Origin of the sequence: Pseudomonas fragi, assembly GCF_002269505.1 — a bacterium.
Lineage (GTDB): Bacteria > Pseudomonadota > Gammaproteobacteria > Pseudomonadales > Pseudomonadaceae > Aquipseudomonas > Aquipseudomonas fragi_D.
On the sequence record NZ_NQKQ01000011.1, the window covers coordinates 1 to 57,671 of the forward strand.

Here is a 57,671-nt window from a genome sequence, read left to right on the forward strand (position 1 = left end):
CTCCTGACCATGATTAATACCTGTAAACGATGTACCCGGTCTTAAACGTAAACGATGTACCCGGTTTCTACCCACCCTGGCCCTCTCCCAAAGGGAGAGGGGACTGACCGCACGCGGACTCAAAATCACCGCCAAATCAGCCCCCTCTCCCTCCGGGAGAGGGTTGGGGTGAGGGCCGCTCTTACTGCTCCAGCTTCGGCGTTTCCTGGCCCAGGCAGCGCACGGCCTGTTTCTTGTTGTTGACCAGCACTCCGGTCAGACCTTTTTGCTCGGTGTCGAACAATACGATGATGCCGTCGATGCACTGCGCCACCTGGTTGGCGGGCGTAAGCGAGACTTTGTAATCTTCCCCCGGGATGGTCTTGAGCATGGTGAAATCGCTGAGCAGCAAGGCGTCCTCGGGTTTGGCAAAATGCAGGTAACCGTAGTACCACAGGGCGCCCACGGTGCCGATGATGCTGCAGATACCGGTGATGATCAGGGGGATGGCGTTGCGTTCTTCACTCATTGTTGGCTCTCGGGTTCAAGTTCAGTGTTCGTTGAGGCGGGGTAATTGGCGATTTCGCCCAGGCGCCGCACGCCATTGAAATGTTGCGGATCATCCAGGTAGCGCAGCATCACCTGGCGCCAGATCGGGTCAGCAAACGTCTGTACATGGCCGCCACGGGTCAGTTGCAATACCTTGGGCGGTGGCGCCGCCCGGTACAGGCGCAGGCCATTGGAAAGCGGAACAACCGGATCATCCAGGCTGTGATAGATCAGCATCGGCGTGTCGCCCATTTGCGGCATCGCATAAATGGCACTGTCGGCATCCGGCACCAGCCAGGACAGCGGCACCTGCAACGGCCAGGTTAACCAGGACGTGCTCAGGGCAAACTGGCCCACGTCACGGTAACTGGCGGGCACACCATCCAGCACCACGGCCTTGACTCGCGCGCGCTGCTGCGGGTGCTCGCTCAGGTAGTGGATGCCCATGGCGCCGCCCAGGCTTTGCCCCAGCACAATCAGCGGCAGGCCCCGGGCTTGCGGCTCATGCTGCAACCAGTCAAAAGCGGCATCGATGTCCTGGTATACCGCCGGCAGCCCCGGCTCCCCTTGGGACAGGCCGTAACCGCGATAGTCGAGCATCAGCACTTGATAGCCCTGCTCCGGCAGCCACGCAGTGGCGCCGAGATGGTAAGCCAGGTTGCCGCCATTGCCGTGCAGATGCAGCACGGTCCCCTTGAGTGGCACGCCTTTTTTGGCCGGTAACCACCAACCGTGCAGGCGGGTGCCATCGGCGGCCGTCAGGGTGACATCACGGTAGTCCAGGCCCGCGGCCGTCGGGGTGATCGGCTGGCCGGGCTCGGGGTAGAACAGCAAGGAGCTGCATCCGCTGAGGGTCAACAGCAGGCAGAGTGCAGCCAGGGTTTTCATCTAACTAGCTACCCTATGTAGTCGCTGCCGAAGGCTGCGATGGGGTTTGTGGGGCCTTCAATAAAAACAGCTTGCTGCGCAACCCTTCGCAGCCTTCGGCAGCGACTACAGGTTTTGTGTTGCTTACAAAATATTGGAGTAATCCGCTTCAATACGGTCAAGGCTCAAGTGGTTGAGGAAGTTGGAGAAGCACATCCAGGCCGAGAGCGCGTTCATGTCCCGGAACTGATCCGGCAGGTACTTGGGCGCTATCACCAGGCCTTCATCTACCAACTGGCGCAGGGTTCTCATGTCTTCCAATGTGGTCTTGCCACAGAACAACAGCGGCACTTGCTCCAGCTTGCCTTTACGTACGGCCAGCTGAATGTAGTTGTAAACCATGATGAAGCCTTTGAGGTAGGACAAGTCTTTGGTGAATGGCAGGCCATTTGGCACCGATCCACGGAAAACCCGACTCGCGTTGCCATAACTTTCCGGCATTTCAAAGCCTTGCTCACGGAAGAATTCGTACACCTGCATAAAGTCCGCGCCCTCCTCCACCATATGGATAGCGCGGGTACGGTTGGTCAGTTTGCGCAGCCGGCTGGGGTAGGAGGCAAAGGTGATGATCTCCATCAAGATCGCCAGGCCTTCCTGGGTCACGGTGGACGACGGCGGCCCCTTGGACAGGAAGGTGCAGATCGGCTGGTTCAGGCCATTGAGCGTAGTCCCCACGTGCACCAGCCCTTCGTGGACTTCCAGGGCACGTACGTCGCGCTCGTTGAACATCGCATCGGTACGGATCTTGATGTAGTCGGCGCCCGCCGCCGCGTCCGCAACAATGCCGTCGGACTCGAACACGCGGATGGTTTCTTCGGCTTCGCCAAACACCTTGTTCAGGCGGCTTTGCAGCAGGTTCACGGCATCCTTGGCGGTGAGCGTCTTGGCTTCGTCCTTGAGCGCGCCACGACCGTCGATATTGTCCAGATAGTCGGACATCATCAGGCCAAGGTCGGCCAGGGTCGGGTCACCGGCATGGAACGCATCCGAGGCCGCGCCGTACAGCTCCTGGGAAATCAGCCCGAAATCTTCAGTGCCACGCGCTTCGAGCATGCGCACGACCATGCGGTACTCCTTGCACATGCGCCGCATGATCTGCCCGACCGGGTTGAACTGCCCCAACTGGCGGGTGATATCGCGCTCGATGTTCTGGAACTCGGACTTCACCGCCGCCGAATCAAAGGACAAGGGCCGGCCAAGGTAATAATCGCGATCGACCGCGGGCATGGCTTTGCCTTTGGCCTTTAAAAAGCCCTGGCGGATGCTGTCGTCCCACTTCACCGCATCCAGTACGCGAATGGGTGTTTGTGCCAGCACGATGCGGTCAGACAAGGTGCGTATCGTGCGCTGGTAGTCGTCCACCGGCAGCTTCCTTTAATTGAGAGCGTTACTTGGCCACACGTTTATAGCGGGCCGCTTCGACAAATACGTCGGAATTGGCCGGGTCGTCCAGGTAGGCAAAGACTTCAGCCGACGGGCTTTTGATCAGGGTACCGGTGCCTTCAGGGGTTTCCACCGGGTCACCACTCAACACGGACTGGCCGATGGCCTGCTTGACCTGGTCAAGATCCAGATCATAGATCACCAGTTCACCGTTGTCGGTCAGTTCAAAACCGCTGAGGGTATGATTGCCGCCCAGTTTGGCCGGTATCGCAGCCGAGGCATACCAGCGACTGCCGTGGCGGGCAACGATAAAGATATAACGTTCACGGGCCTTGGGTTCGCCCTTGGGGTAGACGACGGCCTGATAACGGGTTTTGTCGATGGCACTGATTTCAAGATTGCGCGCCTGCCCCCAGGCATCCTTGCTGATCCATTTGCCCAGCAACTGTTTGGGCGCCGGCTGCGCCTCGATCGGGGCCTGGCTAAAGGTTACAAGACATCCGTTCAACATCAAAAACGACAATGCCATAAGCATCACGCGCCAAGCTTTCATGCCTGCATCCTTCTATAGAGCGGCCAACACCAAGTGCATGTAACGCGTAAGAATAGCCAGCCGGTCGTCATCCGCCTCGGGCTGCGCGCCATCAAGTAGGGCCTGATATTCCATCCGACCGATAATCGCCGTCAAGACTTTGGCATCCTGCTGAGGTTGTGTGGAGCCTAGCACTTCGAAAATCTGCCCGGCCCCCTGAAGGAATATCTGTTGATGGGCACGCACCAGCACCGCCAGCCGGGGGTTGATCAGTGCAGCCTGATGAAAGGCTTGCTCGGCCATCAACTGGTCGCGACGGGTGAGCATTTGATGCTGAAGATAATCGGCGGTCATCCTGGCAATGTCATCGGCAAGCACTGCTCGCGCCTGGGCGCTGCCATCCCCTTGCGCCATCATTTCGCGCAACTTGCCTTCGGTGCCTTGCCACAGCTTGGCCATGAACGCTGCGCTGCGCTCGACATACTGGGCGAAGGTGTCGTTGATCAGATCGTCGATGTCCTTGAAGTAATAGGTGGTCGCTGACAGCGGCACCCCGGCTTCAGCCGCCACGGCCCGATGGCGCACGCCGCGTACGCCGTCGCGCACGACAATGCGCATGGCGGCATCAAGGATCAGCTGGCGACGCTGCTCGCTGCCATGCCGGCTGGCCTTGCGACCCTGATACTCAACACTTTGCGCGAGCGCGACCGCGACATTTGCTGCGCCTTGAGGGGACCTGACGAGATTCACGGGAAAATCCTTTTAATGTTGATGGGAACCTTGTAGTCGCTGCCGAAGGCTGCGAGGGGGCCGCAGTGTTTTCGAAAAAACGGTTTGCTACGCAACCCTTCGCAGCCTGCGGCAGCGACTACAGGAAACGCCAGGCAATAAAAAGCCGCCTTACAAGGCGGCTTCTTATTCTGCATCGTTACGCTTGCGGGCGCATATGCGGGAACAGGATCACGTCGCGAATCGACGGCGAGTTGGTCAACAACATCACCAGACGGTCGATGCCGATACCTTCACCGGCAGTCGGCGGCATGCCGTATTCCAGGGCACGGACGAAGTCTGCGTCGTAGTGCATCGCTTCGTCGTCGCCTGCGTCCTTGTCAGCAACCTGCGCCATGAAACGCTCGGCCTGATCTTCGGCATCGTTAAGCTCGGAGTAGGCGTTGGCGATTTCACGGCCACCGATAAACAGCTCAAAACGGTCAGTAACGTTCGGGTTCTCGTCGTTGCGACGGGCCAGCGGCGACACTTCGAACGGGTACTGGGTAATGAAATGCGGCTGTTCCAGCTTGTGTTCGACCAGCTCTTCGAAAATCATCACTTGCAGCTTGCCCAGACCTTCGAAGCCCAGCACCTTGGCACCGGCTTTCTTGGCGATGGCGCGAGCCTTGTCGATGTCGTTGAGGTCGTCAGCGGTCAGCTCGGGGTTGTACTTGAGGATCGAATCGAAGACCGACAGACGCACAAACGGTTCGCCAAAGTGGAAAACCTTGTCGCCGTATGGCACGTCGGTAGTGCCCAGAACCAGTTGAGCCAGTTCACGGAACAGCTCTTCGGTCAGGTCCATGTTGTCTTCGTAGTCGGCGTAAGCCTGGTAGAACTCCAACATGGTGAATTCAGGGTTGTGACGAGTCGAAACGCCTTCGTTACGGAAGTTGCGGTTGATCTCGAACACTTTTTCAAAACCACCCACCACCAGGCGCTTGAGGAACAGCTCCGGCGCGATGCGCAGGTACATGTCCATGTCCAGGGCGTTGTGGTGAGTTTCGAACGGCTTGGCCGCAGCGCCACCCGGGATGGTTTGCAGCATCGGCGTTTCAACTTCCAGGAAGTCGCGAGCCATCAGGAAGCTGCGGATATGGGCGATCACTTGCGAGCGTACACGGAACGTGTGACGCACGTCTTCGTTGACGATCAGGTCAACGTAACGCTGGCGATAGCGCTGCTCGGTGTCGGTCAGGCCGTGGTGCTTGTCCGGCAGCGGGCGCAGGGATTTGGTCAGCAGGCGCACGCTGGTCATTTCAACGTACAGGTCGCCTTTGCCGGAACGGGCCAGGGTGCCTTCGGCGGCAATGATGTCGCCCAGGTCCCAGGTTTTCACTTCGGCCAGGGTTTCTTCCGGCAGGGTCTTGCGGTTGACGTAGACCTGGATGCGACCGGTCATGTCCTGGATCACCATGAACGAGCCACGGTTAAGCATGATGCGACCAGCAACCTTGACCGGGATGGCGGCTTCAGCCAGCTCTTCCTTGGTGGCTTCGGCGTACTTCTTCTGCAGGTCGGCGCAGTAGTTGTCACGGCGGAAGTCATTCGGGAAGGCATTGCCCTTGGCGCGCTCGGCTGCAAGTTTTTCCTTGCGCAGGGCGATCAGGGCGTTTTCTTCCTGTTGCAGGTCTTGTGGGTCGAGTTGTTGGTCGCTCATGTCTTTAAAAATTCCATCACAGGTTCGTTGCCCCCGCCTTGCGGCAGGGGGAAGCGGGCTTTAGCGCGCCCTCTGGGCATCGCACTGGCTTCGCACACGTTTTGTTGCGCTTACAGCCCTTGTTTCAGGCTGGCTACCAGGTATTCGTCGATATCGCCGTCGAGCACCTTGTCGCAATCGCTGCGTTCGATGTTGGTACGCAAATCCTTGATACGCGAGGCGTCGAGTACGTACGAGCGGATCTGATGACCCCAGCCGATGTCCGACTTGGTGTCTTCCAGGGCCTGGGAAGCGGCATTGCGCTTCTGGATTTCCTGCTCGTAAAGACGCGCCCGCAGCATTTTCATCGCGGTGTCTTTGTTCGCATGCTGCGAACGTTCGTTCTGGCAGCTCACCACGGTGTTGGTCGGTACGTGAGTGATACGTACGGCCGAGTCGGTGGTGTTTACGTGCTGACCACCTGCACCGGAGGAACGATAGGTATCGATCCGCAGGTCAGACGGGTTGATGTCGATTTCGATGTTGTCGTCGATTTCCGGCGAAACGAATACAGCCGAGAACGAGGTGTGACGACGGTTGCCCGAGTCGTACGGGCTTTTGCGTACCAGACGATGGACGCCAATCTCGGTGCGCAACCAACCAAATGCGTATTCGCCTTTGATATGCACGGTTGCGCCCTTGATACCGGCCACTTCACCGGCGGACAGTTCCATGATGGTGGCATCGAAGCCGCGCTTGTCGGCCCAACGCAAATACATCCGCAACAGGATATTGGCCCAGTCTTGCGCTTCGGTGCCACCGGAGCCGGCCTGGATGTCCAGGTAAGCGTTGTTGGCATCCATCTCGCCACTGAACATGCGGCGGAATTCGAGTTTTTCAAGGGCTTCGCGCAGACGTTCGACTTCAGCCGCAACGTCATCCACAGCGGCCTGATCTTCTTCCTCGGCGGACATCAACAGCAGGTCTTTGGCGTCGGCCAGACCTGTGTGCATCTCATCGAGGGTTTCAACGATTTGCGCCAGCAGGGAGCGCTCGCGCCCCAGCTCCTGGGCGTACGAAGGGTTGTTCCAGACACTCGGATCTTCAAGCTCGCGATTGACTTCGGTCAGACGCTCATGCTTTTGATCGTAGTCAAAGATACCTCCGAATGGTTTCGGAGCGCTCTGACAGGTCCTTGATGCTGTTAAGGATCGGGTTGATTTCCATGGCTGGCGGCACTCGTAGGCGATTTTTACAAAGCCGGGGAGTATACCGTAAACAGCCTGCATCAGCAGCCCGTCTGGCGGGGTTATGTCGTCTGTGACGACAGGCCGCGAGCACTCGGCCAGACAGGCGATTGGCCCTTCCTGACAAGAAGAACAGGGTGAGCTCAAAGACTGACCGCAAACACTGTGTGACAAACGAATATATCTCGTAGGAAAAGTTACTAATTTTAAGAGAAGTAGACTACGAGCCAATTAATTGCACTTGCAAATATACAGCGCTATACCTCAACACACCCAAGCAAACACTTACTGCTTGAGACCCGTACGCCATATTCAAACAACCCATCATTAAATGGCAGCCACCATGTCCAACTTAGCCTGCGGTCATGTATTCGGTATTGCGACGCCCCACTTCAAGTCATCCATGATGGGCATGCAAGACTATCTGTTAACAGGCGCAGGGCCGGGCGCTGCAATAAGTGCGGCACTCTCATTGACCTATAACCTTCCGCACCTGTGCGGTCTGGGAGGCGATGCAATCATTATGCAGGCAAGCCCCGGCAACCTGGAGGTATTCAACGGCACGGGCGTAACGGGCACACACCAGCACCACGACAACTATTTATATAAAGGCCTTGAATCAATCCCCAGACGAGGCATTTACAGCACGATGGTGTATGGCTGCCCTAGCGCCTACGAGCGGTATACACAGTTGCACGATATCGATTTGAACAGGGTATTTAAACATTTGCACGAACATGATTTAAAACATGGACTGATAACAACTGAAAGTTTATTGCAGGCATTTTACAGCAGTACCAAAGAACCACAGATTCAAACTCGCTTTACTCAATGGACGCAATGCTTCATTCAACGCAAAGACCCTGAACCCTTATACCGCCACACCCTGGCCACTTTGGCACGGGAGGGCTTTTCGTCGATGTACCAGGGGTTGCTGGCCGAGCAGGTGTTCGACCAGTTGTACAGATGCGACCCGCACCTTTACACGGCTGGTGACTTTGCCGATTTTGCACCCAACCCCTCAGAGGTCAAAAGCACGCGCTTCATGCACGCCACGGTGACGGCGCATGGCAGCAACAGCCCGTGGAAAGAGCTGTTCCTGCTGCTGAAAATCTACCAATTGAGTGCCCAGGACACTACCTTACTGACGCCCGCTCAGCTTTGTACCGCCGCCGGACTGATCGACACCTGGCTGGCCTCACACCCTGCTTCAGATACAGGCAATGAGCGCACCCTCGACCAACAGGCAGCATTGATCCATCAGCAGCTCAAACAGGGCAACCCTGAACCTGTGCCCCAATCGTGCAAAACCTCGCACACCATCTTTATGGCGTGCGCCGCGGCTGACGGCACCCTGACCGGTATCACCAACTCAATCTTCACCCCCCTGGGTTCACTCTTCGAAATCGATAACAGCGGCATTATCCTGAGCAACCGGGCCTTCTCATTCAATGGCCCCCATGCGTGCTCGACCTTCAAGGGCAGGACCGCCGCCAACCACACCACCAACTGCGTCCATGTCAGCACCGGCCACCTGGAGTTTATCCTGGGCACATCGGGAGGGCCTGTGCAGTCGCAAACCCTGGCGTTCATCATCTACAAGATTGTCGCGCAGAACTGCCCGATCCAGACAGCCCTCGCCAGCCCACGCTGTGCCAATCTGGGCCGTCACCCCAAGACCGGCGGCATCACTTATTTAAGTGAAGCGCCACAGGCAGACCCGGTCTTTACCTGGACCAACGGCCTGTCCGAGAAACTGGGAGTGGTGCAACTGGCCGGTATCAACACCCTCAGCGGCCAGGTGTTCGCTGCAGCCGACCCCCGCGGTAGTGGCGTGGCTCTGGCGGTATGAGCATTCACGGCAGCGGCTCGCACCATGCCGCCCTCCTGACCGTCGCCAGCGCTTTTTTTCTGGAGGTGCTGGACGCAACCATCATGATCGTAGCCATCATCTCCCTGGCCAACGATCTGGGCGCGAGCATCAGCGGCGTCACCCTGGCATTGGCTGCTTACCTGCTGGCCCTGGTGGTATTCACCCCCGCGAGTGGGCATCTGTTCAAAAAGCTCGCGCTTGCGCAACGCTTCCAGTGCGGCCTGCTGATTCTTTGCCTGGCATCACTGGCCTGCGCCAGTAGCCAGAACCTTTACATGCTGTGCATTGCCCGTCTGGCCCAAGGCTTTGGCAGTGCGCTGATCGTGCCCGCCGGGCGCACCCTGATCCTGGCCAATACCGACAAAAACCAAATCCCCAGGATCATGGCCTGGCTGATTGCCCCTGCGCTGGTCGCCCCGATTGTGGCCCCGTCTATGGCCAACGTACTCCTAAGCCTGGGTAACTGGCGGCTGATTTTCTGTTTTATCGCATTCTGCGCGGCAGGGCTGATTGCCGTATGCCGGGTGACGCTGTTTTCACTGCCTGCCCCCACAGCCCGCCAGCATCCCTTTGACGTTTATGCCTACGGGTTATGGGGGCTGTCTTCGTCGGCGTTGTTCGCGATGTTTGTTGCCGGCTCGAACAGTCGCCCCCTCTATACCCTGTTGGCAGCCATCGTGATGTTTTATGCCGGTGTGCGGTTGTACCAAAGACTATGCCAAGCCACTGACAAACAACTGTTCGATCTGTCGTTGCTCAACAACCCGTTGTTCACGTTCAACATCGTTTCAGGCAGCTTTTTCCGTATCAGCATTTATGCATTTCCTACCGTGCTGATCATCCATCTGCTGAAAACATCGGATTACCCGCCCAGTTCAATTGGCCACTGCCTGTTGTTTATCTTTGCCGGCAATCTTCTTGCAAAACCCGTGGCGGCCAGAATATTGGCGAACAGCCTCTCGATAAAACGCTACTTCTTGTATTCGGCGCTGGCAACGTCCGTCACATTGAGCGTGTTCTTTTATCCGCGCCTGTCTGACCAACTTCCTGTGCTATGGCTGGCCTGCGCCCTGCACGGCTGCGCGCGCTCTTTTCAATTTCTCGGCTACTCCTCCAGAAGCCTGCGCGATATCGAACCCTCGCGCATGCATCACGCCAATATCCTTCTTGGCGCGGTCATGCAACACAACGCGCTGATCGCACAGGCGGTACCCGCCCTGCTGGCAGCGTTCCTGATCCCCACCCGCCTGCCCGGCGAATCCAGCGACGGGTTCTTCAACCTGGGCATGGCCACAGTCACCGCCCTGTCATTGATGGCTGCACTGAGCGCGCTGCGCATGCCCAATTCGAGCAGACAAGAATCCCCCCCGAGCACTGTACCCCCCACATACGCAAAAGCTGGAAATCACACGCACTTAAGCGTTGCTACGCAAGGAGCTGAAGATGAAAGCCGTGAAGCTGAAAACCACCGTTGAAATCCCCATAGAGGGCATCCCCCTGCCCACTCGATTTGTGTCATTTGAAGGTGTAGACAAAGAACACTTCGCGTTGCTGATTGGCGACTGTCACACCCTACCCGTGCTGACTCGTATTCATTCGGAATGCCTGACCGGCGATGTATTCGGTTCAAGACGCTGTGATTGCGGCGCCCAACTGAAGGAAGCACTGTCACACATGTCCGAACGCGGTGGTGGTGTATTGATTTATCTGCGCCAGGAAGGTCGCGGCATTGGCCTGTACTCCAAGTTCGATGCCTATGTGTTGCAAACCCAGGGCATTGATACCTTCACCGCCAATGAGATGCTCGGCTATGCCGATGACTCTAGAGAGTTTGAAAGCGCGGGCGCCATGCTCAAGGCGCTGGACATCCGCCATATAGACCTTATTACCAATAACCCGGCAAAAGTCCTGGCGCTGCAAGGTTGCAATATCACCATCAACAGAACCCTGCCATCCGGTGTGTTTTTAACCGTCGAAAACGAGCGCTACCTGCGCAGCAAAATCAATAAAAAACAGCACACGATCAACTTGAATAAAAACAGGTGATTGCCATGAACTCCTACATCCTGAACTTTTGCCCCACCGGCATGGTGCCCACCAAGCACATGAACCCGCACACGCCGGTGAGCACGTCGGAAATCATTGAAGATGTATTGATGGCCTCCGAACTGGGGGCTTCCATCGCCCACTTGCACGCCCGGGATCAAAAAACCGGCGAACCCACATGCGACCTCAATACCTTCGCCGCAATCATCGAAGGCATCCGCAAATACAACAAGCAACTGGTCTTGTGCGTTTCGCTCAGCGGTCGCAATGTTTGCGATCCGGCACTCAGGGCCCTGCCCCTTTCGCTGGATGGCGAGGCCAAACCCGACATGGGTTCATTGACGTTATCGTCCATGAACTTTGCCACTCAACCGAGCATCAATGCCCCGGACACGATCAATTACCTCGCCGGGCAAATGGCGCTCAAAGGCATCTCACCCGAAGTTGAGATATTCGATAGCGGCATGTCGAGTTGCCTGAACAGCCTGATCAAAAAATCGTTAATGCCGCCCACTGTCTACGCCAATATTTTGTTGGGCAATATTTTTGGTGCACAACCGAGCTTCGCTCATATCGCCGCCATTACCAGTTCGTTGCCTGGCAATGTAGTGAGTTCCTTTGCCGGGCTGGGCAGTTATCAACTGCGCAGCAACGCCCTGGCCCTGGCCGCAGGTCACGGCATCCGCATCGGCCTTGAGGACAACATCTGGTTCGACCACGAACGCACCACCCTGGCGAGCAACCGCAGTTTGCTGGAGCGCATCACGGCCATTGCCAACCTTCAGCAATTGACCCCCGCTACCCCGATGCAAGTCAGGGAGCGCCTGGGCTTGCAGCCCGGGCAAGGTCGCTATGGCCTGATCCCTATCGCTGACCAATACAGGGAAGCCGCCCATGGATAATGTCTGGTTTACGCCCGAGGGCTATCAACGCACGTCCAGGGACCTGCAAAGACGGTGTTTGAAGCTGCTGCTGTCCTTCGCCCCGCCCCGGGGTACCCTGCTGGATGTCGGCTGTGGAACCGGCAATACTTTGCTGTTTACGGACAAGGAAAACATTGAACAGTATGTGGGCATTGATATTTCCCAAGATATGATTGCGTATGCCAACCGAGCCCACGCAGCCCCCCATGTCAGGTTTATGGTCAGTGACTTTCTCGATTACCCCCTTGAGCAGTTACCGCTGTTTGATGCAGCCATTTGTGCAGCCTGTTTGCACTGGTTTATCCCCCACGAACAAACCGTTATCAACAAGTTGGCCCAAGCCATAAAACCGGGCGGTTATCTGTATTTGTCCTGCGCCTTTGACTTCGATTATGTCTTGGGCGAGCGCGTGATCCAGGAACAGGTGCTGATGGATATACGTCGGCAATACCCCTGTATTGCAGACCCGGTGGTATTCGATGATTTTCGTTTCAACAGAGGTACCCTGATCAGCACACTGCACGACTTTGAAATCATTCGCTCGCACCGTATCGAGGAACCCGTGCAGTTTGAGAATTTTGAAGACTTTAGAGATTGGCACCTGGGCAGCGGCTCGGTGATTTACGCTCAGTTCGATGAAAGATTCCGCGAACGGGCAATTACCGATTACTACCAGAAACTGTATGAACACTATTGTGCCGGCACTTATAAAACCGCGTATTCCACTGGCCTTATGCTGCTTGAAAGGAGGAAAGCCTGATGTATACCGGCATTGTGCAAGGCACTGCCCGCGTTCTCTCCCTGCACAAGGAGACGGGGCACCAGAGGATCGTACTGGTACAGGACTCGCCCCTGTTCGATAACATCGATATTGGCGCCAGCGTGTCGGTCAACGGCACATGCCTGACAGTGACCGCTTATTCGTCTGACAGCGCCACGTTCGATATCTCCAATCGGACAGCGGAAATCACCACGCTTGAGAACCTGAAGGTGAATGACCGGGTCAATATCGAACGTTCCCACCGCGCAGGCGAAGAAAACGGCGGACACGCGCTCTACGGCCACATTGAAAGCACCGCGCAGGTGGTGTCGTGGCAGCCACTGGGCGAAACCGTGAGCGCCGTTTTGCAGCTGGAACCGGCGACCTCGGCTTATGTGTTCGAGAAAGGGTTTATCGGCCTGCACGGTTGTAGCCTGACCGTTGACCGCCTGGATGAAGAGCGGCACACACTCACGGTAAACCTGATCCCGCTAACCCTCGCCCTGACTAACTTGAGCGGCTTGCAGGTGGGCGACCGAGTCAATGTTGAAATAGACCAGACTACGCGAACGTTGGTGGATACCCTGCAACGAACGCTGGCTCGCCAGCGCGGGAAATCTGGAGATACTGTCAAGGGATCTTTGTAGCAGCTGACTCGCGCAGCAAGGCTGTGTCCGGCTGCGCAGCGGCCGTAAACACAGGCGACTCGCTCGTCCTGACACACCGCGATTGCCGGATTTTCGACCGCTCTGCGCTCGATCGCAGCCTCGCTGCGCTCCTCAGCGACTACAGGCTTTGTGCATTGCTGCCCCTACTCGATCCCCACCTGGTTACGCCCGTTTTTCTTGGCAAGGTAAAGCCCTTTGTCTGCCGCTGAAATCAGCTCGCGACAATTGCTGCCCTGCTGCGGCGTCATGGTCGACAGACCAATGCTGATGGTCAGGCTGCAACCCGCAGTCGGCGAAATATGCGGAATCTTCATCGCCTCAACCGCCATGCGCAGCTTTTCTGCTACCAGCCGCGCGCCACCCTGGGAGGTGTTGGGCAGCACGATGGCAAATTCCTCACCACCATAACGGGCCGGCAAGTCTGATGGCCGGCTGCTGGCGTCACGGATGGCTGCAGCCACCTTGCGCAACGCTTCATCACCGTCCAGATGACCAAAGGAGTCGTTGTATGACTTGAAGTAATCAACATCGATCATCAGCATCGACAATTGGGTCTGCTCGCGCATTGCACGACGCCATTCCAGTTCAAGGTATTCATCGAAGTGGCGGCGATTGGACAGCCCGGTCAGGCCATCGGAGTTCATCAGCCGTTGCAGTACCAGATTGGTATCCAGCAACTGCTGTTGACTGACCCGCAGCGCACGGTAGGCCGCATCACGTTGCAACAGCGTCATGTAGGAGCGCGAGTGATAGCGGATGCGCGCCACCAGTTCGATGTTGTCCGGCAGTTTTACCAGGTAATCATTGGCCCCCGCCGAAAACGCCGCGCTTTTGATCAGCGGGTCCTCTTTGGTGGACAACACGATAATCGGAATATTTTGCGTCGCCGGGTGGTTGCGGTATTCGCGCACCAGACTCAAGCCGTCCAACCCGGGCATCACCAGGTCCTGCAAAATGACTGTCGGCTTGATACGGATAGCCTGGGCAATGGCCTGGTGCGGGTCCGCACAAAAGTGAAAATCAATGTTTTGTTCAAGGGCCAGCCCTCGGCGCACGGCTTCGCCGATCATTGCCTGATCGTCTACCAGCAACACCATGGCCGCGTTTTCATCAGTTTTAACGTCGTCCAACTGCAAGTCGCTCATGCGCGTTCACCTGAATTACTACCTTCAAGCCAGTCCTGCCGGGTTCTACCAGTCATTTGGCAAATTTCTCCAGCAAGCGTGGCGCAATCTTGTCCAATGGGCGGATCTCGACCGCTGCATCGATGGCCGCAGCCGCTTTGGGCATACCGTACACCGAGCTGCTTTGCTGATCCTGGGCGATGGTAAGAAACCCCTGCTCACGCATGAGTTTAAGACCTTGGGCCCCGTCACGCCCCATACCGGTCAACAGCACACCCACCGCCTCGCCGTTCCAGTAGCGGGCAACACTTTCAAAAAATACATTTATCGAAGGTCGATAGATTTCATTGACCGGTTCCGCGGTGTAGGCCAGCGTACCGTTTTTCAATAAGCGGATATGGTGGTTGGTGCCCGCCAGCAGCACGGTGCCCACCTGCGGCGTTTCACCGTCGCGGGCCAAACGCACATCCAGACCGCAGGATGTGCTCAGCCACTCGGCCATGCCGGCGGCAAACACCTGGTCAACGTGCTGAACCAGCACGATAGCTGCATCAAAGTTTCTCGGCAGGCCTTTAAGCAAGGTTTCCAGCGCTGCCGGACCACCTGCCGACGAACCGATAGCCACCAGCCCGCCACGCACACCCGGCACGCGCGTCTGAGTCACTACCGGTTTGACGCGTTTTTCACTCTGGCCCATCAACCATCCAACATTGAGGATTTTGCGCAGCAATGGCGCAGCTGCTTCGCGGGGGTTGCTGCCACCCAGTACAGGGGTGTCCACCACATCCAGAGCGCCAAAGCCCATGGCTTCAAAAACACGGTGCACATTTTGCTCGCGGTCGATGGTGACAATCACAATCGCGCAGGGGCTTTCGGCCATGATCCGGCGTGTGGCTTCGACGCCATCCATGACCGGCATGATCAAGTCCATCAAAATCAGGTCAGGGGTGTTCTCGGCGCACAGGCGCACTGCTTCCTGGCCATCACCGGCAACCCAGATCACCTGGTGCGCGGGCTCGAACGCCAGCGCCCGGCGCAAGGCCTCAACCGCCAGGGGCATATCGTTGACGATGGCGATTCTCATGTCTGGGCTCCTCCAATGAGTTCAACCACTGCATCAAGCAGGGCATCGTCATGGAAACTGGCTTTGGCTAGATAATAGTCGGCTCCTGCATCCAGGCCGCGCCGACGGTCTTCTTCACGGTCCTTGTACGACACCACCATCACCGGCATCGATTGCAAACGGCTATCGCGCCGCAACAGGGTAACCAGTTCAATGCCATCCATGCGCGGCATATCGATATCGGTAATCAACAAATCAAAGTGTTCGGCCCGCAAGGCGTTCCAGCCGTCCATGCCGTCAACCGCCACGGCCACTTCATAGCCACGGTTGATCAGCAGCTTGCGTTGCAGCTCACGCACTGTCAGCGAGTCATCCACCACCAGAATACGTTTGCGGGTCAGTTCGGCGGTATGCCGGTTACGCCGGTCGATACGCTCAAGACGTCCGGTATTGAGCAGTTTGTCCACCGAGCGCAGCATGTCTTCGACATCCACGATCAGCACCGGCGAGCCATCGTCCAGCAAGGCCCCGGCGGAAATATCCTGAACCTTGCCCAAACGTGGATCGAGCGGCAGGACCACCAGGGTGCGCTCACCAATAAAGCGCTCAACAGCCACGCCATACACCGCATCGCGCTCGCGAATCACCACCACCTTGAGGGTCTCGTCATCGCTCTGACTGGGCTGGCGCTGCAGCAGCTGGCTGGCGGCAACCAGCCCCACATGGCGGCCTTCATGCCAGAAATGCTGACGACCTTCGAGCTGCACGATGTCATCGGGCTGCAGGTCGCGCATGCGTTCGATATGGGCCAGCGGGAAGGCATACGCCTCGTCTGCCACTTCAACCACCAGGCTGCGGACCACGGACAGGGTCAGCGGCACCTCAAGGTGGAAGCGGCTGCCATGTTGCGGGGTGTGCTCCAGCACAATCGCACCACGCAGCAAGCGCACCATGTGCTGCACCGCATCCAGGCCCACGCCGCGCCCCGAGACTTCGGTCACGGTGTCACGCAGGCTGAAACCCGGCAGGAACAGGAAAGTCAGCAGTTCTTCTTCGCTCAGTTGGGCCACCGTCGATTCGGTGGACAGCTGGCGCTCTACGATGGTGCGGCGCAAACGGTCAAGGTCCACACCGGCGCCATCATCGCTCAGCTCCAGTACCAGCAAACCGGCCTGATGGGAGATACGCAGGCGGATCAGGCCTTCGGCAGGCTTGCCCGCCAGCAAGCGCTGCTCAGGTGGCTCGATGCCGTGATCGACGGCATTGCGCAGCAAATGGATCAAGGGCGCTTCGAGCTTTTCCAGCACGTCGCGGTCGACCTGGGTTTTTTCACCTTCGATTTCCAGGCGGATCTGCTTGCCCAGGGCGCGGCCCAAATCACGCACCATACGCTCCTGCCCGACCAGCACATCGGCAAATGGCCGCATGCGGCAGGCCAGTGCGGTGTCGTAGAGCAATTGCGCACGCTGGCCAGCCTGCCAGCAAAATTCGTCGAGCTCAGCTGTCTGCTCACTCAACAAATGCTGCGACTCGGACAGAATCCGCCGGGCATCCGCCAGCGCCTCCACGGCCTCATGGCTGATACCGGTGACCTTGAGCTGTTCGTTGAGCGTGTCCATGGCCCGCAGGTTGGTACTTTGCATGCGCTTGAGGCGCTGCAACGACACCAGAAAGGGCTTCAGCCGCTGGGTTTCGACCAGCGATTTACTGGACAGGTCGAGCAGGCTGTTGAGGCGCTGGGCCGTGACGCGCAAGACCCGCTCGCCGCTTTCGGTCAGCCGCTGGGGACGCCGCACAGGCTCAGGTACCACCTCGGGCTCAGCCTGGGCTTGCACCGGTGCTTCAAGCGCCGGCTCTGGCGCAGCCGGTTCCGGCATCAGCAGCAGTTGCGACACGTCAAACTCGGGCGGTGCCACCCGCGCGGTCGGTGCCGACGGGTCCAGCAGTTCGTTCATGTGCGCCACATAGGCGTCGATGTCTTGCGGCGTGACTGTGTTGCCGGGTGTGGCAATACGCATCAGCAGGTCGGTTCCTTGCAACAAGGCATCGATGTGCTCGCGCTGCAGGTACAAACGCCCTTCCTGGGCACTGACCAGACAATCTTCCATGACATGGGAAACGCTTACCCCGGCATCCACCCCGACAATCCGGGCTGCGCCCTTGAGCGAATGGGCTGCACGCATGCAGGCCTCAAGCTGATCGGCCTGGGTCGGGTTGCGTTCCAGCGCCAGCAGACCCTCGTTGAGCACCTGGGTTTGCGCCTCGGCCTCAAGGCTGAACAGTTCAAGCAGCGAGGCGTCGCGCATTTGCTCGGGGGTCATGTGAGGCTCCGGGTGATTGCGTTCAGCAGTTGCTCTTCATCCAGTAAACGCAGGCTGCGGGTTTTCCACTGCAGCACACCCCGGGTGTATTTGGCGCTGGCATGCTCACCGGAGAGAGACGCAGAACTGATTTCGTCCTCGGCAATGTTATGAATGCCATCCACCTCATCCACCGGCAACACCACTGCACCGCCGTGGGCCGCCACAATCAGCATGCGCGGCATGACCCGCAGCGATGAGGCACCCGGCACGGCAGGGTCGAGCCCCAGCAGTTCAACCAGCGACAGGCACGGCACCAAAGTGCCACGCACATTGGCCACACCGCGCAAGGCCCGGGAACGCTGGTGCGGCAGGGAGTGAATCGTCTGTATCGGCGCCACTTCATCCAGACAACGCGTGGGCAGCCCCAACCACTCCTCACCCAGGCGAAAAATCACCAGTGAGCAGGTCGCGACTTTCTCTTCATGCCCCTGCGAGGCCTGGATTTCCTGACTCTCGTGCTCAAAGGCGTAGCGATCCAGCAAGCGGGTTGCGGCACTCGAATACACTGCACAGTTACGGCAATGGATATGCTGGGGCAACAACGTGCAGCTCTTGTCACCGTAGATACCAATGCGGTTCCAGCAGTCGTCGACGGCCTGCGCTTCGGAGTGGATCAAGCTCTGTGCGGCTAAAGCGCTCATTGTTTACGCTCACTTGGGGCCGAACGCCCGTTACGGGCAGCGCGCTCGTGCAAGCGCTGGGCGCCTGCCGTATCGCCTTGCGAAGCCAACAGGGCCGCCAGATGGGCCAATGCTTCAGAATGCTGGGGTTCCAGGTACAACGCCTTGCGGTAAAAACCCTGGGCCTCGGCCGTCTGGCCCTGAACATCACTGAGCAGGCCCAGCCAGTAAAACACCTCAGCCTGCGGGTCGTGGCGCTGCAAGAACTGCTCGCAGACCGCGCGGGCCTCCTGGCTTTTACCTTCATTGGCCAAAGTGGCGATCTGTTCAAGCAACACCATCGGCTCTTCAGTTTTCGATGCCGGTTTCGGGGCTGCTTTCGGCGCCACATGGGCTTTAGGCCGCGGCGCAAACGGGCGGTTGGCCGCTGGTGGTAGCGGTGTCGGCGGCTGGGGGCGCAGCAGTGGCTTGAACTCTGCCAGTACAGGATTAGCTGCAGGAACAGGCTCGGGGCTGTGGCAAAAGGCAAATGACTGTGGCGCACCGATCGAGCGCATGCCCAAACGACTGAGCAGGCTGCCCTCGGCCGGGCCGATAAATAAAACCCCGTCATCACGGGTCAGACGCTTGAGTACGTCCAGCGCCTGCTGCTGGGTTTTAAGATCGAAGTAGATCAACAGATTGCGGCAGAACACAAAGTCATAAGGCTCGCGGCTGGCGAGCAGTATCGGGTCCAGCAGGTTGCCTGCGGTGAAGCTGACTTGCGCGCAAACCCGCTCCGACAATTGATAACCATCGTTCTCGGCACTGAAGTAGCGCTCACGAAAATCAGTTGGCTGACCACGAAACGAGTTTTTGCCATACAGCGCGTTTTGCGCACGCTGCACCGAAAGCGGACTGACATCCAGGGCATCGACCTTGAATTGATGCGCAGCAAAACCGGCATCAAACAGCGCCATGGCTATCGAATACGGTTCCTCACCGGTCGAGCACGGCAGACTGAGGATACGCAACGCGCGTCGGCTGCCGATTTCTGCCAGGCGCTGCCTGGCCAGGCGACCCAGCGTGGCAAAGGATTCGGGGTAACGAAAGAACCAGGTCTCGGGCACGATCACCGATTCGATCAGGGCTTGCTGTTCTTCCTGGGAGCTGAGCAGACGCTGCCAGTAGCGATCGTTATCGGCCATATCCAACGCAATACAGCGCTGGCGTACGGCACGCTCGATAATTGCCGGGCCGACCGAGGCCACATCCAGACCGATGCGCTGCTTCAAATAATCGAAAAAACGTTGGTCTGGACTCATGGGGCCACCTGGGCGCAGGTGTCATCTTCGCTTTGGGCAAATAGCAGTGCAGACACTGCGGGGCTGAGCAGGTCGTCAACACTCAACCACTGCAACAGTCCGGCCTCGTCCTTGCGCACCGGCCCCAGGTACGGCGCATCGCGGTTATCGACGCCATAGGGCTGAAAGTCCGCCGGATCACAGCGCAAGGTGTCACTGGCCTGCTCAAGCAGCAAGCCGAGCAACTGCCCGCGATAGTTGACCAACACCAGCCGGGTGCTGGTACGGGCGACGGCTTCGTTGCCGAAGGTCATGGCGCTGACATCGATCACCGGGACCATTCGATCACGATGCGAAAACACCCCCGCCACCCAGGCAGGGGCATGGGCGATGGGCTTGAGTGGCAAGCGCGGCAGCACCTCGACCACGTCACTGGCCGCCAGGGCATAGCGCTCGCTACCGATAAAAAACACCAGGAACAGGCGCTTATGCGACACCTTGGCGCCAGCGCTTTTGGCTGAAAGCTCGCTCATCAGACTTTAAAGCGCGATACGCCGCTGCGCAGCCCAACGGCAACCTGACTGAGTTCGTCGATCGCGAAGCTGGCCTGACGCAGGGACTCGACAGTCTGGCTGCTGGCATCACCCAGTTGCACCAGCGCAAGGTTGATCTGCTCGGCGCCTGTGGCCTGAGCCTGCATGCCTTCGTTGACCATCAGTACGCGCGGCGCCAGAGCCTGCACCTGGTGGATAATTTGCGAGAGTTGCTCACCCACTTGCTGCACCTCGGACATGCCGCGGCGCACTTCTTCAGAAAACTTGTCCATGCCCATCACGCCAGCAGAGACCGCAGACTGAATCTCACGCACCATCTGCTCGATATCGTAGGTGGCCACAGCGGTCTGGTCGGCCAAACGCCGGACTTCGGTGGCAACCACGGCAAAACCGCGGCCATATTCACCGGCTTTTTCGGCCTCGATGGCAGCGTTGAGCGACAGCAGGTTGGTCTGGTCGGCCACTTTGACGATGGTCACCACCACCTGGTTAATGTTGCCGGCCTTCTCGTTGAGGATCGCCAGCTTGGCGTTGACCAGGTCGGCAGCACCCATTACCGAGTGCATGGTTTCTTCCATACGCGCCAGGCCTTGCTGCCCGGAACCGGCCAGGATCGAGGCCTGATCGGCGGCCGAGGTCACTTCGGTCATGGTGCGCACCAGATCACGAGACGTTGCCGCGATTTCACGGGACGTGGCGCCGATCTCTGTGGTCGTGGCTGCGGTTTCGGTCGCAGTGGCCTGCTGCTGCTTGGAAGTGGCGGCGATTTCAGTGACCGAGGTGGTCACTTGCACCGAAGAACGCTGGGCTTGGGACACCAGCGTAGTCAGCTCGGCCATCATGTCGTTGAAGCCGGTTTCGACAGCGCCGAACTCGTCCTTGCGCTCCAGGTTCAAGCGCGAACTCAAGTCACCGGAGCGCATCACTTCCAGAATCGACACGATGCGTTGCATCGGCGACATGATTGCCCGCAACAACAGGAAGCCACAAAGCGCGGCTGCAAGTACGGCAATAACCAGCGAAATGACCATGCTGATCTTGGCGGTGAGTACCGCCTGGCCAATATTGTCAGTGGCAAGCTTGGCCGACTCGCTGTTGCCTTCAATAATGCTGTTGAGCAACTTGCGGCCTTCCATCCAGGCCGGAGCCAGTTGCTCGCCAAGCACCTTGTGGGCCTGAGCGAAATCCTTGTTTTGATAGAGCTCAAGAATTTTCGCCAACACCACGCCGTACTCTTCATGCAGACGTTCGAAGTCGTCGAAGTGGGCCCTGTCTTCACCTTCAAAAATGGTGCCGCGGTAGTTATCCAGCTCTTTGTTCAAGCGCTCTTCGTAGCTGGCGTACAACTTGCGGTCTTCATTGGTCAGATCACGCTGGTTAAGCGACCCTACCAGTTCCAGGGTCAGGACATAGCTGTCGACCCAGGCGCTACGAATCATCGAGCTGTAATAGACGCCGGGGATCGAGTCGGTTTGCACTTTCTCTTCACTGGTTTCGATCGACAGCAGGCGCGAGTAAGACGCAACAACCATCAGCAGCATAATGGCGATGATTACAGCAAAGCTCGCCAAGATGCGTTGGCGTAACGTCCAGTTCTTCACAGTCGATCCTCGGGTGCCATTCAAATGATGGTGAGTATAGCCGAGGGTACGCAATGATTCGTACAGGTGTTGAGACGGATCTCACAGCAACAGACAAATATTCCTACATATAAAAACACAGTGACTATGTAGGAGATTGCCTCAAATCTGTGGGAGCGGTTATCAGAACATCAACGCATTGCTCAGGTCGCCCATGGGCGCTTGCCCGCGAGCTTTCATTGCCGCGTCACGCTGTTTGAGACCATCGAGCACTTCCAGCTGATGCACACGGGTGATCAGGCGCAGGATCGAAGCGGTGTCATACACCGTATGATCTACGGTGCCCTTGCGCGCGAAAGGTGACACCACCAACGCCGGAATCCGTGTGCCCGGCCCCCAACGGTCGCCCTTGGGCGGCGCAACGTGGTCCCACCAGCCACCGTTTTCGTCCACAGTCAGCACCACGACCATGTTGTCCCATTGCGGACTGCTGCGCAGCACCTTGAGCACCCGGTCAAGGTGACGGTCACCGGCCGCCACATCGGCATAGCCGGCGTGCAGGTTGAGGTTGCCTTGGGGCTTGTAAAAGCTCACCGCCGGCAACTTGCCCGCCTCGGCATCAGCCAGAAAGCGGTTGGTAGCGGCTTCGTCGCCCAGGCCACCGTCGCGCAAACGCTTGCTGCGCTCCTGCGGGTTCTCCGGGCCCTGTTGCACGAAATAGTTGAACGGTTGGTGGTGGTACTGGAAGTTGGGGATCTTGGGGATCCCGTCCGAGCCCTTGAACTGCTCCAGCGTGGCCTGCCAGGCACCCGCGTACCAGGCCCAGTCGATATTCTTTTTGCTCAGCTTGTCGCCAATATGCTCATGGCTTTGCGGCACCAGCACACTCGGCAGATCTGGCTTGGCGTAATCCGGACGCTCAGGGTCGCGGATCCAGGTCGGCCAGTAAGGCGGTGCCATGGTGTTGACGGCAAAACCGTCGGGCGTGAGCGCACTGGGGCCGAACTGCGGAGCACCGGTCATGGCACTGGCCGGGGACTTGGCCAGGGGCTTGAGACGCGTACCGGTGGGGTCGTCCCCTTGCAGCACAGCAATCTGCGCCTCGGCCACAGAGGTGTTTGCGTTCGGATAGAACGGCACGGCAGCGCTGATCAGGTACTGGTGGTTGAGGAACGAACCGCCGAATGCACCCTGAAAGAAGTTGTCGCACAGCACGAATTCGCGAGCCACGTCCCACAGCCGCAATGAGTACTGCGACTGGGCGTAGTAACCCATGGGCAAACCACCCGAATCTCCCCAGGCAACAAACTGGTCATTTTTGCCATCGTTGATCTGCATCTGGTTCTGATAAAACACGTGCCACAGGTCACGGGTCACCAGGTTCAGCGGCAAGTCTTCCTGATTCGGCCCTTTAAGAGCAAAGGGGGCGTTGGGCAGGTTCTGCTGGTACTGCTCGCCCGGGGCATAGGTCACGCCATCGACCGTCTGCGGCCCCACTTGCAGCACTCCGCCCCAGACCGGTGGCAAAGTCTGAAGCAAGCTGCCATCTCGGTCGCGCTGCTGATAATCAGCGGGCTTGAGTGCCGACAACGGCTTCTCTACACCGGGGAAATTGGCAAACAGATTGTTGAAGCTGCGGTTCTCGGCATAGATCACCACAATGGTCTTGACCTGCTCGTGGAGTTTTTTGTCCAGCTCGGCCGGGGTCAGCGGCTGCGACTGGGCGGGACGGCCCTGCTCGCTGGCACCGCAAGCGCTCAAAGTCGCAGCCCCGACGCCCAGTGCCGCAGCACCGGCGAGGAAGCGACGGCGGCTGCTGTCAGCCGGGCGTTGGGTGTCCTGGTCTTTCTCGTCGCTCATTGCAGATCCCTGTTAATACGTAACAAATTATTTCTGGCGGGCAGGCTAACAGGGGATTATGACGGCGAAGTTGCAGCAGGTCGAAACGAGGACGATAAAAAACGCCCCGGACCTTTGCGGTTCGGGGCGTTTAAAACAGCTATATCGCGGGGTTCAAGCCCAAATAATGCGTTAGCCGTGCGCCTGTTTGACCTGGGTTTCCAGCTCGGTCTTCAGGCCCGGGTCGAGCTTGAGCTGTTTGGCCAGCTCCTCCAGGTAAGCGCGCTCCATAAAATGCTCTTCGTCCACCAGGATCAGGCTGGCGATATACATTTCGGCCGCGATTTCCGGGGTAGTGGCAGCACTGGCCACTTCGACGGGGTCCAGCGGCTTGTTCAGCTCTGCTTGCAGCCATTGACGCAACCCAGGGTCGCCATTGAGCTTGTTCAGTTCGCCATCGATCAGTTGGCGCTCACGCTCATCCACATGGCCATCAGCCTTGGCGGCAGCCACCAGCGCCTTGAGGATTGCCTGGCTGTGTTGCTCCACTTGCGGTGCAGGGACGCGGTCAATGGTTTGCGGTTCGGTCTGCGGCGCAGTGCCCTGGTTGGCCTGCCAATTGCCGTAGGCTTTATAGGCCAGCACGCCCAAAGCCGCCAGACCACCATAGGTCAGCGCCTGGCCACCATATTTTCGCGCACTCTTGTTGCCTAGCAGCAGGCCCAGTGCACTGGCTGCCAGGGCACCGCCACCAGCCCCGGAGAGCAGACCACCCAGGCCACCAGAACCGAGCAGGTCACCCAGGCCGCCTTTGCCACCACTGGAGGCGCCGCCTTGGGTGCCGGTTTTTTTCTCCAGCATCTGTTGGCCAGATTTAAGCAGTTGGTCGAGCAAACTCATAAGCATCCTCTCGTAACAGGGTCAGGGGGAGCCAGAAAGCCCGCCAGCAGGCGGGCTTATCGTAAAGAGCCAAGGTATCAGTCGCGCAGATCGGACTCATGGATCGGTTGGTCGCGATGGGTTGCGCGCTGATACTGGGCTGGCCAGGTGGCCTTTTTACCGCCCAGATCGTCGTCCGCGTGCAGCGGCCAGTACGGGTCACGCAACAGCTCACGAGCCAACAGAATCAGGTTGGCCTGACCGGTGCGCAGGATATGTTCGGCCTGTGCGGGTTCGGTGATCATGCCCACCGTACCAGTGGCGATGCAGGCTTCTTTGCGCACGCGTTCGGCAAAACGGGTCTGATAACCCGGCCCTACCGGAATCTCGGCATTGGCTGCAGTACCGCCCGAAGACACGTCGATCAGGTCCACCCCCAATGCCTTGAGACGGCGCGCCAGCTCGACAGTTTCGTCCGGGTTCCAGCCGTCTTCCACCCAGTCGGTGGCCGAGACGCGAACAAACAACGGCAGCTCCTGCGGCCATACCCCGCGCACGGCCTCGATCACCTCCAGCACCAGACGAATGCGATTCTCAAACGAACCGCCGTATTGGTCACGCCTCTGGTTGCTCAACGGTGAAAGAAATTGATGCAGCAAGTAACCGTGGGCGGCATGAACCTCGACCACCGAGAACCCGGCCTCCAGTGCCCGCCTGGCGGCAGCCACGAAAGCCTGGATGACCTCCTTGATCTGGCTTTCGTCCAGTTGCGCGGGCGCTGTGTGTTGCGGGTCGAAGGCTATCGGTGACGGCCCGACCGGCACCCAGCCGCCCTCCTCCACCTTGACGCTGCCATGCTTGCCCAGCCAGGGGCGGTGGGTACTGGCCTTGCGCCCTGCGTGGGCCAGCTGGATGCCGGCCACAGCGCCTTGGGCGCGGATAAAGCGGGTGATGCGTTGCAGCGGTTCAATCTGCTCGTCGTTCCACAGACCCAGATCCTGGGCGGTGATTCGGCCTTCGGGGGTAACGGCGGTGGCTTCAGTAAAAATCAGCCCGGCACCGCCAACGGCGCGGCTGCCCAGATGGACTAAATGCCAGTCATTGGCCAGCCCGTCGACGCTGGAGTACTGGCACATTGGCGAGACCGCAATGCGGTTAAGAAGGGTCAGTTGGCGCAGGGTATAGGGTTCGAGCAGCAGACTCATGGGTCACCTCTAATTCCAGTGGGCGGGCTCCAGATACTTCGTTAGAGCCTAGTCGACAACACTGGATGAGGGAGGGTTCAAATCGCACCGGGTCGTGGTGGTTTTGGTGGGAGCGGGCTTGGCGGATCATCGCGGTTCGATATGCGCAATCATCAACTGTACGGTTTCGTTGCCACGAAATTCGTTGAGGTCGAGTTTGTAGGCCAGTTCAACCCAGCGAATGGTCGGGTTCGGCCACACTTCGCGATCAACGCCAAAGGCGATACCGTCGAGCTTTACGCTGCCACATTCTGTCTTAAGCACCACTTTCAAGTGCCGCTCGCCCACAATGCGTTGCTCCACCAACTGGAACACTCCGTGAAACAGCGGTTCAGGAAAGTGCTGTCCCCAAGGCCCGGCATTACGCAGGGCACGCGCCAGCTCCAGATGAAACTCTTCAACTGCCAGGCTGCCGTCCGACAGCATGCGCCCGGTCAGGTCTTCTTCACGCAATTGACGCCGAACTTCAGCATCAAAGGCCTCACAGAACAGCGGGAAGTTGGCCTCAGGCAAGGTCAGGCCAGCCGCCATCGCATGGCCACCGTATTTGCTGATCAAGTCCGGATGTTGAGCCGCCACCACGCTGAGCGCATCACGAATATGAAAACCCGGCACCGAGCGCCCGGAGCCCTTGAGCATGCCATCACCGGCATCGGCAAAAGCGAAGGTCGGACGGAAGTAACGCTCCTTGAGCCGCGAAGCCAGAATTCCGATCACTCCCTGGTGCCACTCGGGGTCGAACAGGCACAGGCCAAACGGCATGCTGTCGATGGTCAGGTCCTTGAGCTGGGCCAGCGCCTCACGCTGCATGCCCTGCTCGATGGACTTGCGGTCCTGGTTCATCTCGTCCAGTTGCGCGGCCATTTCCCTTGCGGCATTGGCGTCATCGGTAAGCAGGCATTCGATGCCCAGGCTCATGTCGTCCAGACGACCCGCGGCGTTGAGACGCGGCCCCAGAATAAAACCCAGGTCGGTCGAGGTGATCTTCGAGTGATCACGCTTGGCCACTTCCAGAATCGCCTTGAGCCCCGGACGGGCACGCCCGGCACGAATGCGCTCAAGGCCCTGATGTACAAGGATGCGGTTATTGGCATCCAGTGGCACCACGTCCGCCACGCTGCCCAAGGCAACCAGGTCCAGAAGTTCGGCGATGTTTGGCGCCTTGCTGTTCTGGTACCAGCCCAGGGTGTTGAGGCGCGCACGCAAGGCGATCAACACGTAGAAGATCACCCCTACCCCCGCCAGCGCCTTGCTCGGGAACTCGCAGCCGGGCTGGTTGGGGTTGACGATCGCATCTGCGGCCGGCAACTCGCTGCCCGGCAAGTGGTGGTCGGTGACCAGGACGCTCAAACCGGCCTTTTTCGCCGCGGCCACGCCTTCGATACTGGATATTCCGTTATCGACCGTGATCAACAGCTGCGGCGTGCGGGTCAGCGCGACTTCGACAATTTCCGGGGTCAACCCGTAACCGTATTCGAAACGGTTAGGTACCAGGTAATCGACATGGGCCGCTCCCAGCAGGCGCAGACCCAGCAGGCCCACGGTGCTGGCCGTGGCGCCGTCGGCGTCAAAGTCGCCGACGATCAGGATGCGCTGGCGCTGCTCAAGCGCGACCACCAGCAAGTCCACTGCGGCATCGATGCCCTTGAGCTGCTGATACGGAATCAGCCGCGCCAGGCTTTTGTCCAGTTCAGCTTGCGACTGCACACCCCGTGCGGCGTAAAGGCGTGTCAGCAGGGTTGGCATTTCGCCCAAAAAAGGCAGGGTTTCAGGCAGTGGACGAGGTTCGATGCGCATAAGCAGGTAAAGAGTCTCTGAGCGTAAATAAGTGTTGGAACCTAGCCGCGTTCGCCTTGCAGCCACTGCAGTTGCACTTCGTGCTGGCCGCGATCGTCAGTCACGAAAATCGTGCCTTCGCTGATCATCACGTCCCACTTGATAACCCGTGGCATATCTTTGGCCAGCACCTCAAGAATCTCTTGCGGTACCGCTGCGATATTGACGTTTTTCAGGTTCTTGATTGCCGGAATGACCTTGCCTTCCCACACGCGCAAGCTGCCATAGGCCAGCAGGCTGGTGCGCTCGGTGCGGCGCGAGCACCAGGTCAGGCGGTCGGCATCGGGCTGGCCGACTTCGATCCAGTGCAGAACACGGTCATCCAGGCTTTTTTCCCACAGGGCCGGTTCGTCTACATCAGACAGGCCACGACCGAAAGACAGCTGCTCGTTGTACCAAAAGGCATAGGCCAGAAGGCGCACGGTCATGCGCTCTTCAGTTTCCGAAGGATGACGGGCGATGGTTTGCTTGACGCTTTCATAGACCCCGCGATCGAGATCGGTAAGGTTGAGTTCAAACTTGTAGGTCGTGGACGGCTGTGCCATGAACGGGCTTCTTGATACGGAGAAAGGCGACAAGTCTAACCGATACACCGTGATTGAACGAATCGGCCAGCTTCTTGCCAGCCTCCAGCTATGTTAAAAGGCTGTACTCGCTCGCCCTTGGACAAGGATTCCACATGCCGCTCGCCACCAAACCCCTTTCAGGCCTTAAAGTTGTTGAATTGGGTACCCTGATCGCCGGGCCTTTTGCATCGCGCATCTGCGCCGAGTTTGGCGCCCAGGTGATCAAGGTCGAATCCCCTGACGGCGGCGACCCATTGCGAAAATGGCGCAAGCTGTATGAAGGCACATCGCTATGGTGGTTCGTCCAGGCGCGCAACAAGAAATCCCTGACCCTGAATCTCAAACACCCCGACGGCCTGAGCATCCTCAAGGAACTGCTGGCCGACGCCGATATCCTGATCGAAAACTTTCGCCCCGGGGTGCTGGAAAAACTCGGGCTGGGCTGGGATGTGCTGCATGCGCTGAACCCCAGGCTGGTGATGGTGCGACTGTCCGGCTTTGGCCAGACCGGCCCGATGAAAGACCAGCCGGGGTTTGGTGCGGTCGGCGAATCCATGGGCGGGCTGCGTTATATCACCGGCTTCGAGGATCGCCCGCCAGTGCGCACGGGCATCTCGATTGGCGACTCGATTGCCGCTCTGTGGGGCGTGATCGGTGCCCTGATGGCTTTGCGTCATCGCGAGGTTAACGGCGGCCAGGGCCAGGTGGTAGACGTGGCGCTCTACGAAGCCATTTTTGCCATGATGGAAAGCATGGTTCCCGAATTTGATGTGTTCGGTTTTATCCGTGAACGTACGGGCAATATCATGCCAGGTATTACTCCCTCTTCGATCCACACCAGCCTGGACGGCAAGCACGTACAGATCGGCGCCAATGGCGACGCCATTTTCAAGCGTTTCATGCAGATTATCGGGCGTGATGACCTGGCCGATGACCCGGCGCTTGCACACAACGATGGCCGTGACGCGCGGCGTGACGAACTGTATGGCGTGATTGACCGCTGGGTCGGCTCCCTGCCGCTGGCCACGGTGCTTGAACAACTGGGCGCAGCGCAGGTGCCGGCCAGCCGTATTTTCTCGGCAGAAGACATGTTCAGCGATCCACAATTTCTGGCCCGTGAAATGTTCCTGCAAGCCAAACTGCCTGACGGCAAAGACTTTAAGATGCCCGGTATAGTACCAAGGCTCTCCGACACTCCGGGCTCGGCAGATTGGGTCGGCCCCGAACTCGGTGCGCACAATCTCGAGGTGTTGAGCGGTTTGGGTTACGACGCCACAGCAATCGCCAATCTCAAGCAAGCGGGCGCCATCTAGGCGTGTTGGCCATTTTTAGTGGCAACCCAAGGAGTTCAGCACGATGACTCAGCGCTCAACTTTACGAAGACTTTGGGCCGGCCTGATCACCGCACTGTTTCTGATCTGGGGCCCGGCCAGTCAGGCAGCGCCAACGCTTATCTGGTTGCTGCGCGACCTGCCGCCATTAACGGTGTTTCATGGCCCGCAAAAAGGTATGGGGATAATTGATCAGCTGATGCCAGCCCTGATCGCAGGCATGCCGCAATACCAGCACGTGATTATGCAGGTTAACCGGGCCCGGGCCCTGCAGATGCTTGAAGAACCGTCGCTGACCTGCGATCCGGCGCTGATCTGGAATCCCGCCCGCGCCCTCTCGATCGTCTACTCCGAACCCGTTGCGATTATGCACAGCAATGGCATGGCAATACTGCGTGAGAATCTGCACTTGATCGAACCCTTTGTCCATGACGACAAGGTCGACCTGCCGGGGCTGCTCAAGGCGAAAACCCTCAAGCTTGGAGTCATTGCCAAACGCAGCTACGGAGTATTGATTGATAACCAGTTGAAGCTGAGCCCGCCAGGTCAGATTGTCATGCATTACGGTAACGATCCGTTGGGCAGCCTGCTGCAAATGCAACATGCAGGCCGCATGCCGACGCTATTGGGCTACTGGCCAGAAATTCAGGCCAAGGCCAGCCAGCAAGGTTTGTCATCCGAAGAACTGCTGTTTTATCCGATACAGGGCGCCCCGGATTATCAATCGATTTATGTTGGCTGCTCGGACACGGCACAAGGGCGTGAGGTCATTCGCAACGTCAATTCGATACTCATCACATTGGGTTCCCCGTCTCTGTCTTATCTGGACTTGCAATAACAAGTACGCATAAAAAAACCCCGAGCAGTGGGGAGGCTACTCGGGGTTTAACAGGGTCATGATAACCCGCTCAACAGGCTACAAGTATCGGAGCAATAAACTTGCTCCTGTTGATGAAAAATCTGACAAACAAAACCGACCGGAAGTTCCCAAGTACTGGAAATTAATCTGCATTCGCACCACCAACACTTGTCTGCGGTGGCTGGAAGGCGCCCAACAATTGCCCCAACCCGTCGAGGGTGACTGGCTTGGACAGACACCCCAGCACCTTGAGACCCTGCCTGCGGGCAGTTCTGGCCGCCTTCTCGATGACCTGAGGCGCAGCAGCACTCAAAATGATCAACGCTGCCGCGTTGCGTTTAAGGGCCAACTCGCTGATCAGCTCCAGCCCTGATGCCCCCTCCAGATACAAATCACAAATAGCCACGTCTATGGCGCCGCGTCTGAGCAAGGACTCGCGGGCGGAATCAACGCTTTCGGCCGTCAACACGTCAAAAATGCGGAAGGCATTCAACATTTGATGCAATACCATCAATTGAAACGGGTTGTCTTCAAGAATCAATACTTTCAAAGATCGCATCATGGGCCTTCAGGCATAAACCTAGCGCTACAGAGGAGGTAAACCTTAGTAGGCTCGACGAACAATGCACATAGGACATATCTGTAAATACCATAGGAATCCACTACTACTTGCTTCTACTGGATCGAATCAGCTTACTGATCCCACTTTTTGGCTTCGGATTTGTCGAACCATCCTCCTACCAGCCCCTCCAGACGCCCAGTTTCTGAATAAAAAGGAACAACCCACTGATAGATCTCCATACCTCCGGACTTAAACTCCACCCACCGTTTTTGGTAGTAGGGTTTTCGGCTTTGAATCATGCTCATTATTCCGCGCTGGAACTTCTCGGCCAGCTCCTGCGAAAACAAATCGACATCAGTCACCTTCAACCCGCGAATCTGTCCCAACTGGACCGATAAACGCTGCTCATAGCTTTGATTGCAGGTAATCAGCTCCCCCTCCAGGCCAACCACGAAAATCGGGCTGGGGATACCATCCAGAAAGCGGTGGCAGAGCCCCAACCGCTCCTTCAAGGTTTTCTCGAGCTGACGCGCAATAGTCAGTTGCCTACGCAGAAACCAGGTGTAGGCAGAGAACAGAAGCCCAGCCGCAATCAAAGCAGCAATCGCCCAACTCAGACGGTCTGAGTGATACAGGCCACTCTCGGTAATCAGCGGCTTGCCCACACCGCCCAGCCACTTGCTTCTCAGCGCCCGAATCTCGGCCATGGGCATGGCTTCCAGCGCTTTGTTCATGATGCTGAAAAGCTCCGGGTATCGGACAGGCACCGAAAAGCTGGCTACAGCCCATTGCCCGTCAACACTGCGCCCGACCTTGAGGCGCCCCGGTGGGAACAGATGAGCCTGTGTCTCTGTCTGGATCGTCGCATCTGCATCGCCATTGGCGACCGCGTGACGTGCCTGGGCGTAGGTATCAACCAGAAGCAGAGTAATTTCGGGGTATTCACGTCGAATCAAGTCTTCGAGAGCGTGCCTGGCTGGAAGCGCCAGGACCTTGCCGGCAAGTTCGCCCAATGAACCCGGCCGGGAATCATTGACTCGTACAACAAACACCCAGGGTGTTTGTCCGTATGAGTAGGTGAAGTTCAAAAAAACTTTGCGCTCACGACTGCTGGAGAGGCTTGAGTTCATCAGTGCCTCACCACTTTTGAGCATGTCGAGAATTTGTACCGTCGAAAACGCTTCTTTATGTACAAACTGCAGCCCGGTCATGCGAGAAATTCGCGCCAGAATATCCACACTCAACCCCACCCAGCGACCGTCTCCGGTCTTGAAAGCGTATAAGGGGAACTGCTGGGTCGCCAGGGGTACAACCGGATTACGCTGGATCCACTCGAACTCGCCGGGCAGCAGATTGATGTTCGGTTGAACAGCGCCCCCTTCAAGCCCGATGGTCCAGCGCGAAAGCACCATGCGCGATGTACTTTCATCTAGACTGCCCAGCGCCCGGTTGATCAATGACCCAAGTTCGGGCCCAGAAAGACGTGTGGCAAATGCAAATCCGTAAGTTGGCAAGGCGCTGTCACCGATAATGCGTAGCCCCGAATGAGGCCGAACACTTTTGAAGGACTGCAGGATAAGTTCATTGCCGATAAACCCGTCAATATCCCCTTCAACCAGGGCATCCATTGCATTATGCAGGTCACTGATGGTGATGATTTCACTGTCAGGGTAAAACGCCTGGGCGGTATGTACATCGACGTACCCCTCAATAAAGCCGATTTTTTTCCCGACCCAGTTTTTGATCGGTTCATCCTCACATGAGCGGCAAGCGATAACCAGTCGATCAGTCATGTACTCCCGGGAAAGAACAACCCCCTCAATCCCTTGCTCAAACCCGCTGGCGCTGGTCAGAATATCGATATTGCCGGCCAGCAACTCTGCAACGGCCTGATCTCGCCGCCTGTAGCCCAGGACTTCGACAGGCACGCCCAGCCTGTCACGAACAATGCTCAAGTAATCTGCACTGATACCCTGGTAGTTGTTGAGGTCGTCAGTGATGTCGACCGGCTCGTGATCGCCAATGGCGATGCCAACCCGTAGCGTTCCATGATTGGCCAACCATTGCTGCTCCGAGGCATCCAGTTGCAGAGGCTTGATCTCCACAAAGCTTGTCGCGAGCCTGAAGGGCGTTCCGGAAGCACCCATGACCGGCAGGGCAAGGCTCAACAAGGCCATGGCCAACACCATGCGCATCCATGATTCAAATGTCTGGTGAATACGTGACATGACAGCATCCTTGACCGGGTATTCGCCATCACAGGAGGGGCGAAGACCAGACAAGTTTGCCATGCACCAATAAAAAAGCCCGTCAGATGACGGGCTTCAAATTACGTAAGACGAATGCCGTTAAAGCGGTTTACCACGGTTGCCATGCTGGCTGACAAAGGCCTGGACAGCCTTGAGGTCATTGGCCAACACGGTGTAACGCTCCTCTCGCTCAAACAAATCAGAAAGGTGCGACGGCAACTCCAGCGCTTTACCTACGCCGGCTTTTTCAACTGCATCCGGAAACTTGACCGGATGTGCCGTGCCCAGTATCACCATCGGAATGTCCAGGCTGCGACGGCATTCACGAGCCGCATGCACACCAATGGCGGTGTGCGGGTCGAGCACTTCGCCGCTTTCGGCAAATACCTGGGCGATGGTTTCGCAGGTTTGTTCGTCATCCACTGCCAGCGAGTCGAACAGACGGCGCGCTTCGGTCCAGCGGTCTTCTTCAACGCTGAAGTTGCCGGTTTGCTTGAAGGTATCCATCAGCCCGGCAACGGCTGCGCCATTGCGACCATGAAGGTCGAACAGCAAGCGTTCGAAGTTCGAAGACACCATGATGTCCATGGATGGCGACAGGGTCGCGTGCAGGGTGTCCTTGGCATACTGGTTGCCGCTCATGAAGCGGTGCAGGATGTCATTGCGGTTGGTGGCCACGATCAGCTGATTGATCGGCAAGCCCATGTTGCGTGCCAGGTAGCCGGCGAAGATGTCACCGAAGTTACCGGTAGGCACCGAGAACGACACCGAGCGGTGTGGCCCGCCCAGTTGCAGGGATGCGTGGAAGTAATAAACGATCTGGGCCATGATCCGCGCCCAGTTGATCGAATTCACTGCGACCAGGCGTGTGCCCTTGAGGAAGCCCTGGTCGGCGAAGCTGGCCTTGACCATTTCCTGGCAGTCATCGAAGTTGCCTTCGATGGCGATGTTATGGATGTTGTCACCGAACAGCGTGGTCATCTGCCGACGCTGTACTTCCGACACCCGGTTGTTGGGGTGCAGGATGAAAATATCGACGTTCTCGCAGTGTTTGCAGCCTTCGATCGCAGCCGAACCGGTATCACCGGAGGTCGCGCCGACGATCACCACGCGCTCGCCCCGCTTGGCCAGCACGTAGTCGAGCAAGCGGCCGAGCAGTTGCAGGGCAAAGTCCTTGAACGCCAGGGTGGGGCCGTGAAACAGCTCCAGCACCCATTCGTTGCCATTGAGCTGACGCAGCGGCGCTACAGCGGCGTGGGAAAACGCGCCGTAGGTTTCTTCGAGAATCTTTTTGAAGTCGGCATCCGGAATGCTGCCGGTCACGAACGGGCGCATGACCCGAAAGGCCAGTTCGTGGTAAGGCAAACCAGCCCAGGAAGCGATTTCTTCCTGGGTAAAGCGCGGCAGGTTTTCCGGTACATACAAACCGCCATCACTGGCCAGACCGGCCAGCAACACATCTTCAAAATTCAGGGCCGGTGCCTGGCCACGGGTACTGATATAGCGCATGGGTTCAAACCTTCGGTTTGAGCGGCAAGCGGTTTAGCTACAAGCGGCAAGAAAAATGCAATCTGGCTCTTGCTTGTAGCTTGTCGCTTGCAGCTCTTGATTAATTAAGATGCTCAACGCGGATGCGAACAACCGGGCCCACAACGCCCTGCAACGCTTCAAGCGCAGCGATGGCATCGTTGATGTGCTGCTCGATCACGCGGTGGGTCAGCAGGATCATCGGCACCAGGCCGTCGTGCTCCTCGACTTCTTTCTGCATGATCGATTCGATGTTGATGCCGCGCTCGGACAGGATACTGGCCACTTGCGCCAGCACGCCCGGATGATCCTTGGCCTGGATACGCAGGTAGTAGGCACTTTCGCACGCTTCGATCGGCAGGATCGGGTGATCAGACAGCAGATCAGGCTGGAAAGCCAGGTGCGGTACGCGGTTTTCCGGGTCGCTGGTCATGGCACGCACCACGTCTACCAGGTCGGCAATCACTGACGAAGCCGTAGGCTCCATACCGGCGCCTGCACCGTAGAACAGGGTCGAACCGGCAGCATCACCGTTGACCATCACGGCATTCATCACGCCATTGACGTTGGCGATCAGGCGGTCAGCCGGAATCAGCGTCGGGTGGACCCGTAGCTCGATACCGTTGGCCGTGCTGCGTGCAACACCCAGATGCTTGATGCGATAGCCCAGCGCTTCTGCATAATTCACGTCAGCGGTTGTCAGCTTGGTGATGCCTTCGGTGTAGGCCTTGTCGAATTGCAGCGGGATGCCGAAGGCAATCGACGCCAGAATCGTCAGTTTGTGCGCCGCATCAATGCCTTCAACATCGAAGGTTGGGTCGGCTTCGGCATAACCCAGCGCTTGCGCTTCTGCCAGCACGTCTTCGAACGTACGTCCTTTTTCGCGCATTTCGGTGAGGATGAAGTTACCGGTACCGTTGATGATGCCCGCCACCCAGTTGATGCGGTTGGCCGAGAGGCCTTCACGGATCGCCTTGATCACCGGGATGCCGCCTGCAACGGCCGCTTCGAACGCCACGATCACGCCCTTTTCCTGGGCCTTGGCGAAGATTTCATTACCGTGAACGGCAATCAGCGCCTTGTTCGCGGTCACAACATGCTTGCCGTTTTCGATGGCCTTGAGCACCAGCTCGCGGGCGATGGTGTAACCGCCGATCAGCTCGATAACGATGTCGATTTCAGGGTTGGTCGCAACAGCGAATACATCGTTGGTAATGGGGGTACCGGTAATGTCGCACTGAGGGTTTGGCGTACGCATTGCAATTTGCGCAACCTGGATACCACGCCCGGCACGGCGGGCAATTTCCTCGGCGTTACGCTTTAGTACGTTGAAGGTGCCGCCACCGACGGTCCCGAGCCCACAGATACCTACTTTGACCGGATTCACGCTGAACTCCCCATAAAACGGCCGACTCAAGGTCGGCCGTGGAAAACAACCGTGGATTGCCACGGTTCTCTAATAAATGGCCGGACAGCTGAAGCGCCCCGCCATGATCGTCAAAGGCTTACCTTGACGACACTGGATTATTTAACACTGAGTGCCAGCTTGCCAACCTGCGCAGCAGGCTGATAACCAGGAATTACCTGACCGTCAGCCAAAACGATGGCTGGCGTGCCATTGACGCCGATGGACTGGCCCATGGCGAACTGCTTGGCAACCGGATTGACGCATTTTGGCGCCTCGACGGTTTTACCATCCGTCATCTTGTCCATCGCCGCTTTTTTGTCCTTGGAACACCACACCGCCTGCAACTGCTGGTCACCCGCAGAGCCGAGACCCTGACGCGGGAACGCAACATAGCGCACTTCAATCCCCATTTTGTTCAGTTGCGGGACTTCGGCATGCAATTTGTGGCAATACGGGCAGGTGGTATCGGTAAAGACCGTGATATGCGACTTGGTTTCGCCGATTGCAGGGTAAACGACGGTCTCTGCCACCGGAATACCGTTGATCAATTTGGCCACGCCAACGCGCTCGGCCTGCTCGGTCAGGTTGACCGGCTTGCCGTCCTTGAGCTGGAACATGTAGCCCTGAACAATGAACTGGCCATCAGCACTGGCATACAGCACGCGGCTGCCCTTGAGCTTGACTTCATACAGGCCGGCCATCGGGCTGGCGCTGATGCTCTCGACCGGCACATCCAGCTGCAGGGTTTCGAGGCTCTTGCGGATGGCTTGTTCGGCGCCGGTATCGGCGAACGAGAAGGTGCTGACCAACGCAATGGCTGCGGCGGCAAAAATCTGGATCACGCGCATGGGAACTCCTGAAGACGGGCAAAGCTGCCAACCCCGATACCCGCCCTGAAACAGCGGGTTTGGGTGGCGCGCTTTCTAAACCGGCAAAGCCTACCACAGATGGCCTGCATGACCGACTCCGACTAGCCACGCGGGTGATGGCGGGCATGCAGGTCCTGCAGGCGGGCACGGGCAACGTGGGTGTAAATCTGCGTGGTCGACAGGTCGCTGTGCCCCAACAGCATTTGCACCACACGCAAATCGGCGCCGTGATTGAGCAAATGGGTGGCGAAGGCATGACGCAGGGTGTGTGGCGACAGCGACTTGTCGATCCCGGCCACCCTGGCTTGATGCTTGATGCGGTGCCAGAAGGTCTGGCGGGTCATTTGCTCCCCGCGCAGGCTGGGGAACAGCACATCACTGGGGCGACCGCCGAGCAGCTCGTGACGGGCATCACGCATGTAGCGCTCGACCCGCACGATGGCCTCCTCCCCCATCGGCACCAGACGCTCCTTGCTGCCCTTGCCCATCACGCGCAAAACGCCCTGGCGCAGGTTGACCTGTTCCAGGGTCAGGCTGATCAGCTCCGTTACCCGCAGGCCACAGGCATACAGCACTTCGAGCATGGCCCGATCACGCTGGCCGATGGCCTCACTCAAGTCGGGTGCCGCGAGCAATGCCTCCACGTCGGCCTCTGACAGGGACTTTGGCAATGGCCTGCCCAACTGCGGCATATCGACCTGCAAAGTAGGGTCGATGGCAATCAGGTTTTCTCGCAGCAGATAGCGGTAGAAGCCACGCGCACCAGAGAGAAAACGCGCCGTTGAACGAGGCTTGTAGTTCTGTTCCAAGCGCCAGGCCAGATGATCGAGGATCAACTCGCGCCCGGCACTCGCCAAAGCTATATGGCGCTCCAGCAACCAGCCATTGAACAAGGCCAGGTCACTGCGATAAGCACTGCGGGTGTTGTCCGACAGGCCTTTCTCCAGCCATAGGGCATCCAGAAAGCGGTCGATAAGTGGATCGTCTATAGCGGGCATTGGCGCTCGAAATACGCAGGTCGGAGGCTGCGCACAAATAAAAAGTGAACTGCAAAAGTGGGCGCTAGTCTTTCATAGCCGGCGGATGCCATAAACCCCAAGTTCTCACAGGATCACTCTATGACCGAACAACAGATTTTGCTGTCTTTCGGCGGCATCGGCATCGCAGCCCTGGGTTCCCAATGGCTGGCCTGGCGCCTGAAGCTGCCGGCCATTCTTTTTTTGCTGTTGAGCGGGATAATGGTCGGCCCGGTATTGGGCTGGCTGGACCCGCAAGAACTGTTCGGCCCCCTGCTGATGCCTCTGGTTTCGCTGGCGGTGGCGCTGATCCTGTTCGAAGGCAGCCTGACCCTGCACTTGTCCGAGTGGCGCGAAATCGGCACCGTCGTGCATCGGCTGGTGACCATCGGTGCTCTTTCGACCTGGGCCGTGATTACCCTGGCCACCCACTGGCTGCTGGGTTTTGACTGGCTGCTGGCGCTGCTGTTCGGGACGCTGACACTGGTCACCGGGCCTACGGTGATTGTGCCGATGCTGCGCGTGGTGCGGCCCAAGGCGTCGATTGCCAATATCCTGCGCTGGGAAGGCATCGTTATCGACCCGATTGGCGCACTGCTCGCGGTGGTGGTCTACAGCTTCATTATTGCCAGCGCCACCGGCGAGGGCCTGAGCCACAGCCTGCTGACCTTCGCCGGAGTGATTGTATGCGGCTGCCTGTTTGGCATCGCAGGCGGCTGGGTCATGGGCCAAATCGTACGCCGCCAATGGCTGCCGGAGTACCTGCACAGCCTGGCTACGCTGGCGGCGGTGCTGGCCGTGTTTATTGGTGCCAACAGGGTCATGCATGAGTCCGGTCTGCTGGCGGTCACACTGATGGGCATGTGGATGGCCAATATGAAAGGCGTTGATGTGCGCAACATCCTGCACTTCAAGGAGAACCTGAGCATCTTCCTGATCTCGGGCCTGTTTATCTTGCTCGCAGCGCGCCTGGACTTGAACGCGATGATCGGGCTGGGCCCTGTGGTGCTGGTGTTGTTGCTGGTCATTCAGTTCATTGCCCGGCCGCTGAACGTGGCGCTCTCGACCCTGGGTTCAAAACTTGACTGGCGCGAACGCGCCCTGCTGGCCTGGATCGCCCCGCGCGGGATTGTGGCGGCAGCCGTTTCAGCGATTTTCGCGATCCGCCTGGACGAAGCGGGCCACCAGGGCGCGCTGCTGCTGGTACCTCTGACCTTTGCGGTGATCATTGGCACCGTGGTGCTACAAAGCGCTACTGCGCGCCCCCTGGCACGCCTGCTCAAGGTGGCGGAGCCCGCGCCCAGCGGCTTTTTGATCGTCGGCGCCAATGGCCCTGCCCGGCTCATTGGCAAAGCCCTGCAACAACTCGGTAGCCGTGTGCTGCTGACCGACTCCAACTGGGAGAACATTCGCGCAGCGCGTATGGAAAACCTGCCCACTTACTTTGGGAATCCGGCCTCGGAGCACGCCGAAAGCCATCTTGACCTGGTGGGTCTGGGGCACTTGCTCGCGCTGTCACCTTCTGGCGAGCTGAATACCCTGGCAGCAGTACGCTTTCACCACGAATTCGGGCCACAGCGCCTGTTTGCCTTGACCAATGGCCAGGAGAACCGCCGTACCGACAAACACCGTGCCAGCCATGAGTACCGCGGGCAGGCACTGGGCAGCCCGGCGCTGACCTACGGCCAGCTGGCCAGCGAATTGAGCCAGGGAGCCGAACTGTACAGCACCAACCTGACCGACAACTTCACCTGGGAAGACTACCTGGCCCTGCATGGCAAACGCCTCACCCTGCTGTTCGCCCGCGACAACAGTGGCTGGGTGCACGTGGTGACACCTGACAGCGATTTGAAACCGGGCTCCGGGTGGACGCTGCTGGCGTTGATCAGGCAGCAGAGCTGAAGCCTCACCTCCCCTGTGGGAGCGGGGTTGCTCGCAATGGCATCCCTGCGGTGTGCCAGCCAGACCGCAGCGCTTGCATCGCAGGCAAGTCAGCTCCCACAAGTAAGGCGCTGTTCACAAAATTGCGCAATGCCGTTTTACGGGGCAAACCCTGGCAACACCGGCACCGGGCGTTTGTCATCATCGATGGCGACAAAGCTGAACAAGCCCTGGATCGCCAGTTCGCGGCCATCGCAGCTCATGCTTTCAACATACACCTCAACCTCAACCTTGAGGCTGGTGTTGCCAACTTTAACCACACGGCCCACCAGCTCAACAATGGAGCCAGCCGCAATCGGGTGGTTGAAATCAATACGGTCCGTGGACACGGTCACCAACGGCAGACGACAAAAACGCGTTGCGGCAATAAACGAAACTTCGTCCATCCACGCCAGCGCGGTGCCGCCAAACAGTGTGTTGTGGTGGTTGGTGGTAGAGGGAAATACCGCTTTGGTAATGCGGGTAACGGAGAGGTCTGTACGACGTTGAATCTCTTGCTCACGCGAAGTCATGCTTTCTTACTACCTACAACTGGACAAAGGTATGACAAATTTCAGGCAACAAAAAAGCAGCCCGAAGGCTGCTTTTTTCTGCATCGGGAAGCTGGACTTAAGCCAGTTTTTCCTTGATGCGAGCTGCTTTACCCGACAGGTCGCGCAGGTAGTACAGCTTGGCTTTACGCACGTCACCGCGACGCTTAACAGCCATGCTGTCGATTTGCGGGCTGTAGGTCTGGAAAGTACGCTCTACGCCAACACCGTTGGAGATTTTACGAACAGTGAAAGCACTGTTCACGCCACGGTTACGCTTGGCAATCACTACACCTTCGAAAGCTTGCAGACGCGAACGATCGCCTTCCTTCACTTTCACCTGGACGATGATGGTATCGCCCGGGGCAAAAGGAGGGATCTCTTTGGTCATCTGCTCTGCTTCGAGTGCAAGGATGATTTTGTTAGTCATGCTGTGCTCCTAAGGTAGGCCAACTGACCTACCATCGATACGTTGTTAACTATCGTCCCGCTCGCGGATATATTCCTCGAGCAGCTTCTTCTCTTCTCCAGAAAGCGAGCGGCTTTCCAGAAGATCGGCGCGTCGTTCAAAGGTCCGCCCAAGGGACTGCTGTAAACGCCAACGCCGGATGTGTGCATGATTGCCACTAAGCAATACGTCGGGAACACGCTGATCCGCATACACCTCCGGTCGGGTGTAGTGCGGGCAATCCAGCAAACCATCCGTGAAGGAATCTTCCTCCGCGGAGTCCGCATGCCCTAAAGCTCCAGGCAGCAGTCGTGTAACCGCATCAATCAGAACCATCGCCGGCAGCTCGCCACCAGAGAGTACATAGTCACCAATCGACCACTCTTCATCGACATAAGCATCTATAAAACGCTCGTCAATGCCTTCATAACGACCTGCAATAAGGATTAATGCTTCCTCATTCGCCAGTTCGCGTACCGCCGACTGATTCAGCTGACGGCCTTGGGGCGACAGGTAAATAACCTTCGCCGCCTCTCCGGCTGCTTCTCTGGCCTGAACCAGTGCATCTTCCAGAGGCTTGATCTTCATCACCATGCCCGGACCACCGCCAAATGGGCGATCATCCACAGTGTGATGTCGATCCGTTGTGTAGTCTCGCGGGTTCCAACAAGTCAGCTGCAAGAGCCCTTGTTTCACCGCACGACTAGTGATGCCGTAGTCGCTGATGGCGGAAAACATTTCGGGAAACAAACTGATCACTTCTACGCGCAATTTAGCCACGCTTAGAAATCCGCATCCCAATCCACCTTCATCTCGCCAGCTGCAAGGTCGACGCTCAGCACGCATTGCTCTGTATAGGGCAACAAGCGATCGCGATCATCCAGGCTACCTGGGCAAGGTTTGACTTCCATGACATCGTTCGAGCCAGTTTCCATCAGATCAACAATCTTGCCGAGCAATTGCCCTTCAAGGTTGGTCACTTTCAGTCCCTGCAGCTGGTACCAGTAGTACTCGCCGTCGGTCAGTTCAGGAAACAGGTTACGCGGCACGCAGATTTCGAATTCGCGAAGAAGACCAGCTTCGTCACGGTCATCTAGACCCTTGAGCTTTACAACCAGAAACTTGCCGTTATGAGAACGGCCACTGACCAGCTCTGCCTGTCGCACATCATTGCCGCGCCGAAGCGTCAGCTTTTTGTAGTCCAACAGGTTATCAATTGGATCCGTAAAGGAATAAACCTTCACTTCGCCGCGCACGCCGTGAATCGAGTAGATTTTGCCGATAACGATCAAATCATCAGCAGTTTCAGGCGTCACGCTCATATTGCTCAGGCCGCAGCCTTAGCGTTTTCTTTAACCAGCTGAGCAACACGCTCAGACATGGTTGCACCAACGCTCTGCCAGTAGGCGAGGCGATCTTCTTTAACGGAGAAACGAACTTCTTGACCACGGGCAACCGGGTTGAAGAAGCCAATTTGTTCCTTGTGGGAACCGTCACGTGGGTTACGGCTATCGGTAACGGTCAAGTGGTAAAACGGGCGCTTTTTGGAGCCGCCAAGGGCAAGACGGATTGTTAGCATGTGAACATCGTTCCTGTAGTCGGTGCTGCAAATCTAAAGGCACAGCGGGCATAGGTGCCCGAAAGGCCGCATATTCTAAGGAATATCCGGACTTTTGCAAATGTCTTTTTCAGGCGCCTATCGGCATGCCGTACAGACTTGCAACTAAGTCACCACGAATGGTGACAGGTCAGCTCCCGCACAGTGCGGGTTTGCCGGGTGTCTCGCATTGCTGCGAGTTGCCCGGACGCAAGCGTCCGGGCGGGTAAATTACATTTTTGGCATGCCGCCGCCGGGCATCATCGAGCCCATGCCGCGCATCATTTTGGCCATCCCACCTTTGGTGGAAAACTTTTTCATCATCTTTTGCATCTGCTTGTGCTGCTTGATCAAGCGACCGATGTCCTGCACCTGAGTACCGGAACCCATGGCAATCCGGCGTTTGCGCGAACCGCTGATCAGCTCAGGGTCGCGGCGCTCGGCCGGGGTCATGGAGTTGATGATGGCTTCCATCTGCTTGAACTGCTTTTCAGCTGCGCCCTGGGCATTGCCCATTTGCGCCAGATTGACCCCACCCATGTTCGGCAGTTTGTCCATGAGGCCGCCAAGGCCGCCCATGTTCTTCATCTGTTGCAGTTGGTCGCGGAAGTCTTCGAGGTCGAAGCCTTTGCCTTTTTTAAGCTTTTTAGCCAGTTTGTCGGCTTTGTCTTTATCGAGGGTCTGTTCGGCCTGCTCGATAAGGCTGAGCACGTCGCCCATGCCGAGGATACGGGAGGCGATACGGTCCGGGTGGAACGGCTCGAGCGCATCGCTCTTCTCGCCCATACCGATGAACTTGATCGGCTTGCCGGTAATGGCACGCACGGACAACGCGGCACCGCCACGGGCATCACCGTCGACCTTGGTCAGGATCACGCCGGTCAGCGGCAGGGCATCACCGAACGCTTTGGCGGTGTTGGCCGCATCCTGACCGGTCATGGCGTCGACGACAAACAGGGTTTCTGCAGGCTTGACAGCCGCATGCAGTTCCTGGATCTCGGCCATCATCTCGGCATCGATATGCAGGCGACCTGCGGTATCGAGGATGACCACGTCGATGAACTTCAGCTTCGCTTCAGCAATGGCTGCGCGAGCGATGTCTACCGGCTTCTGGCTCAGGTCGGACGGGAAGAAGGTAACCCCGACTTCATTGGCCAGGGTTTCCAGCTGCTTGATCGCTGCCGGACGATAAACGTCGGCCGAGACCACCATCACGGTTTTCTTTTTGCGCTCTTTAAGGAAGCGCGCCAGTTTGCCAGCGGTGGTGGTTTTACCCGCCCCCTGCAAACCGGCCATCAATACAACGGCTGGCGGCGTGACATTAAGGACCAGGTCCTCGTTGGCAGCACCCATCAAGCTTTCAAGCTCGGCCTGGACGATCTTCACAAACGCCTGGCCCGGCGTCAGGCTGCGGGACACTTCAGTGCCTACAGCGCGCTCTTTGACCGCGTTGACGAAGTCTTTGACGACCGGCAACGCTACGTCGGCTTCCAGCAACGCCATGCGTACTTCACGCAGGGTGTCCTTGATATTGTCCTCGGTCAGCTTGGCCTTGCCGGTGACATGGCGCAGCGTCTGCGAGAGACGATCGGTTAAATTTTCAAACATGCGCGATCCTTTCAGGCCCAAAGTAGACCGGGGTTATTGCGGCCCAGCCCGTGTAAAACTGATGCTCGGCGAGCCTGCGGCGTGGGCAGGTCGCGGATTATAGCGAAGACTGGCCGTGTCCGACACCATGCCGTCGGCTTATGTGGTCTTTCGTGTACAGGCGGTTGTATGCCAAACTCAGTCCTTTCGGGCTTGCCTAACAGGATTTATGCTCCCCTTGTCACCCAGCTTGCTACCCAGCCTCGCCGCCGCCTGCTTGTATGCCGCTGCGACCTTCTATCAGGGCTCTTGCCTGCGCCAAGGCGCAAAGGCAAACAAACGCCTGTTGGTGACGCTCGGCATTCTTGCCGTGCTCGCCCACGCCGCCAGCCTGTTTACCCACCTGATGACGCCTGCCGGCCTCGAACTGGACTTTTTCAGTGCGGCCAGCCTGATTGCCGTGGCCGTAATCACCGTGACCCTGGTGGCCTGCGCACGCATCCCGGTCGAGAACCTGCTGCTGCTTTTATATCCGCTGGGCATGTTGACGGTGCTGCTGTCCGAATTCGCCCCACCCGGCACGGTCCAGGTCATTAATGAAGAACCGGGCATTCTCGCGCACATCCTGCTGTCGATCCTGGCCTACGGCATGTTCACCATTGCGGTGTTCCAGGCGCTGCTGCTGTCGCTGCAGAACTATCAGCTCAAGCACAAGCACCCCAAGGGCCTGATCAAGAACTTCCCGCCACTGCAAACCATGGAAAGCCTGCTGTTCGGCTTCCTCTGGGCCGGCTGGTCGCTGCTTTCGCTGTCCTTGATTTCCGGCTGGCTGTTCCTGGGCAATCTGTTCGCCCAGCATCTGGTGCATAAAACCCTGCTGGCCTGCCTGGCATGGATCGTATTCAGCGTGTTGCTGTGGGGCCGTCACCACCTCGGCTGGCGCGGCCACAAGGCCATCCGCTGGACCTTTGCCGGTTTTTGCCTGTTGATGCTGGCCTACTTTGGCAGCAAGCTGGTTCGTGAATACATTCTGCATATCTGACGGGCGATAATTATGGATAGCTTGCCCCCCGGGCCGATTCTGGCGGCCTCGGCACTGTTGATTGCTGGAGCCGGGATGCTTGTCGGCTATTTACTGGGCAAGCGCGGCGCTGGCGCAAGGCGCGCACAAGCCCAGCAGCCGCGCGAAGAACTGCCCCAGCAGCAGGACGAGCAATCCAGCAGCCGCACGCCATTGCTGTCCGGCATTCATGCGCTGGACAACATCACGGTCAACGACATCCTGATCCCGCGCAGCGAAGTCGAGGGCGTGAACCTCGACGACCCGATCGACGAACTGATCGAACAGCTGCGCCAGACCACGCGTACGCGCCTGCCGGTGTTTCACAACGACATCAACCAGGTCGAAGCCATCCTCAACACCCGTCACATTCAACACATGCTGCCGGACGCCAGCCTGACCAAAGAGGCATTGCTGGCCGTTTGTCACGAGCCTTACTTCATTCCCGAAAGCACCCCGCTGCAATTGCAACTGCTGAACTTCCACAAGCAGCAGCGCAGGCTGGGCGTGGTGGTCGATGAATATGGCGAAGTCCTGGGTATCGTGACCCTCGAAGACATCCTCGAAGAAATCGTGGGCGAGTTCGAAGACGAGCAAAACATCGACAACCCGCACATCGACCCTCTGCCTGACGGCCGCTATGTGGTCGATGGTGCCGCCTCCATTCGCGAGTTGAACAAGGCTCTGGGTTGGCACCTGCCCTGCGACGGCCCAAAAACCCTCAACGGCCTGGTCACCGAAGCGCTGGAAACCATCCCCGAAACCACCGTGTGCCTGAAAATCGGCGGTTATCGCCTGGAGATCCTCCAGACCGAAGAAAACCGCGTCAGCCGCGTGCTTATCTGGCACAACAGCGTCAAGCCCGCGGTTTAATCGCCGCGTAAGGCCTTGTTACATTTGAACGGGCCTCCCTATAATCTTCCTCGCTTACCCAAGCCTCGCCGACACGCGTGTTACCCGCACCCTACGCTGTCGGCGCGTTGCTTTACGCAGTACCTGCGTACGTTCCCATCCTGAACTGCGCTTGCACCCTGTTATCCCTCAGGGCCAACGACCATAAAAATTGCTCGCCACGTCACGCCGCAAAGGCGGACATCGGCCACAGAGCTCATAACTGTCAGGGATATACGCATGACCTCCAGCACAACCTATAGCGAAGCTACGCCCGACAAGCCGGTCAACTCCGCCACCCGCGTTGCCACGGCCAGCTTTATCGGCACGGCCATCGAGTTCTACGACTTTTACGTGTATGCCACCGCCGCAGCACTGGTCATTGGCCCGGTATTTTTCCCGCAAACCTCCGGCACGGCGCAGATGCTGTCGGCGTTTCTGACCTTCGGCATCGCCTTTCTCGCCCGCCCGTTGGGCTCATTCCTGTTTGGCCACTTCGGTGACCGTATCGGGCGCAAATCCACCCTGGTCGCCTCCCTGCTATTGATGGGCGTGTGTACCACGCTGATCGGCGTGCTGCCGGGTTACGCCACGATTGGCGCCTGGGCCCCGATCCTGCTCTGCGTGCTGCGCTTCGGCCAGGGCCTGGGGCTGGGCGGGGAATGGGGCGGCGCGGCATTGCTGGCCACCGAAAACGCCCCCAAGGGCAAGCGCGCCTGGTATGGCATGTTCCCGCAACTGGGGCCTTCGATCGGCTTTCTGGCGGCCAACGGCCTGTTTCTGATTCTGGCCATGAGCCTGAGCGATGAGCAGTTCCGCTCATGGGGCTGGCGTATTCCTTTCCTGCTCAGTGCAGCACTGGTAATGGTCGGCCTGTATGTACGCCTGAAACTGGAAGAGACCCCCGTCTTCGCCAAGGCCGTGGCGCAACACGAACGGGTGAAGATGCCGATAGTCGAGCTGTTCAGCCAATACTGGGCGCCGATGCTGTTGGGCGCGGCCTCGATGGTAGTGTGTTATGCGCTGTTCTATATCTCGACGGTATTTTCGCTGAGCTATGGCGTGTCCACGCTGGGCTATACCCGCGAAACCTTCCTCGGCCTGCTGTGTTTTGCCGTGCTGTTCATGGCGGCGGCCACTCCGCTTTCGGCCTGGGCCAGCGACCGTTATGGGCGTAAACCTGTGCTGATTGTCGGCGGCGTGCTGGCGATTTTGTCAGGCTTTTTGATGGAACCCCTGCTCACCCACGGAACCACCTGGGGAGTGGCGCTGTTTCTGTGCATTGAGCTGTTCCTGATGGGGGTGACATTCGCCCCGATGGGCGCCCTGCTGCCGGAACTGTTCCCGACCCGCGTGCGCTACACCGGTGCATCGGCCGCATACAACCTGGGCGGGATTGTCGGCGCATCGGCGGCACCGTTCTTTGCCCAGAAACTGGTAAGCATGGGTGGCTTGAGCTGGGTCGGCGGGTACGTGTCGGGCGCAGCGATTCTCAGCCTGATAGCCGTGCTGTGCCTGAAGGAAACGAAAGAGGCTGACCTGAACAAGGTGGCTTGATCGGCGCAGAAAATCCGTAGTCGCTGCCGAGGTACGAAGGCTGCGAGCTCTTAAAGTTCAAAAGCTCGCAGCCTTCGTACCTCGGCAGCGACTACGGGTTGTTATTTTTTACAGCTCTACAACTACCGCCTTGGCAGCGCGGGTGGCTTTGGCGCGAGCGGCTTCGATCGACTCGTCACGCGCCAGGGCCACGCCCATACGGCGCTGGCCATTCACCTCTGGCTTGCCGAACAGGCGCAAAGCCGTGTCCGGCTCGCTCAGGGCTGCACCCAGGTTGGAGAAGGCGGTCTGGGTCGACTGCCCCTCCACCAGAATCACCGCCGAGGCCGATGGCCCGAACTGACGGATCAACGGAATCGGCAAGCCGAGAATCGCCCGAGCATGCAGCGCGAACTGCGACAAATCCTGGGAAATCAGGGTCACCAGACCGGTATCGTGGGGGCGCGGCGATACTTCGCTGAACCACACTTGATCACCCTTGATAAACAGCTCAACGCCAAACAAGCCACGACCACCCAGCGCCTCGGTAACCGCCCTGGCCACACGTTCGGACTCGGCCAGAGCAATCGGGCTCATGGCCTGCGGCTGCCAGGACTCCTGATAGTCGCCCTTCTCCTGACGGTGACCGACCGGCGCGCAGAACTTGGTACCGCCAACATGACGCACGGTCAGCAGGGTGATTTCATAGTCAAAGTCGATAAAGCCTTCAACGATGACCCGGCCCTTCCCTGCACGGCCACCCTCCTGCGCGTAGCCCCAGGCAGCCTTTACATCATCGGCACTGCGCAGAAGGCTCTGGCCCTTGCCCGACGAACTCATTACCGGCTTGACCACACACGGAAAGCCCAGGTCCAGCACGGCAGCGCTGTAGTCTTCGAAGGTGTCGGCAAAGTGGTACGGCGAAGTCGGCAGGTCCAGTTCTTCGGCCGCCAGACGACGAATGCCTTCGCGGTTCATGGTCAGTGACGTGGCACGTGCGGTCGGAATGACGGTGAAACCTTCAGCTTCCAGCTCAACCAGCGTCGCAGTGGCGATGGCTTCGATTTCCGGGACGATGAAGTGCGGCTTTTCGGCTTCGATCACGGCGCGCAGGGCAGCGCCATCGAGCATGTTGATCACATGGCTGCGATGGGCAACCTGCATGGCCGGTGCATTGGCGTAGCGATCAACGGCGATCACTTCGACCCCCAGACGCTGCAGTTCGATGACAACTTCTTTGCCCAGCTCGCCGCAGCCACACAGCAATACGCGGGTCGCAGTCGGCGACAGTGGAGTTCCGATACGGGTCATTTCAGGTCCTCAAGGAAACAAATCATCGAAGGCACTGACCAAGCCAGCGCCTGCAGGGGGGATACAAAGGCCGGCATTTTACATGACTAGACCGCGGCTTTGCGCAAACGCCAGGCCATTGCCAGCCATACACAGGTGACGCCGGCGAATTTCGAGGCCATGGCGATAATGATCACGCCAGGGGTAAAAGCATCAATCATGCCGAAGAAGATAAAGGTATCGATCGGGATGCTCAGCGCAGAGCTGATCCACAAGCGATCATGCAGCGGTCGTTTGGTGATGCTGAACACCAGCCAGTCGATGCATTCGGAAACGGCAAACGCCGTGGCACTGGCCAGGGCAATCGAGGGGTCTGAGGTGATATACGACAGCACCAGCGCAGCCAGCATGGCCAGCAGAGCACCGTGGCCGAAGCGGGTTTGCACCATGTCGCGCAACACAAAGACCAGGCCGCCCCAGGCCGACCAGATGATGTCCAGATGTGGCGCCGTGGAAAACGCGAAGTTGATCAGCACGACGCTGGCGATATAAGCAATTAGAAACAGCATGGCAGCGGGCGACACCTCTAAATAAGGCGCACAGGGTACTTGAAGGACGTGCGCCAGGCCAAGAGCCCCTCACCCCAGCCCTCTCCCGGAGGGAGAGGGGGCCTTTTTGTGGTGATCGCAGATTCGCGTGCAGTCAGTCTCCACTCCCTCCGGGAGAGGACGTTCTCAGGCTTTAGAACCCAACATCCACACCACTCCACTGGCTTTGGCCCGCTCATGGCACAGCACCAGCACGTCGCGGCGTTCCGGGTTGGTCATGCGGTTCCAGCGGGTAATTTCCGCCACAGTACGCTGGCAGCCACTGCACACATCGTCGTCGTCCAGCGCGCAAATATTCACGCAGGGCGAGGCAACCTGGCGCTCTGCTTCTGTCATTGCTCTTGCACCTTGAGGTCACGGGCATAACGCTGGCCGTTCTTGACGTAGTGGGCCGCGCTGGCCTCCAGCAACTTTTTCTGTTCATCGGTGAGGTCGCGCACCACTTTGCCCGGCGAGCCCATGACCAGCGAACCGTCCGGAATCTCCTTGCCCTCGCCAATCAGCGAGTTGGCGCCGATGATGCAATGCTTGCCGATTTTGGCGCCGTTGAGGATCACCGCATTGATACCGATCAGGCTGTAATCGCCTACCGTACAGCCATGCAGCATGGCGTTATGGCCAATGGTCACGCCGGTGCCGAGGGTCAGCGGGTAACCCATGTCGGTATGCATCACCGCGCCATCCTGCACATTGCTGTACTTGCCAATCAGGATCAGTTCGTTATCGCCGCGCAACACGGCGTTAAACCAGACACTGGCACCCTCCTCCAGCCGCACCTTGCCAATAAGGGTGGCGGTGGGCGCGGTCCAGCTGTCGGGATGGGTTTCGACGAGCGAATCACCCAGGCTGTATTTCATGCTGATGTCCTCAAGGCAGGCGTGGCCGTCTGCTGACGGCTCTAAATTGGAATGGAACGTTCGGGCGGGGTATGCAGGTTGATGTTGACGTCGTCATAGAGCAGGTTCATCAGCTCCACGATCATGATTGCCGTCAGCCCCCAGATTTTGTACACACCAAAACGGTAGCTCGGCACGTACCAGCTACGGCCCTGGTAGTCGATGCGATGAGTGTGCTCACGCGGGTCCTGGCGGAAGAACTCCAGCGGCACGCTAAATACCGCGGCGATTTCGGCGTCATTGGCCAGATATTCAACGTAATCCGGGACCAGACCGACATAAGGAGTGACGCGAATACCGTGCAACGAGATCAAGGGGCTCAGCGGCCCGATCACCTCGACCAGCCCCGGCGGCAAGCCGATTTCTTCTTGCGCCTCACGAAGCGCGGTGAACACCAGGTCGGGGTCTTCCGGGTCGCGGCGCCCGCCCGGAAAAGCCACTTCACCACCGTGGGTCGACAACCCGCTGGCACGCAGGGTCAGAATCAGTTCAGGCTCAGAACTGCGCGTCACCGGCAACAACACCGCAGCTTCCGGGAAATTCCGTTCTGTTTCCAGCGTCCGTGGGGTATAGCGGCTCACACGGCCAAGCAGCTCGTCCAGCATAGGTCATCTCGATCCGTCACTTATCGGGCATCATGCACCAAATCGTACCGGGCACCCAAGTCCTACAGTGTCGCAGCCCGCCATGCCGCACTTGCCGCGAGCCCGTCTCAGCCCCAAGATAGGCAACGAGCCAGAGACCACAGCATGAAATTTTGCAGCCAGTGCGGCCATTCCGTCAGCCAGCATATCCCGCAAGGCGATTCACGCCTGCGCTATGTCTGCGACCACTGCCAGACCGTTCATTATCAAAACCCCAATATCGTCGCCGGTTGCGTGCCTGTGTGGGGCACGCAAGTACTGCTGTGCCGTCGCGCCATCGAACCGCGCAAAGGCTTCTGGACACTGCCCGCAGGCTTTATGGAGAACGGCGAGACAGTCGAGAACGCGGCCCGACGCGAAACCCTGGAAGAAGCCTGTGCCGTGGTCGAAAACCTGGCCATCTACACCTTGATCGATGTGCCGCATATCAATCAGGTGCATATTTTCTACCGCGCCGACCTGCTGGGCCCGAACTTCGCAGCCGGTGAAGAGAGCCTTGAAGTGCGCCTGTTTGAAGAAGCCGACATCCCTTGGTCAGAGCTGGCTTTCCGCACGGTCAGCCGTACCTTAGAATGCTTCTTCGCTGACCGCCCGGGCACTTTCTACCCCGTGCGCAGCGAGGCTGTAGCGCCGCTGGCCAGCCTGAACAAACCCCAAAAATAATGCTGCTCGCCTTGTAACTCAGGAATGCCCCTCTAATGCGTTGGTTGCTCGCTGCTCTTTGCCTGTCCTTTGCCGTTATCTGCCAGGCTTCTGTTGTCATAACCGTAAACGGCAAACCCGTTGATAAAAATCAGGTCCTCAAGCCCGCTCCGTCGTCGGAACCGGTTCGTGCGGGGCAAACTATCGACAAGGTGCTGGTCATCAAGTCTGCCCGCAAACTGGAGCTGATCAGCAACGGCAAGCCCATCAAGATCTACCGCATCTCCCTGGGCAAACAACCCAGGGGCCCAAAAATGCGCGAAGGGGACAAACGCACCCCCGAGGGCATCTACTGGGTCGACTGGCGCAAAAAAAGCGACAAGTTCAATCTGGCGATGCACATCAACTACCCCAATATCAGCGACGCGGCCACCGCCCGGCGTGAAGGCGTCAACCCGGGTTCGATGATCATGATCCACGGCACGCCGGACAGCGAAGACAACCCCGAAGAGTTGTTCCACACCCTGGACTGGACCGATGGTTGCATCGCGATGAAAAACCACGAAATGCGCGAAGTCTGGAGCCTGGTTCCAGACGGCACGATGGTTGAAATCCGCCCCTGAGCAAAAATAAATTCCAGCCGCCGTACCAGCATCCTCACCCCTGCACACTTAATACCACTGCACACCGCCGGGCCCATCAGGGCCCGCAACCTCTTGTCGCCCCCGCCAACACGCTAATACCACTTAAACACCAAACAAATAATCACCCCTGAAAACATTGTTCATACAGGGGGAAGCCCCAGTTTCGCGTATTGACTTGGTATTAAAGTGGTATTAGTTTTTCCGTATTACCGAGCGACAAAAAACCCAATAACCGCATCGGACACACCCCCATGAGCACGCTTCTTGCCCTACGCCCGGACGACACCCTGGCCACACCGTTGTACCTGCAACTCGCCCGAAACCTGGAAGCCGCGATTCACGCTGGCATCTGGAAAGCCGAGCAGGCACTGCCTTCCGAGCGCAGCCTGAGCGAACAACTGGGCTTGTCCCGCGTTACTGCCCGCAAAGCCCTGGAAGTGCTGTTCGAACAAGGCCTGATCCGCCGCAGCCAGGGCTCCGGTACCTTTATTACTCCACGTCTCGAGCAACCGTTGTCGCGGCTTTCCAGTTTCAGCGAAATGCTCCGGCTCAAGGGCTTTGTACCAAGCTCACAGTGGCTGGACCGGGAAATCACCCCGCCTACCCACGAGGAGCTGATCCGTCTGGCGCTGTCGCCCACCGACAAAGTCGCCCGCCTCAAGCGTCTTCGCAAAGCCGATGACACGGTCATGGCCATCGAAATGAGCACCCTGCCTGCGTCGCTGATCCCACAGCCGCAAGTGATTGGCGACTCGCTATACGAACATCTGGACCGTATCGGCAAACCGGTGGTCCGCGCCCTGCAGCACATTCAGGCGGTCAACGCCTCAGCCGAATTTGCCGCGCTGGTCGGGATCGAAGCGGGTACCGCCATGCTGCTGATGACCCGGGTCGGCTACCTGGAAGACAACACCCCCATCGAAGTCACCGACACCTATTGCCGTAACGATTACTACGACTTCGTGGCCGAGCTGCGCCGCTAACCCTCATTCGACGCTACGCCCGGAGAGCCGATCATGTCTGAAGCCAACATCCTCACGCCCCAAGGCTGGGTTCGCGGTCACCTGCTGCTGCAAGGCACCAAGGTGCTCGGTATCGAAGGCCGTCCCTGCGACCCGGCTGACAATGACCTGCCGTACCTGCTGCCCGGTTTTATCGACTTGCATGTTCACGGCGGCGGCGGCAAAGACATCATGCAAGGCAGTGAAGCCTTCGAAACCATCACCCGCACTCACCTGCGGTTCGGCACCACGGCGCTGCTGGCCACCACCATGACCGCTCCGAATCACGACATCTGCCGGGTGCTCGCTGCCCTTGGCGATTTCTGCCAGCAGCGTCCAAGCGGCTGCGCCCGGGTGCTCGGCGTGCACCTTGAAGGCCCGTTTATCAACCCAGGCAAACTCGGCGCGCAGCCCAACTTCGCCCACACCGCGCTGATGGCTGAAGTCGAGGACTACCTGGGCCTGGCGCCGATCAAGGTGATCACCATCGCCCCCGAAATTGCTGGCCACATTGAACTGATTGGCGAGCTCAGTGCCCGCGGTGTTCGCATGCAACTGGGCCACACCCTGGGCAGTTATGAAGAAGGCGTGGCCGCACTGGATGCTGGCGCCAGCAGCTTTACCCATTTGTACAACGCCATGAGCCCGCTACATCACCGCGAGCCCGGCATTCTTGGTGCAGCGCTGGCCCATGCTCGATTTGCCGAGCTGATCCCTGACTTGCTGCACGTACATCCCGGGGCAATCCGCGCTGCATTGCGTGCGATCCCCTGCCTGTACTGCGTCACCGATTCGACCGCCGCTACCGGCATGCCCGATGGCGAGTATCAATTGGGCAGCCACACCGTGACCAAATGCCTGGGCGGCGTGCGCCTGGCCGATGGCACGTTGGCGGGCAGCACCCTGACCATGGATCAGGCGCTGCGCAATCTGGTGAAAATCGGCCTGCCGCTGGCCGAAGCCTCGCAACGACTGTCGCAGTTCCCGGCCGATTACCTCGGCATGGTGGACCGCGGACGCTTGCAACCCGGCAGCTGGGCCGACTGCGTGCGCCTGGACCGCTCATTAAACATCACTGCCGTCATGGTCGAAGGAGAAGCGCTTGACTTCCAAAATGCTTGAAGAGGCCCAGTCCTCATGTGAAGCGGTCGAACGCCAGCTGATCAATCTCGATCCGTTCCTGGTCGACCTCGCCCGCGAACTGCGAGCCAACCCGCCCGATGTAGCCATGACCCTTGCACGCGGCAGCTCTGACCATGCTGCCAGTTACTTTGCCTACTTGACCATGCAGCACATGGGCGTGCCCGTGGCCTCACTGCCGATGTCGGTTGTCACCCTGCGCCAGTCACCGCTGCGGGTGAAAGGGCAGGCGGTATTTGCCTTCTCCCAGTCGGGTCAAAGCCCTGACCTGATTGACAGCCTGCGCTTGCTGCGTGAGCGTGGCGCCTTGAGCGTGGCGCTGGTGAATGCCGAACACTCACCGCTCGAAGAGGCCAGTGCCTACACCCTGCCCCTGTGTGCCGGTGCCGAATACAGCGTGGCGGCCACCAAAAGTTTTATTGCCACCTTGAGCGCCAGTGCCCGACTGATGGCGCATTGGGCCAATGACAAGGCCTTGCTCGAAGCTGGCCACTTGTTGCCTGCCGGTTTGCGCGATGCCCGCTCTCAAGACTGGAGCAAAGCCATCGACACCCTGCGCGATGCTCAACGATTGCTGGTCATAGGCCGGGGGGCAGGCTTTGCCATCGCCCAAGAGGCTGCGCTCAAATTAAAGGAAACCTCGACCCTGCAGGCCGAAGCCTTCAGTAGCGCCGAAGTGCGCCACGGGCCAATGGCTTTGATCGACGAAAACTACCCACTGCTGATTTTTGCTCCACGCGGTGTGGAGCAGGCTGGCTTGCTGACCCTGGCCCATGACATGCGCCAGCGTGGTGCCCGCGTATTACTCGCAGCCCCGAGTGATGTGCCTGATCGCGACCTGACTTTGAGCCAGGCGGCACACCCGGATCTAGACCCGATTCTGGCGATCCAGAGCTTTTACGTGATGGCCGCAGCCCTGGCCGAAGCCCGGGGGCTGGACCCCGACCAGCCGCGTTTCCTAAGCAAAGTGACCCGTACTCACTAAGCAGCCCCTTTCCACAGATTTAATGAGTATCGCGCCATGCACAATAATAAAAAGCTCACCCTCAGCGCGCCGCTTAGCGGTCCGATCATCAAGCTGCCCCACGTACCGGACGACGTATTTTCCAGTGCCGTGATGGGCGATGGCATTGGTATCGACCCGCTGAACGACTGTTTGTTTGCCCCCTGTGACGGGGTGGTGGTGCATGTCGCCAAAACCGCTCATGCCCTGACGTTGCGTGCCGAAAACGGCGCTGAATTGCTGATGCACCTGGGTATCGACACCTTTGAGCTGCAAGGCGAAGGCTTTGAGCTGTTGGTAAAAAACGGCGCACAGGTCTACCGCGGCCAGCCGCTCATACGCCTCGACCTCGACTACATTGCACAACGCTGCAAAAGCCTGATCAGCCTGCTGGTGCTGACCAATGGCGAACAGTTCGAATTGCAGCTTCTTGAGCAAAACACGGCCCAGGTTGGCGAGCCTTTGCTGCACATCGTTGCACGTCAGGCCGTCGGGGCGCCCGAGATTACGGACAACCCGAGCCTGCACGCCCAAGGCAGCGTGCGCATAACCCATAAGGGCGGCCTGCATGCTCGCCCCGCCGCCCTGGTAAGGCAAACCGCGCTGGGATTCAAGAGCGCATCGCGCTTGCACATCGGGGCCAACTCAGCTCCCTGCGACAGCATTGTCAGGCTATTGGCACTGGGTATCAGCGAGCAGGATGAGGTGCAGGTCAGTTGCGAAGGCGAGGATGCCGGTGCCGCGCTGCAGGCGCTTCTGGCTGCGCTGGGCAAAGTGCGATCCGCTCCCGCCCCGCACGTATCGGCACCCGCACCGACAAGGCCCAACAACCAACCGGGGCAGTTGAGCGGTGTATGCGCCGCCCCCGGCCTGGTCAGCGGTCCGCTGTTTTATTTGACCGGCGTACAACTGCCGCCCGACCCCGGCAATAACATCCCGGCGCAACAAATTCTGGCGCTGAATACGGCTCTGGAGCAGGTGCGCGAAGAAATCCAGCTCACTTTGATCACCGCCCGTGCGCAACGTCGAGTCGACGAGGAAGCGATTTTCGCCACCCACCTGGCTTTGCTTGAAGACAGCGCGCTGCTGCAGGCCAGCCATATCGCCATCGCCCAAGGCCGCGGTGCCGCCCACGCCTGGAGCGAAGCCATCGAGCAGCAATGCACGATTTTGCAAAGCCTGGGCAGTCCCTTACTGGCCGAGCGCTCCAACGATTTACGTGACTTGCAGCAACGGGTCTTACGTGCCTTGCTGGGAGAAAGCGGGCAGTGCCATTTACCTCCAGGCGCCATCGTGGCCGCCTTTGAACTCACGCCCTCCGACCTGCTGATGTTGTGCGAGCAGAACGTCGCGGGGCTGTGCATGGCAGCAGGTGGTGCTACCTCACACGTAGCAATTTTGGCACGCGGCAAAGGCTTGCCGTGCCTGGTCGCCCTCGGCCGCGAAGTCCTCGACTTATCCGCAGGCCAGCACCTGGTGCTCGATGCCGACAACGCCCGGCTGGAATTGGCGCCCACTGCCGAACGTATCGAGCAGGTCCGCCACACCACCCTTGCCCGCCAGCTACGCTTTGCCCGGCAACAGGTGCACGCCCATGAACCGGCGCTGACCCGTGACGGCCTGCACATCGAAATCGCCGCCAACGTGGCCTCCAGCCATGATGCCGCCAGCGCCCACGCCAATGGTGCGGACGGGGTGGGGTTATTGCGCACCGAGTTTCTGTTTGTTGATCGCCATACTGCGCCCAATGAACAGGAGCAGATCACGGCCTACCAGGAGGTACTCGATGCCATGGGCGACAAGCCCGTGATCATCCGCACCATCGATGTGGGCGGCGACAAACAGCTCGACTACTTGCCGTTACCCGACGAAGCCAATCCGGTGTTGGGTCTGCGCGGCATTCGCCTGGCCCAACTGCACCCGCAGGTGCTCGACCGGCAACTGCGTGCCTTGCTGCAAGTCAAACCGACGCAACGCTGCCGCATCCTGCTGCCGATGATTACCGAGGTCGACGAGCTGCTGCAGATCCGGCAGCGCCTTGATGCCCTGCGCATCGAGCTGGACCTGACCGAGCGCCCGCAATTGGGGGTGATGATTGAGGTCCCGGCAGCGGCCTTGCTGGCTGAACAACTGGCCGAGCATGC

Annotated in this window: 53 protein-coding genes and 1 pseudogene (1 of these 54 running past the window's edge); 18 read left to right on the forward strand and 36 right to left on the reverse strand. The window is 58.6% G+C overall.

Annotated elements, in window-relative coordinates; all coding sequences use genetic code 11:
- Positions 1–181: 181 nt before the first annotated feature.
- From CJU81_RS11645 to prfB, 7 genes are all read right to left on the reverse strand, one after another.
- On the reverse strand, positions 182–508 hold the full coding sequence (locus tag CJU81_RS11645) for a hypothetical protein (protein WP_029611547.1): 327 nt from the start codon (positions 506–508) through the stop codon (positions 182–184).
- Positions 505–1,416, reverse strand: a complete 912-nt coding sequence (locus CJU81_RS11650) for an alpha/beta hydrolase (RefSeq protein ID WP_095036729.1) — start codon at positions 1,414–1,416, stop codon at positions 505–507. Before CJU81_RS11650 ends, CJU81_RS11645 begins: the two co-directional genes overlap by 4 nt.
- A 123-nt stretch (positions 1,417–1,539) precedes the next feature.
- A complete protein-coding gene (locus CJU81_RS11655) occupies positions 1,540–2,817 on the reverse strand; it encodes a flavohemoglobin expression-modulating QEGLA motif protein (RefSeq protein ID WP_095036730.1) in 1,278 nt (425 codons plus the stop codon).
- A gap of 25 nt (positions 2,818–2,842) precedes the next feature.
- Positions 2,843–3,391, reverse strand: a complete 549-nt coding sequence (locus tag CJU81_RS11660) for a hypothetical protein (RefSeq protein WP_095036731.1) — start codon at positions 3,389–3,391, stop codon at positions 2,843–2,845.
- A gap of 12 nt (positions 3,392–3,403) precedes the next feature.
- The gene (locus CJU81_RS11665) at positions 3,404–4,120 is read right to left on the reverse strand and encodes a TetR/AcrR family transcriptional regulator (protein WP_095036732.1); all 717 of its coding nucleotides are present in this window, start codon (positions 4,118–4,120) and stop codon (positions 3,404–3,406) included.
- A gap of 178 nt (positions 4,121–4,298) precedes the next feature.
- A complete protein-coding gene (gene lysS, locus CJU81_RS11675; RefSeq protein WP_095036734.1) occupies positions 4,299–5,801 on the reverse strand; it encodes a lysine--tRNA ligase in 1,503 nt (500 codons plus the stop codon).
- A 110-nt stretch (positions 5,802–5,911) separates the two neighbouring features.
- A protein-coding gene (gene prfB / locus CJU81_RS11680; RefSeq protein WP_141232595.1) for a peptide chain release factor 2 occupies positions 5,912–7,007 on the reverse strand; the annotation gives its coding sequence in 2 pieces (ribosomal slippage) (positions 5,912–6,934 and positions 6,936–7,007; 1,095 coding nt in all).
- Positions 7,008–7,370: 363 nt separating this feature from the next.
- Between prfB and CJU81_RS11685 the strand changes: the two genes are divergently transcribed.
- From CJU81_RS11685 to CJU81_RS11710, 6 genes are read left to right on the forward strand one after another with little or no spacing between them, the layout of a single operon-like run.
- Entirely contained in the window at positions 7,371–8,879 is a 1,509-nt protein-coding gene (locus CJU81_RS11685; RefSeq protein WP_176464834.1) for a gamma-glutamyltransferase, read from the forward strand.
- Entirely contained in the window at positions 8,876–10,375 is a 1,500-nt protein-coding gene (locus tag CJU81_RS11690; RefSeq protein WP_095036736.1) for an MFS transporter, read from the forward strand. Before CJU81_RS11685 ends, CJU81_RS11690 begins: the two co-directional genes overlap by 4 nt.
- A complete protein-coding gene (gene ribA, locus CJU81_RS11695; protein WP_095036737.1) occupies positions 10,344–10,946 on the forward strand; it encodes a GTP cyclohydrolase II RibA in 603 nt (200 codons plus the stop codon). The genes CJU81_RS11690 and ribA overlap by 32 nt, the downstream gene beginning before the upstream one ends.
- A 5-nt stretch (positions 10,947–10,951) precedes the next feature.
- The gene (locus CJU81_RS11700) at positions 10,952–11,848 is read left to right on the forward strand and encodes a 3-keto-5-aminohexanoate cleavage protein (protein ID WP_095036738.1); all 897 of its coding nucleotides are present in this window, start codon (positions 10,952–10,954) and stop codon (positions 11,846–11,848) included.
- Positions 11,841–12,629 carry a class I SAM-dependent methyltransferase gene (locus tag CJU81_RS11705; protein WP_095036739.1) on the forward strand — a complete coding sequence of 263 codons (789 nt, stop codon included), beginning with the start codon at positions 11,841–11,843 and terminating at the stop codon, positions 12,627–12,629. Before CJU81_RS11700 ends, CJU81_RS11705 begins: the two co-directional genes overlap by 8 nt.
- The gene (locus tag CJU81_RS11710; protein WP_095036740.1) at positions 12,629–13,276 is read left to right on the forward strand and encodes a riboflavin synthase subunit alpha; all 648 of its coding nucleotides are present in this window, start codon (positions 12,629–12,631) and stop codon (positions 13,274–13,276) included. Before CJU81_RS11705 ends, CJU81_RS11710 begins: the two co-directional genes overlap by 1 nt.
- 164 nt (positions 13,277–13,440) lie before the next feature.
- Here the strand turns inward: CJU81_RS11710 and CJU81_RS11715 are convergent, their stop codons facing one another.
- From CJU81_RS11715 to CJU81_RS11770, 12 genes are all read right to left on the reverse strand, one after another.
- Positions 13,441–14,442: a diguanylate cyclase gene (locus CJU81_RS11715; protein ID WP_095036741.1), complete on the reverse strand. Its 1,002-nt coding sequence runs from the start codon at positions 14,440–14,442 to the stop codon at positions 13,441–13,443.
- A 52-nt stretch (positions 14,443–14,494) separates the two neighbouring features.
- Positions 14,495–15,505 carry a chemotaxis response regulator protein-glutamate methylesterase gene (locus CJU81_RS11720; protein WP_095036742.1) on the reverse strand — a complete coding sequence of 337 codons (1,011 nt, stop codon included), beginning with the start codon at positions 15,503–15,505 and terminating at the stop codon, positions 14,495–14,497.
- Positions 15,502–17,805 carry a hybrid sensor histidine kinase/response regulator gene (locus tag CJU81_RS11725; RefSeq protein WP_095036743.1) on the reverse strand — a complete coding sequence of 768 codons (2,304 nt, stop codon included), beginning with the start codon at positions 17,803–17,805 and terminating at the stop codon, positions 15,502–15,504. Before CJU81_RS11725 ends, CJU81_RS11720 begins: the two co-directional genes overlap by 4 nt.
- Entirely contained in the window at positions 17,802–18,488 is a 687-nt protein-coding gene (locus CJU81_RS11730) for a chemotaxis protein CheW (protein WP_095036744.1), read from the reverse strand. The genes CJU81_RS11725 and CJU81_RS11730 overlap by 4 nt, the downstream gene beginning before the upstream one ends.
- Complete coding sequence (locus CJU81_RS11735; RefSeq protein WP_095036745.1) at positions 18,485–19,771, reverse strand: CheR family methyltransferase; 1,287 nt, start codon at positions 19,769–19,771, stop codon at positions 18,485–18,487. Before CJU81_RS11735 ends, CJU81_RS11730 begins: the two co-directional genes overlap by 4 nt.
- Positions 19,768–20,283 (reverse strand): chemotaxis protein CheW, encoded by a 516-nt coding sequence (locus CJU81_RS11740; RefSeq protein ID WP_095036746.1) that lies wholly within the window; start codon positions 20,281–20,283, stop codon positions 19,768–19,770. The genes CJU81_RS11735 and CJU81_RS11740 overlap by 4 nt, the downstream gene beginning before the upstream one ends.
- Complete coding sequence (locus CJU81_RS11745; protein WP_441007418.1) at positions 20,283–21,845, reverse strand: methyl-accepting chemotaxis protein; 1,563 nt, start codon at positions 21,843–21,845, stop codon at positions 20,283–20,285. Before CJU81_RS11745 ends, CJU81_RS11740 begins: the two co-directional genes overlap by 1 nt.
- A 222-nt stretch (positions 21,846–22,067) precedes the next feature.
- Positions 22,068–23,744, reverse strand: a complete 1,677-nt coding sequence (locus CJU81_RS11750) for an acid phosphatase (RefSeq protein WP_095036748.1) — start codon at positions 23,742–23,744, stop codon at positions 22,068–22,070.
- A gap of 171 nt (positions 23,745–23,915) precedes the next feature.
- A complete protein-coding gene (locus tag CJU81_RS11755) occupies positions 23,916–24,623 on the reverse strand; it encodes a tellurite resistance TerB family protein (protein WP_095036749.1) in 708 nt (235 codons plus the stop codon).
- Between the two features lie 77 nt (positions 24,624–24,700).
- Positions 24,701–25,807 (reverse strand): NADH:flavin oxidoreductase/NADH oxidase, encoded by a 1,107-nt coding sequence (locus tag CJU81_RS11760; RefSeq protein WP_095036750.1) that lies wholly within the window; start codon positions 25,805–25,807, stop codon positions 24,701–24,703.
- A 126-nt stretch (positions 25,808–25,933) separates the two neighbouring features.
- Positions 25,934–27,643: a single-stranded-DNA-specific exonuclease RecJ gene (gene recJ / locus CJU81_RS11765; RefSeq protein ID WP_095036751.1), complete on the reverse strand. Its 1,710-nt coding sequence runs from the start codon at positions 27,641–27,643 to the stop codon at positions 25,934–25,936.
- 41 nt (positions 27,644–27,684) lie between these two features.
- On the reverse strand, positions 27,685–28,227 hold the full coding sequence (locus CJU81_RS11770) for a YaeQ family protein (protein ID WP_016781928.1): 543 nt from the start codon (positions 28,225–28,227) through the stop codon (positions 27,685–27,687).
- Positions 28,228–28,361: 134 nt separating this feature from the next.
- Between CJU81_RS11770 and CJU81_RS11775 the strand changes: the two genes are divergently transcribed.
- Complete coding sequence (locus CJU81_RS11775) at positions 28,362–29,561, forward strand: CaiB/BaiF CoA transferase family protein (RefSeq protein ID WP_095036752.1); 1,200 nt, start codon at positions 28,362–28,364, stop codon at positions 29,559–29,561.
- A gap of 43 nt (positions 29,562–29,604) precedes the next feature.
- Positions 29,605–30,417 (forward strand): TIGR02285 family protein, encoded by an 813-nt coding sequence (locus tag CJU81_RS11780; RefSeq protein WP_095036753.1) that lies wholly within the window; start codon positions 29,605–29,607, stop codon positions 30,415–30,417.
- A 163-nt stretch (positions 30,418–30,580) separates the two neighbouring features.
- Here the strand turns inward: CJU81_RS11780 and CJU81_RS11785 are convergent, their stop codons facing one another.
- The 6 genes from CJU81_RS11785 to xerD all read right to left on the reverse strand — a co-directional run bounded on the left by CJU81_RS11785 (position 30,581) and on the right by xerD (position 38,051).
- Entirely contained in the window at positions 30,581–31,000 is a 420-nt protein-coding gene (locus CJU81_RS11785) for a response regulator (protein ID WP_095036754.1), read from the reverse strand.
- Between the two features lie 131 nt (positions 31,001–31,131).
- Positions 31,132–33,228, reverse strand: coding sequence for a transporter substrate-binding domain-containing protein (locus CJU81_RS11790; protein ID WP_095036755.1), 2,097 nt, complete (start codon positions 33,226–33,228; stop codon positions 31,132–31,134).
- A gap of 120 nt (positions 33,229–33,348) precedes the next feature.
- Positions 33,349–34,758, reverse strand: a complete 1,410-nt coding sequence (gene thrC, locus CJU81_RS11795) for a threonine synthase (RefSeq protein ID WP_095036756.1) — start codon at positions 34,756–34,758, stop codon at positions 33,349–33,351.
- Positions 34,759–34,858: 100 nt separating this feature from the next.
- On the reverse strand, positions 34,859–36,163 hold the full coding sequence (locus tag CJU81_RS11800; RefSeq protein WP_095036757.1) for a homoserine dehydrogenase: 1,305 nt from the start codon (positions 36,161–36,163) through the stop codon (positions 34,859–34,861).
- 137 nt (positions 36,164–36,300) lie between these two features.
- Complete coding sequence (locus CJU81_RS11805; RefSeq protein ID WP_095028896.1) at positions 36,301–37,032, reverse strand: DsbC family protein; 732 nt, start codon at positions 37,030–37,032, stop codon at positions 36,301–36,303.
- A 122-nt stretch (positions 37,033–37,154) separates the two neighbouring features.
- Complete coding sequence (gene xerD / locus CJU81_RS11810; protein WP_095036758.1) at positions 37,155–38,051, reverse strand: site-specific tyrosine recombinase XerD; 897 nt, start codon at positions 38,049–38,051, stop codon at positions 37,155–37,157.
- A gap of 120 nt (positions 38,052–38,171) precedes the next feature.
- Between xerD and CJU81_RS11815 the strand changes: the two genes are divergently transcribed.
- Positions 38,172–39,971: a cation:proton antiporter gene (locus CJU81_RS11815; RefSeq protein ID WP_095036759.1), complete on the forward strand. Its 1,800-nt coding sequence runs from the start codon at positions 38,172–38,174 to the stop codon at positions 39,969–39,971.
- Between the two features lie 137 nt (positions 39,972–40,108).
- Here CJU81_RS11815 and CJU81_RS11820 read toward each other — a convergent pair whose 3' ends face one another.
- From CJU81_RS11820 to ffh, 6 genes are all read right to left on the reverse strand, one after another.
- On the reverse strand, positions 40,109–40,522 hold the full coding sequence (locus tag CJU81_RS11820; protein WP_095036760.1) for an acyl-CoA thioesterase: 414 nt from the start codon (positions 40,520–40,522) through the stop codon (positions 40,109–40,111).
- A 97-nt stretch (positions 40,523–40,619) separates the two neighbouring features.
- On the reverse strand, positions 40,620–40,970 hold the full coding sequence (rplS, locus tag CJU81_RS11825; RefSeq protein WP_095036761.1) for a 50S ribosomal protein L19: 351 nt from the start codon (positions 40,968–40,970) through the stop codon (positions 40,620–40,622).
- Positions 40,971–41,015: 45 nt separating this feature from the next.
- A complete protein-coding gene (gene trmD, locus CJU81_RS11830; protein ID WP_003440270.1) occupies positions 41,016–41,768 on the reverse strand; it encodes a tRNA (guanosine(37)-N1)-methyltransferase TrmD in 753 nt (250 codons plus the stop codon).
- Between the two features lie 2 nt (positions 41,769–41,770).
- Complete coding sequence (rimM, locus tag CJU81_RS11835; protein WP_048363294.1) at positions 41,771–42,310, reverse strand: ribosome maturation factor RimM; 540 nt, start codon at positions 42,308–42,310, stop codon at positions 41,771–41,773.
- A 5-nt stretch (positions 42,311–42,315) separates the two neighbouring features.
- Entirely contained in the window at positions 42,316–42,567 is a 252-nt protein-coding gene (gene rpsP, locus CJU81_RS11840) for a 30S ribosomal protein S16 (RefSeq protein ID WP_095036762.1), read from the reverse strand.
- A gap of 249 nt (positions 42,568–42,816) precedes the next feature.
- Positions 42,817–44,193 carry a signal recognition particle protein gene (gene ffh, locus CJU81_RS11845; RefSeq protein ID WP_016781914.1) on the reverse strand — a complete coding sequence of 459 codons (1,377 nt, stop codon included), beginning with the start codon at positions 44,191–44,193 and terminating at the stop codon, positions 42,817–42,819.
- A gap of 208 nt (positions 44,194–44,401) precedes the next feature.
- Between ffh and CJU81_RS11850 the strand changes: the two genes are divergently transcribed.
- The 3 genes and pseudogenes from CJU81_RS11850 (at position 44,402) to CJU81_RS11860 (ending at position 47,680) form a co-directional block, all read left to right on the forward strand.
- Positions 44,402–45,214 (forward strand): cytochrome C assembly family protein, encoded by an 813-nt coding sequence (locus CJU81_RS11850; RefSeq protein ID WP_095036763.1) that lies wholly within the window; start codon positions 44,402–44,404, stop codon positions 45,212–45,214.
- 189 nt (positions 45,215–45,403) lie between these two features.
- Positions 45,404–46,105 (forward strand): annotated as a pseudogene (locus tag CJU81_RS11855) (transporter associated domain-containing protein); the annotation flags it as partial.
- Positions 46,106–46,363: 258 nt separating this feature from the next.
- Positions 46,364–47,680, forward strand: coding sequence for an MFS transporter (locus CJU81_RS11860; protein WP_095036764.1), 1,317 nt, complete (start codon positions 46,364–46,366; stop codon positions 47,678–47,680).
- Positions 47,681–47,788: 108 nt separating this feature from the next.
- Here the strand turns inward: CJU81_RS11860 and purT are convergent, their stop codons facing one another.
- From purT to CJU81_RS11885, 5 genes are all read right to left on the reverse strand, one after another.
- Positions 47,789–48,970: a formate-dependent phosphoribosylglycinamide formyltransferase gene (purT, locus tag CJU81_RS11865; RefSeq protein ID WP_095036765.1), complete on the reverse strand. Its 1,182-nt coding sequence runs from the start codon at positions 48,968–48,970 to the stop codon at positions 47,789–47,791.
- Positions 48,971–49,056: 86 nt separating this feature from the next.
- Positions 49,057–49,518 carry a VUT family protein gene (locus tag CJU81_RS11870; RefSeq protein ID WP_095028904.1) on the reverse strand — a complete coding sequence of 154 codons (462 nt, stop codon included), beginning with the start codon at positions 49,516–49,518 and terminating at the stop codon, positions 49,057–49,059.
- A gap of 165 nt (positions 49,519–49,683) precedes the next feature.
- Entirely contained in the window at positions 49,684–49,893 is a 210-nt protein-coding gene (locus CJU81_RS11875) for a DUF1289 domain-containing protein (protein WP_095036766.1), read from the reverse strand.
- On the reverse strand, positions 49,890–50,414 hold the full coding sequence (locus CJU81_RS11880) for a gamma carbonic anhydrase family protein (protein ID WP_095036767.1): 525 nt from the start codon (positions 50,412–50,414) through the stop codon (positions 49,890–49,892). Before CJU81_RS11880 ends, CJU81_RS11875 begins: the two co-directional genes overlap by 4 nt.
- A 41-nt stretch (positions 50,415–50,455) precedes the next feature.
- Positions 50,456–51,058 carry a CoA pyrophosphatase gene (locus CJU81_RS11885; RefSeq protein WP_095036768.1) on the reverse strand — a complete coding sequence of 201 codons (603 nt, stop codon included), beginning with the start codon at positions 51,056–51,058 and terminating at the stop codon, positions 50,456–50,458.
- A gap of 144 nt (positions 51,059–51,202) precedes the next feature.
- Here CJU81_RS11885 and CJU81_RS11890 point away from each other — a divergent pair, with 144 nt between their 5' ends.
- From CJU81_RS11890 to ptsP, 6 genes are all read left to right on the forward strand, one after another.
- A complete protein-coding gene (locus CJU81_RS11890; protein WP_095036769.1) occupies positions 51,203–51,760 on the forward strand; it encodes an NUDIX hydrolase in 558 nt (185 codons plus the stop codon).
- A 35-nt stretch (positions 51,761–51,795) separates the two neighbouring features.
- A complete protein-coding gene (locus CJU81_RS11895; RefSeq protein ID WP_095036770.1) occupies positions 51,796–52,362 on the forward strand; it encodes a L,D-transpeptidase family protein in 567 nt (188 codons plus the stop codon).
- Positions 52,363–52,634: 272 nt separating this feature from the next.
- The gene (locus tag CJU81_RS11900; RefSeq protein ID WP_095036771.1) at positions 52,635–53,366 is read left to right on the forward strand and encodes a GntR family transcriptional regulator; all 732 of its coding nucleotides are present in this window, start codon (positions 52,635–52,637) and stop codon (positions 53,364–53,366) included.
- 33 nt (positions 53,367–53,399) lie between these two features.
- Positions 53,400–54,506 carry an N-acetylglucosamine-6-phosphate deacetylase gene (nagA, locus tag CJU81_RS11905; protein WP_095036772.1) on the forward strand — a complete coding sequence of 369 codons (1,107 nt, stop codon included), beginning with the start codon at positions 53,400–53,402 and terminating at the stop codon, positions 54,504–54,506.
- Positions 54,487–55,509, forward strand: a complete 1,023-nt coding sequence (locus tag CJU81_RS11910) for an SIS domain-containing protein (protein ID WP_095036773.1) — start codon at positions 54,487–54,489, stop codon at positions 55,507–55,509. The genes nagA and CJU81_RS11910 overlap by 20 nt, the downstream gene beginning before the upstream one ends.
- A 36-nt stretch (positions 55,510–55,545) precedes the next feature.
- Positions 55,546–57,671, forward strand: the 5' portion of a protein-coding gene (ptsP, locus tag CJU81_RS11915) for a phosphoenolpyruvate--protein phosphotransferase (protein ID WP_095036774.1). Its footprint extends 385 nt past the window's final position; the window shows 2,126 of its 2,511 coding nt (coding positions 1–2,126); its start codon is at positions 55,546–55,548; its stop codon lies beyond the right edge, outside the window.

Coding starts and splice junctions, on each gene's coding strand:
- CJU81_RS11870 (WP_095028904.1), bottom strand. CDS start 49,518: ATGCTGTTTCTAATTGCTTATATCGCCAGCGTCGTGCTGATCAACTTC.
- rimM (WP_048363294.1), bottom strand. CDS start 42,310: ATGAGCGTGACGCCTGAAACTGCTGATGATTTGATCGTTATCGGCAAA.
- CJU81_RS11730 (WP_095036744.1), bottom strand. CDS start 18,488: ATGAGCGCTTTAGCCGCACAGAGCTTGATCCACTCCGAAGCGCAGGCC.
- CJU81_RS11735 (WP_095036745.1), bottom strand. CDS start 19,771: ATGAGTCCAGACCAACGTTTTTTCGATTATTTGAAGCAGCGCATCGGT.
- CJU81_RS11750 (WP_095036748.1), bottom strand. CDS start 23,744: ATGAGCGACGAGAAAGACCAGGACACCCAACGCCCGGCTGACAGCAGC.
- CJU81_RS11775 (WP_095036752.1), top strand. CDS start 28,362: ATGCCGCTCGCCACCAAACCCCTTTCAGGCCTTAAAGTTGTTGAATTG.
- CJU81_RS11755 (WP_095036749.1), bottom strand. CDS start 24,623: ATGAGTTTGCTCGACCAACTGCTTAAATCTGGCCAACAGATGCTGGAG.
- CJU81_RS11815 (WP_095036759.1), top strand. CDS start 38,172: ATGACCGAACAACAGATTTTGCTGTCTTTCGGCGGCATCGGCATCGCA.
- recJ (WP_095036751.1), bottom strand. CDS start 27,643: ATGCGCATCGAACCTCGTCCACTGCCTGAAACCCTGCCTTTTTTGGGC.
- CJU81_RS11805 (WP_095028896.1), bottom strand. CDS start 37,032: ATGCGCGTGATCCAGATTTTTGCCGCCGCAGCCATTGCGTTGGTCAGC.
- CJU81_RS11895 (WP_095036770.1), top strand. CDS start 51,796: ATGCGTTGGTTGCTCGCTGCTCTTTGCCTGTCCTTTGCCGTTATCTGC.
- CJU81_RS11760 (WP_095036750.1), bottom strand. CDS start 25,807: ATGAGTCTGCTGCTCGAACCCTATACCCTGCGCCAACTGACCCTTCTT.
- CJU81_RS11685 (WP_176464834.1), top strand. CDS start 7,371: ATGTCCAACTTAGCCTGCGGTCATGTATTCGGTATTGCGACGCCCCAC.
- CJU81_RS11705 (WP_095036739.1), top strand. CDS start 11,841: ATGGATAATGTCTGGTTTACGCCCGAGGGCTATCAACGCACGTCCAGG.
- CJU81_RS11710 (WP_095036740.1), top strand. CDS start 12,629: ATGTATACCGGCATTGTGCAAGGCACTGCCCGCGTTCTCTCCCTGCAC.
- CJU81_RS11820 (WP_095036760.1), bottom strand. CDS start 40,522: ATGACTTCGCGTGAGCAAGAGATTCAACGTCGTACAGACCTCTCCGTT.
- rpsP (WP_095036762.1), bottom strand. CDS start 42,567: ATGCTAACAATCCGTCTTGCCCTTGGCGGCTCCAAAAAGCGCCCGTTT.
- CJU81_RS11700 (WP_095036738.1), top strand. CDS start 10,952: ATGAACTCCTACATCCTGAACTTTTGCCCCACCGGCATGGTGCCCACC.
- CJU81_RS11650 (WP_095036729.1), bottom strand. CDS start 1,416: ATGAAAACCCTGGCTGCACTCTGCCTGCTGTTGACCCTCAGCGGATGC.
- CJU81_RS11875 (WP_095036766.1), bottom strand. CDS start 49,893: ATGACAGAAGCAGAGCGCCAGGTTGCCTCGCCCTGCGTGAATATTTGC.
- ribA (WP_095036737.1), top strand. CDS start 10,344: ATGAAAGCCGTGAAGCTGAAAACCACCGTTGAAATCCCCATAGAGGGC.
- CJU81_RS11860 (WP_095036764.1), top strand. CDS start 46,364: ATGACCTCCAGCACAACCTATAGCGAAGCTACGCCCGACAAGCCGGTC.
- CJU81_RS11660 (WP_095036731.1), bottom strand. CDS start 3,391: ATGAAAGCTTGGCGCGTGATGCTTATGGCATTGTCGTTTTTGATGTTG.
- CJU81_RS11725 (WP_095036743.1), bottom strand. CDS start 17,805: ATGACCCCCGAGCAAATGCGCGACGCCTCGCTGCTTGAACTGTTCAGC.
- CJU81_RS11720 (WP_095036742.1), bottom strand. CDS start 15,505: ATGAGAATCGCCATCGTCAACGATATGCCCCTGGCGGTTGAGGCCTTG.
- CJU81_RS11890 (WP_095036769.1), top strand. CDS start 51,203: ATGAAATTTTGCAGCCAGTGCGGCCATTCCGTCAGCCAGCATATCCCG.
- thrC (WP_095036756.1), bottom strand. CDS start 34,758: ATGCGCTATATCAGTACCCGTGGCCAGGCACCGGCCCTGAATTTTGAA.
- nagA (WP_095036772.1), top strand. CDS start 53,400: ATGTCTGAAGCCAACATCCTCACGCCCCAAGGCTGGGTTCGCGGTCAC.
- xerD (WP_095036758.1), bottom strand. CDS start 38,051: ATGCCCGCTATAGACGATCCACTTATCGACCGCTTTCTGGATGCCCTA.
- CJU81_RS11690 (WP_095036736.1), top strand. CDS start 8,876: ATGAGCATTCACGGCAGCGGCTCGCACCATGCCGCCCTCCTGACCGTC.
- CJU81_RS11900 (WP_095036771.1), top strand. CDS start 52,635: ATGAGCACGCTTCTTGCCCTACGCCCGGACGACACCCTGGCCACACCG.
- CJU81_RS11885 (WP_095036768.1), bottom strand. CDS start 51,058: ATGCTGGACGAGCTGCTTGGCCGTGTGAGCCGCTATACCCCACGGACG.
- CJU81_RS11850 (WP_095036763.1), top strand. CDS start 44,402: ATGCTCCCCTTGTCACCCAGCTTGCTACCCAGCCTCGCCGCCGCCTGC.
- CJU81_RS11645 (WP_029611547.1), bottom strand. CDS start 508: ATGAGTGAAGAACGCAACGCCATCCCCCTGATCATCACCGGTATCTGC.
- ffh (WP_016781914.1), bottom strand. CDS start 44,193: ATGTTTGAAAATTTAACCGATCGTCTCTCGCAGACGCTGCGCCATGTC.
- rplS (WP_095036761.1), bottom strand. CDS start 40,970: ATGACTAACAAAATCATCCTTGCACTCGAAGCAGAGCAGATGACCAAA.
- CJU81_RS11785 (WP_095036754.1), bottom strand. CDS start 31,000: ATGATGCGATCTTTGAAAGTATTGATTCTTGAAGACAACCCGTTTCAA.
- CJU81_RS11740 (WP_095036746.1), bottom strand. CDS start 20,283: ATGAGCGAGCTTTCAGCCAAAAGCGCTGGCGCCAAGGTGTCGCATAAG.
- CJU81_RS11790 (WP_095036755.1), bottom strand. CDS start 33,228: ATGTCACGTATTCACCAGACATTTGAATCATGGATGCGCATGGTGTTG.
- lysS (WP_095036734.1), bottom strand. CDS start 5,801: ATGAGCGACCAACAACTCGACCCACAAGACCTGCAACAGGAAGAAAAC.
- CJU81_RS11715 (WP_095036741.1), bottom strand. CDS start 14,442: ATGAGCGACTTGCAGTTGGACGACGTTAAAACTGATGAAAACGCGGCC.
- CJU81_RS11770 (WP_016781928.1), bottom strand. CDS start 28,227: ATGGCACAGCCGTCCACGACCTACAAGTTTGAACTCAACCTTACCGAT.
- purT (WP_095036765.1), bottom strand. CDS start 48,970: ATGACCCGTATCGGAACTCCACTGTCGCCGACTGCGACCCGCGTATTG.
- CJU81_RS11880 (WP_095036767.1), bottom strand. CDS start 50,414: ATGAAATACAGCCTGGGTGATTCGCTCGTCGAAACCCATCCCGACAGC.
- CJU81_RS11745 (WP_441007418.1), bottom strand. CDS start 21,845: ATGCTGCTGATGGTTGTTGCGTCTTACTCGCGCCTGCTGTCGATCGAA.
- CJU81_RS11780 (WP_095036753.1), top strand. CDS start 29,605: ATGACTCAGCGCTCAACTTTACGAAGACTTTGGGCCGGCCTGATCACC.